The organism is Gemmobacter lutimaris, assembly GCF_003570715.1.
Classification (GTDB): Bacteria; Pseudomonadota; Alphaproteobacteria; order Rhodobacterales; family Rhodobacteraceae; genus Gemmobacter; species Gemmobacter lutimaris.
Genome location: NZ_QXXQ01000021.1, coordinates 1 through 56,171, shown reverse-complemented (window position 1 = coordinate 56,171; position 56,171 = coordinate 1). Strand labels below are relative to the sequence as shown.

The following is a 56,171-nucleotide window of genomic DNA, read 5'->3' as shown; positions in this document are numbered from 1 at the left end:
GACGCTACATCGTCGCCGAAGGGGCCTGACTGCGGCTGTAGAACTTGAGATACTCATCATCCTCGCCGCATGCTTCACACTTTGGATGGGCTTCGTGCTGGCGGCTATGTGACGACGGCTTGAGGGACGAGAATGTCAAGATCAGCACAGCGCAACATATTGCCTGTCCACCAGAATGATCGCCGCACCCGATCCAGGCGATTGCGGATACTGGCTGTTCCCGTTTACTCGATTGCTGCGGTGCTGCTGCTCTCTTCTGCCGTGCAGGCGAAGAAGGTGCTTTATTCGAAGATCCTGATCGCCGCCGAGACCATATTGCCGCAATGCGCGGATCTGCCGGCGGGGAGCTGCGCCTATCCGCTGTTCATCGGAGCGCACTCGCCGCGAATGAAGGGGCGTCCGGAGGAGGGTTTGCCCCCGGCGCTGAGCAACCTGCCCGGAGCGCGCTTCAATACGGCGTTCTCATTTTCCCAAACCGACCCGGATCTCTGCCAGCTGGAGACATTCGCGGGCGATCTGTCGCGGGCGGCAGTTTGGGTAGGTCAAAAGGCGACCGGAACGGCTTGGCTGCAGCGCGTCGAGGGGGCAGCCAAAGCGTGCCAGGTCCACTATTCCCCGAGCATCAGAATGGGTGCAAATCAGGATCTGATCTGGCTCAGGGATGATCTCGGAGTGACCATCGTCGGATGGCGGTGGTGCTCCACGATCGCCGGAGAGGTGAAAGGCTGCGAGCTACACCTGACGCCCAGGCGGCGGGGCTGTGGCGTGAAGGAGGGACTCGAAATTACCGTGGCGGGTCTCTCGCCGCGCGCCAGCGAGGTGCTGCTTGGCGATCTTGCAGCCAGCGTCACGCGGCTGGCGGTCAATCTAATTATTCCCGTTTCGCTGGAGCATTGCCTCACCGATGGCCAGTTTGTCGATGTTGCGGGTTTTGTCCCGGATGATTGAGAGTACCGAAAAAGGGGCCAATTCCGGCGCGCCCCGAGCTCTGATGATCTTGCAAATTCAATGTGACGGGGGCGATCTGACAGGCCAACTGAGGCAGAGAGTCGCTTGAATCGTCCCGGAAACTGTCCAAACGATGGGGGCTCACTCTTCTCAGGATGAGCATGTTAGCGGGACATAACTTTCATTGAGCGCGCAGAGAGGTTTATGAAACGCCCCTCGGGTTTTCTTCCTTCAACAGCGACCAGGCATCGACGTTCAGTCCTTGAGCGATGCGATGGAGGTTGTCGAGTGAGATGTTTTGCTCACCGCGCTCGACGGCGCTGAGATAGGTGCGGTTCAGGCCCGCTTCATGTGCCAGAAACTCCTGTGACCAGCCTTTCTCGGCGCGCAACAGTCGCATGTTGCGGGCGAGGACGTCGCGCAGCGGGCTCCGGGGCGTGGTTTTCATGCGGGATGCTATTGTGCATCACCGCTTTTAACTCTACCTGTTTTAAGATACATTCGTGGGCCACGCGATGGTTGCGGCCGCAGTGTCCGAGTTGAGGGTATCGGGGTGACAGTTTCAAAGCTTTCAAACGACAAGGTTGTTCAGAGGAGACTTGCCGCGTTTCTTGCAATGTTTACGGCGCCGCAATCAGTTGTTCCGACAGTCACATCCCAGAGGCGATGTGATCGGTCCGCGGCGGCCAGGACCCTGGATATTGTCCTTGAAATCCTGCTCGATGCTGGTCTTGGACTGGAAGCCGCGCCATCCCTGCCACAGGATTCCTGCAACTGGTCGCTTCCGCGGGTTCTCTGCGCGCCGAAGAACGGATCAAGGTTCGAAATCACCATCGGTTTGCGAGGAGGATATGATTGCAGGGGGGTGATCGGAACAACTGTTGTTCGAAGCGAAGCTATGACGTTTGAAGCCCTGACCATGATGCTGCGAAGTCTCGCTGCGCTTGAGATAGGTGAGGAGCTGTAGACAGCTGATCCGGCAGTGCGCCGGAAAGCCCGTCCCTATCCCGGTGAGCTACGATCTGAGAGCTCCAGGAACGCTTGCCGGGGTGCCTCTGTCGTAGAAAGTGCCCGTGGTTCACCAGAAGAGATCTCATGCTCCCATTTCCTGTATTTTCCTGGTGAACCTGCGCATGCGCGCCACAGCAACGATCTGGTCTGGCCGGAAGGCCGCAAGATTTGCGTCCGGTCCTGACGAATCTGGCAGGTTGGCACCTTCGCCGGACTGGCCATTCTGCGCGAGGATTGGCTTTTCCGCCGCCATGAGTTCCGCCGCCAGTTTTGGTTCGGCCATGGCCGAAGCCGATCCCGGTTTTTCCGCTCGCACGAAATCCACCACCATTTTTTCGGCCAGCCGCCGCTCCAGCGCTTCCATTCGCGCGGTTAAAACCTGAACCGCGGCAGCCTCCTTCGGCGGATAGGGCAGGGGTCCCGCCTGCGCTTCGAAAAGGGTCTTGAAGGTCGTATCCTGGAAATAAACGATCCGATGGACCAAAAGCGGATTCTGCCGTTCCGGGACAAGGATGGCCTGATCCGGGTTCAGCCTCCGCACCTCGTCGGGTGTCAGGAGGGGCCGCTCCTCCAACCGTCGGCTGACCGATCGCCGCTGCATGAAGTCCCGATCCCGCGACACGCTGTCCGACACCGAAAGCTTGGTCGTCTTGCCCAAGGCGTCCGAGATCTCTCCGGCGGTCTTCTTGTCGTTGGCCGCGAGGTAGAGCTTCATCCCGGCGGCAGATTCGAGCGACATGCGGACGTTCTCGCCATAGATGTTGTCGAGGCCGGGGATCGACTGGGTGATGATCGAGACGCGCGCGCCGTGGCCCGCGAGCTGTTTCAGGGCTTGTTCGACGATGGGCATTGGCCCGAGCTGGTCGAATTCGTCGAGCATGACCATGACCGGCCAAGGCTCAGATTTCGGGTCGGGGAGGGTCGAGCGCATTGTCGCAATGAGCTCGCCGAAGAAGAGCCGCACCAGCGGTGACAGGGTGCGGATGTCATCGGCGTTGACAACGACATAGATCGACATCGGGCGCTTGCGCAGATCCGTGAAGGAAAAGTCGTTACCGGAGGTTGCCCGATCCACCGCCGGGTTGTTCCAAAGTGTCATGCCCGCACCGCCCAGGACCGAGGCGTGGGACGACAGGGTCCGGTCGGAGTAGCCTGCAAACTTGCGGAAGGTTTGGGCAGCATTGGGGTGTTTCACCTCCTCGGCATGCTCGCCGTAAACCTCCTGCGTGGCACCACGGCCGAAGAGGATGCGGCTGATCTCGCCGATGGTCGGCTTGCCCCGCTCGATCGCCAGAAGCCCTGCAGCTACGAACAGTTCGCGCCCCTCGGTCAGGAAATCACCAGCCGTCCCTTTGTCCGAAACCGTGAGGAAGTAGTCCGAGATCTTGGCAAGCTCCGTGTAGCGCTGTTCGGGATTTTCAATGCGGGAGACGCGCTCGAGCGGGTTGTAGCGATGGGTCGGGTGCTCGAAGTCGAAAGGCGAGAAGCGATAGACCGCATCGCCTTCGGCCTGCCGGTGCCGCGAGGTGGCCTCGAATATCTCCCCTTTCACGTCGAGAACGACGATGCTGCCGTTGAAGAGGAGGGTGTTCGGGATAACATAGCCCACACCTTTCCCGGCGCGCGTGGGTGCGACGACGAGACAATGCGGGAACTTCTGGAACGTGGCGCTGACGTAAGGCGCGCGTTTTGAAGGTGTCCCGAGTTTGCCGAAGACCATGCCTGCGCCCAAGGGCTGCAAGAGGCCATTCGCCTTCATCTCGGCGCGAGCCTGGAATTTGGCCTGGCCATAGCCCGTCAGTTGTTGGCGGAAGGTCAGGGCGACCGCGGCGATCGTGAAGACCACAGTCGAGGCACCGACAATCTGCCAGGGCAGAACCCAAGGCACGGAGGTCAGCCGTGCGAAGCCGGGGAATTCCTCGATCAGGACGAATATGCCGGTCGCGTTCGGGTCGCGCCCCAGGATCAGGTTCAGCGCGAGGCCGCCGGCAATAAGGCCCACGAGCAGGCCGGCCGACAGACCGATCGGGAGGAGAAGCGCGATACGTTGCATGATCAGAACTCCCTGTCCTGGGCATGCGCTCGGTCATGACCAGACGCGCGCGTGTGCTCCGGCGGCCTGGGACCGGCCTCGGCCGTCATGCGACGTTCGGCGCTTTCCACCTCATGGGCACTGAGGCCGAGAGAGGGGTGTTCTTTTGCCGCTGAGATGACGGCCGCAGCCATGGCTTGGCAGGCACTGGCCTCGGGGACATCCTTGGCCAAGGCGTCAGTGCGTCCGGCGGCGATATCTTTCAGCACATTAGCACCGTACCTTTCTTTCATCTCTTCCGCGAAATCCCGTGCTTGGGCCTCGTTGCGGAAGGCGACTGAGCCTTGCCGGACATGGAGTTTCGCCATCTTGTCCAGGGCCTCGACCATCGGGTCCGGGGCTCTCGAAGCGTCGATGCTACGGGCGGACTGGATCATCTCGGCGGCGCGTTGGTAGAAGCGATCCAGGCGTTCTGCGGCCGCGTTGCGGCCTTGCGTGTTGTCGAGGTCATAGCCGTGACGCCTGGCGACGTCGGCGAGATCGGATTTCACCCAAGCTTCCTCTTCACGGGCGTTGGCGGCACCGGTTTCGAGACGCTTGCCAAGCTTTTCGGCGTCGATGCCTGCGAGGCGGGCGTTGAGGGTCAGGCTTCCCTGCAGGCTTTCGGCACCGCCGGATTGAAGCCCCGTCTCTTCGCCGCCAACGGTCAAGATCGTCGGGCTGATCGCCGTGCTGTAGAGGGTCGAGCGGGGAGAGACCTCGTGGCCAGTCTGCTCCCGATCCAGGCCAAAGGCTGCTGCAGCTTCCTTGGCGATGCTCTGCATTTCGGCACGAAGGTCTTCTTGTCGGTCCGACGGCAACCGATCAATCCGGGCGCTCGACTGCGCCACCCAGGTGGAGATGGCCCGCGCTGGATCAGCCGTGAAGTCGCTGCGCAGCCGTTCTTCTTCGACATGGGCCGTGAGAACCGGGCTTTCAGCCAGATGCCTGGCCAGGGCTTCGCTCAGCGGCCCTTCGTCCGGGAACTTGGCCAGCACCTCGGCACTGCCATCACGACCATAGGAGGTGATGGCCAGGAGTTCATCGGGCAGAAACCCTGCGGAGCCTTGGCCGTCGACAAACCGGCCGGTGCCAAGGGTGGCCTCGGCATCGGGAATATGCTCGGCCACCACTTGCCGAAACGCAGGATCGGCAACCAGGCGTTCCGCAATATCGCGGGAGGCCTCGGTGTCACGGCCGAGGGTGAGGACCAGTTGGGCGTCTTCGCCCGCATAAATCGCAGTCTCAGGGCGGGGGAATTCCGGCTGTTCGCGATGTTCGAGCACGAGGCCCGAGGGTCCGCGGTCCATCTCTTCGCCAGCGTCACGATCCACCGCGGCGGCCCGGCTGACGGCAAGCTCCAGCCCTTCTTCGCCGCCTTCGTAAAAATCCCAGGCATGCCGCAGTGCCTCCCAGCTGTTCGCGAAGGTCCGCTCCGAAAAGCTGATCACCCCCTCACCACCGCTTTCGGACGCGTCATAGCCTGCGTGGACGCCGCGCTCGGTTGCGACCGCGACGGGGCGCAGCTCCACGTTCCGGTCCGTCGTGACCCAGTCCCCTGAAGCGACGACTTTCGGCCCTTCTGCACGCGACGCGAACTCAGCCTGCTGCTCGCGGTCCGCGTCAGCTTCGCGGGCTTCGACGGCCGCGCGCAGGGTCGGCCCCGGCGGAACTTCACCTGTATGCTCATTCCAGAGCGCGGCCGCCTTTTCCGGTTCCCGCCGCGCGAAGGCTTCCAGATCGTCCTTCAGCCCGGCATCCAGCCTCTCGACGGCCTTCGCCCCGTCCTTGCCAAACTCGACCCTCTCCAGGCGCTCAGAGATCGAAGCCTCCATTGCCGCCACAAACCCGGCCCGGAATTCCGCATCGGGGGCATGCGAGTCCGGCAGCGATTTGAAATAACGTGTCTCTCCCCTCTCGTGTGTCCCGTGGGTTTCCGTATGAGCCATGGTCCGGGCGGAGTTGCCGTCGATATGGGTCACCGAAGGCCGCTCGGCCGGATCGGCCCGGAAGAAGGCCTCGCCGGCAAGACGCGGATCTTCGAACTCCTGCGAAGTCCCGGAGAAGGCCGAGCGGACGGAGAAGTATTCCTTCTTCCGCTCTTCGGCCACTTTCGTCTGCAGGCCGTCAATGTCTTGGTCCATGAATGCAACCTTTCAGCCAGCAGGCCAATCAAAAGTGGAAAGGGAGGGCAAAGACCGCAGTCTGTCAGTCCTCGAGCCCGGGGAAATACATCTCCGTGATCCCGCGGCGGTCGCCCTGGCGGCCCATCTGCAGGATCACGTCGATCGAGGTCTCGAGGTAACGGATCACCTCTGCGAAGCTGAGCTTTGTGCCTTGCGCCATGACGAGAAGCGCCAGCCGGTCCATGGCTTTTCGCGCCGAATGGGCGTGGAGCGTCGTAAAGGAGCCGGAATGGCCGGTGTTGATCGCATCGAGAAACGTCGCAGCCTCAGACCCGCGCAATTCGCCGAGGATGATCCGGTCGGGCCGAAGGCGCAGGGTCGCCTGCAAAAGCTTGTCTGCCGAGCGGGGGGAGGCCTCGTCCCGCTGCGCGATCAGGCTTACGGTATTGGGCTGGCCCGGCAGGAGTTCGAGGGAATCCTCGATGGTGACGATGCGCTCGTCCGGGGCGACCATCTCCAGAAGCTTGCGGCCAAGCTCGGTCTTGCCGGTCGAGGTGCCGCCCGAGACGATGACGTTCAGCCGTTCGCTGACGAGCCGCGCGAGGAAGGCATCGACATCCGCCCCCTCAGACTCGGCGCGGATTTCCGCAACCATGGCCCGCCGCTCCTCTTCGAGGGACTTTTCCTGTCCGCGCAAGAAACTGAAGGAACGCGGCGCGCGCCTCGTGTCCCCCTGCCGGGACCGAAACACCCGGATACCAATGACGGTGCCACCCGAAACGGCGGGCGTGCCGACCACCTGACAGCGCAGCATCAGATCGCGGTAGGGCACAGTGGCCGAGATGAGGGGTGCGGCTTCGGTAAAGGTGTTCGAGGTGGAATTGGCGATCTGGGCGGCGAGATCGCGCACCGAGCGCGCGGGCAGGGGCGCAAGCCCGCTCGGCCCCATGTGGATCTGGCCTGATCTCTCGACCCAGATCGTGCCATCGGCGTTGATCGCAAGTTCCATGACGGCCGGGTCAGAGAGCGCCGTGTCGAGCTGCCCGAGATAGGTGTCGAGGTAGCTCATCAGTAGAACTCGATGTCGGCGTCGACCCGGACCATGACGACAGCCCCCTGATTGACGCTGATCGTCGGCGGGATGCGCAGGTAGTCGGCCATCACCTCATTCACCGCCTCGCCGAGATCATTGCCGACATTTTCGGCGGTATCAGATGCCACTTCGTCATCGGCGTATTTCGCGGCGGCGATGGCGGGCGCCGCTCCGATCACCGAGATCAGGGCGGCGGTGCCGAAGCGCTGCAGGAAGTGATTGCGCACCTTGCCGGGCAGGCCGGAGCGCCCGATGCGGTCCGTGCCGTAAGCCGCGAGTTCGACGGATTGGCCATCGGTGGTCACGATCCGGTCCCAGGCGATCAGCACCCGGCGTTGACCGGCATCAACGTCGGAGTCGTAGCGGCCAAAGAGACGGGACCCACGTGGGATCAGGACGCGGGACATGTCAAATGACCAGACATCGTGACTGACGATGGCAGCGACATTGCCGGAAAGATCGGTGCTGACGGCGGTTTCCAGCGAGGCCTCGATCAGGGTGCCCTGCATCACGGTATAGGCAGGGTTGGCGATTACCTCCGCCTGGCGGGCCTCGGCCGACTTGGCCCCCGCACGCCGGAAGGCGTCGTCGCCCGTGGCAGCGGCACCTCCACCTCCAGGACCGGTCGGGGCGGCACCACCCGTCTCCCCGCCCATATCCATGGAAGAGCGCATCGCGACCATGTCGGAATGGATCTGCGCCTCTTTCAGCATCTCGGCTTCCTGACGCCTCCGGGCCAGTTCCTCTTCGCGGGCGCGGGCCGCTTCGGCCTCGGCATCACCCTCGACGAGCGCCTTGGTCTCAAGTTCGGTCTGAAGCCGGATGTTCTCGCGTTCCAGGTCGGAGAGGGCGGCCTCCCGTGCCTTTGCATCCGCATCAAGGGCCGCGACCTGCGCTTTCAAATCCGCAAGCGCGGCCTCATCGGTGACGGTCACCGGATTGGCCTTCAGTTCCGCGATCTGGGCATTCAGGGCCTCGATCTCGGCCTTGAGCCGGTCCGCTTCGGAAGTATCCGGGACGGCAGGGACGATCTGCGGCTTTTCTTTCGTGATCGAAAACCCGTCGGCGCCGCCATCCCCCTGGAAATCGCTGACTGAGGCGGTCTCCAGCGCAGGTGCCGGGGCAGGGGCCTCTGGCGCGGCGAGGACAAGCCAAGCCCCGACGCCGACACCCGCCACAGCAGTCACGGCCGAAAGCGCGTAAGGGTTCACGCCACGGCGGCGCTTTGGCGCCTCGGCAGGTTTCATGCGGGCCATGCGCGCGGCGAGTTTGCCGTCCTGATCTTCCTCGCTCATTGGCCGCCCCCCGTTTCCGCGGTTACGCAAACATATTCATCACCGTAGCGCAGAACCCAGCGTTCCGAGCGGGTGCTGACAGTGATCCTCGTGCCGCGTACGGCGGAGTTGACCGAATATTCCTGCCCCTTGGCATCAGCCCGGAAGATCACCGGCATCGGCGCGCCGGGCGGGATGACGAAGGTCGTCTTCCGTCCATCATCCGAGATCGACACCGGCGCGAAGTCGGGCAGCCGCTTGCCCTTCTTCATGATCTTGTAGGTCATGGGCAAGGCCGCCGGGATGTCTGTTCCGGGCGAGGTGGCCCGGAAGCTGCCCGGGACCGTGAACTTCACGGAATAGTTCGGACTGCTTTTGGCGCTTTCCGTCACCTGCAGGAAGTAGATGTTCTTCTGGGTCTCGACCGTCAGGTTGGTCGTGGCACCGGCGACCACGGGCTTGATGATGAAGAGGTTCGACCGCTCGAGCTTGTCGATCTTGAAGCTCTCGAGATCGCCGATGGCGATGGACTGGATTTTCTCGCTGTCGCCCAGCTCGACGAGGGTCACTGTCCTGAGCCGGGTGGTGATCCGGTAGACCTGACCCTCCTGATAACTGGCATAGGTCACCCTTGCGTCATGACGACCGGATTTGGGCGCGGTTTCGCCGAGGGCGGGCAGGGTAGTGAGGCTGGCCATAAGACCCGCCGCGAAAATTGTCAAACCTGGCGTCATGTCAGCCTCCCGAAGGGGTGAGGGCCTCGGATGTGAGGCGATAGTCGGTCACGACGAACCCGGTCGGGTTCTGCCAGACGAGATTGAGCGCAGTTTCTCTGGTTGGCTCGAACCGGTAGGTGACCGTCGCCGTGAACTTGCCTTCCCGGTCCGGGATGCCCTCGCCATCCGAGACCCAGGTCTTGGTGAAGCGCACCTGTGCGGTGGTCTCGGTCACCGGTGTGATCGAGAGGATGTCGACCCGGACCTTGGAACTTTCGCCATAAAGCTTCGGCGGATAGTTCGGGGCTCCTTCCGTCCAGAGCGCCACGAGCGAAGACTTCGCATTGGCCTCGGACCAGGTATAGGCGCGGAGAATCCGGATCTCGTTGTCGTGCTGGTCATAGGTTTCGCGATCGGTGACATAGGCGAAGAGCAAACTTTGCCGGATGGCCTCGGCCTGTTCCATTCCGGCCTTCTCAACGGCTACCACGCGTTCGGCCACACCGGTGTCCTTGTCGACGATGGCGAGGAAAGCCTCGGTCTCTTTCAGGGGCAGGAGGGTGACGATGGCGATCATCCCCATGAGGCCGATGACGAGCCCGCCGCCCGCCACCGCGTAGGCGATGCGTTCGCGCTTCTTCACGCCGAAGAACATCTCGGCTTCGAGAAAACTTCTCAATTCAGGGGGTGAACCTGTCATGGTCTTGCTCCGGAAAACGGGGGTTGGCGCGGCTGTCGGGTGGCTGGATCAGCTGTCGCGGATGAACTGGCCCAGCCGCATCCGTGCGGCATGGCCCTGCTCGGCATCCGACCGCGCCTGATCGCGCAAATGGTGATGTTCGGTCTTGCCGGTCATGAAGCCGGAGCGGAACTCGTTCATGCGTCGGGCGGAATAGTCGCTGGCTTTTTCGAGAGGCTTGCCCGCAACCCGGAGGGCTTGGGGTGCGATGCTGGCGAGGCTGATCTGGCCGGTGATATGCGTCACGGCATTCGGGATGGCCATCAGGGCGAAGATGCCCACAAAGACGATGACGAAGAAACCGAGGATCGAGCCGAGATCGGTGACCGCATCCGCATTCCGAAACACATCATGCGCGACGGTCACGACGGCAACGATGATCCCTGCGGAAGCGACCGGGTACATCAGATAGCCGATCATCGCCGAAAGCCAGGCCTCAAAGATGCCCTTGGTCTTCTCAAAGATCGTGGCCCCGATGGCGAGCGGGGCGACACCCAGAAGGAAGGCGATCATCAGCTTGGCGAAGCCGACGATGAAGACATAAACCGCCATCAGGATACCGAGGACGACATAGAGGATGGCGGCCACGAAGCCGCGCATGATCGAGGACATGGCGGACGAAACGGAGTCGACGTTTCCGGCCATCATGTTGGCCATGTCATCCATGGCTGCTGTGGCGGAGGTCGCGACACCGCCGCCGCCAAGGCGGAAGTACTCCAGTGCCAGATCGCTCAGACCATTGCTGGCGGCCTGATAGATCTGGCTGAAGTTCGACCAGGTGAGACCGAACATCAGCACCATCACGATGCGGAAGGCCAATTGCACCGCATCGCGCATGGCGATCCGGTAGACATTAAGGGCGGCATTGATCCCGACCATGACGAGGAGGAGGGCGAGGAGGCTCGTGTAGATCGGGCCGACGGCGCTGGCTGTTGCTTCGAAAAACCGTTGGCCCGCCGCGGTGATCGCTTCATCCAAAGTCGTCAGAATGGTCGAGACGCTGTCCATCAGAAGGAACCGCCACACATGGTCTCGGCGACGGGAAACATCTCGTTCGAGGCGTCGAAGACCGCCTTGGTGTCCTGCCAACTCAGACGCTCTTTTCCGGCTTCTTCGCGGATAGCAGCTGCAATGAGGTCTACGTCGGACCAGGCGGCAACTTTCCCTGCACAGGCGCAGTCGCTTGTGGCGATCACGTTCCGCACCTTCACGTAGCCATAGATATCCCGATAGGCACGGGCCTCAGGCCCCTTCTGGCTCATGGCATATTCCGGCGGCCATTGGGCCTCACAGTTCCGGAACTCTTCGTTCACCGCGCCCGGGATCGGCTGGACGTCGTCCGGCACCTCGACCTTCGGCAGGACGTTGAGGAAGGCCTCTTCCTGGGCCATGTCGGCTGGAGCAGGAGCCTCGGCCGAGGTCATCCCCGTCCACAGGGTCGCCAGGATCAGCGCAGCGCTGAAGGGCTTCTGTTGGAGCTTCCTCATTCTCATTCCTTTCGGATCACTTTGATGAACTTCTCTTCCTCGGCGGCCGTCGCGGCATCCATGACTCCGGCTTCCCCCATTCCCATGAGCTGGGCGGATTCCATGTTCCAGATATTGGCCATGGCGATGGACAGCTCGGCCGTGACCCTTGTGTTGAGGTCGATGGCCTCTTTCAGCCCTTCAGTGTCCGGGATCTCCTGGACCAGTTCGTGCACCCGTTCGAGGCTTTCGGACGCCTTGACCGAGGATGTTTCCGCCGCGGCCGACAGGAAGGCGGCCGTGTTGGCTTGCGTGCCAATCCGCGCCGCACCCGGGTCCTCGCTTTTCGCAAGCGTATCGACTGTCTTCACATCAAGTCCGACCGAGGCAAAGAAGTCGGAGACAAATTCTCCTGCGGGCTTGTCGCCGACCTTGCCTGAGGTGGTCATCAGGGCGTACTTGCCATCCCTCGCGGCGATGAGCCCGCCCGTCAGATCGGCGACATCGGGAAGGATATCGTCAAAGAAGGTTTCCGGGTCCGGTATGCCGAGTGCTTCCAGTGTCAGCCCGTTCCTCAGCGCGTCAAGCTGCGCCTTCAGGGTGGCGATCTGTTCGATCTGCTTCAGGATCTGCTCGTCCAGCTTCAGATTCGAGGCGATCATCTCGCGCACCTGGAGTTTGGCTTGCGCCAGCACCTCGCCGATCTTGGCGATGCTGGTGAGGTCAATGGTGGGCACGCCCTGGGCCGCCGCTGTCATCGGGAGCGCCAGGGATGCGGTGAGGAGAAGGGCACTGACGCCCCGGATGCGCGTAGGGATCATTCGGAACCAGCCCTTACCTTGATGAATGTTGCGTCGCGGGCATAAGCCTCGATCCAGAGCGCGTAGCGGGCCTGGTCGACCTTGACCCTTGCGGCCTTGACCCTGTCGACCATCAGCGCGATCCGCGCCACCTCGGCCCGGGCATAGCTGTTGAGATCCAGCGCTTCCTTGGCCGAACTTGTGGTCGGGATCTTCTCGATGAGGACGCGAAGCCGTTTCAGCGAGGCCTCGATCTCGAGGCTCGCTTCCATGCCATAGTGCAGCCCGGCGTCCGAGACATTGGAGGCCGTGGCGATCGCCATGTCGCGCGGATCGAAAGTGCCGACCTGATCAATGCCGCTGATCTGTCCCGCATAGGTATTGAAAAACCCGGTGATGCGGACGACGTAGTCCTGGGTTTCCTTGAAGGGCGGGATACCGCCGTATTTCGAGACATTGCCGGGACCGGCGTTGTAGGCGGCGAGCGCCAGCGGGACTGAGCCAAACTTGTTGAGCTGGGTCAGAAAATACCGGGCACCCCCATCGAGCTGCAGCATCGGGTCGTCGTAATAGGCGGGATAGATGCCGAGATCCTTTGCCGTATCCGGCATCACCTGCGTCAGGCCGAAAGCGCCGACAGGCGAGCGTGCCCCGATGGAAAACCCGGATTCCTGCTTCACAAGGCTCTGGAACCAGATGCGGAATTCGACCGGATTGAGGCCAGCCCGCGCGAGCCCCGGGTGGCCCGCGTATTTCTTCGCCGTGGCGATGATCATCTCTTCGATACCGGTCTTGCCATCCCCGAAAAGACGCGCCGCATAGGGGCTGTCATCCTCGACATCATAGAGGACTTCGGCCTCGGCCCCCGGGATCACCTCGAGATCACCGATCCAAGGCGTCTGGCCGGCCATCATCGCCAGCGTGGCGTCGAGCGCATCAAGCTGTTCCTGATGCAGCTCGGCAATCCGCGCCTTCTTGTCGGTCTCAAGCTCCCGCGCCGCGGACAAGCTGCTCATCTGCGCGATCTCGAGGCCGTGCTGGATGATCGATTTGCCGTCAGCAATCGGCACGCCGCGTGCGAGCGCCGCAAGAGGCAGAACCGTAATCATCAAGACAAGCGCCCTGACTGAGGCTGGTGATCTAACGGCAAGGAATGACATCGGCCGGCGAGCTGTCCACGCGCGAGGCAGGGTACGAAGTCGGGTTTGCGCCCTTTGTGGAACTGGTCACAGTGGAACCAGATTGCGCCCAGCAATTGGTTTTCCGGATCGGCACTTCTCCACAGCCCGCGAGCGCAACACCAAGAAAGCCCATAAGGATACTTATGTAATATATTGATTTCATTGAGTAATCATTCCTTCCAGAATTTGGGCCGCGCGGCGTAGTCGGCACCGAAGGCATTCAGACCGGCCTGCCCGCCCCCAAGTGCTGTCAGCAAAGGCCCGAGTGCCTTCAGATCGACATTGAGGACGGTCGAGCCGCCTGGAGACCGTGACAGGACCAGTCTCTGGCCGGGGATCGGGTTCAGGACGAAGTCCAGCTCGCCGTCGGTCAGGCGGAAGCTGTCATAGTCGCTCGATGCCGCTTCGCCGTTCGGGAAGAGAAGCTGGTTCGGCAGCGCTTCAAGGATCGACCGGGCTTTCGATCCCCGGATCTGGCCTGGAAACTGGGTCATCATCACGACGACGACGTTCTTCTTCCGGGCCGTCACCAGCCATTCGGCGAGCTTTTTGGCGAAATATTCATCGTCGAGAACCTTCCAGGCCTCGTCGATCAGGATCAGCGTCGGGCGCTTTTCCTCGATCAGCATCTCGATCCGGCGGAAGAGATAGCCGAGGATCGCGGTGCGCTCGGTGCCGAGATCAAGGATTTCCGTCAGGTCGATGGCCGTCACATCATCGCTGGTGAAGTCGACCACCGGCTCCTTGGCTTCGCCGAACACCCAACCGTAGCGGCCGTCCGGTCCCCATTCGCGGAGACGCTGCGCGAGATCGAGGCCATCGCCGACATCCCCGAAGAGCTCCTGAAAGCTATGGAAATTCCTGAGCCTCTCGCGTGCCTTGCCATTCTGGGCGATGGCGGATTTGAGCGCCTCCGATTGCAGGGGCGTCATTGGCCCGGAGCGGGATTCCAGAAGGGCCACCAGCCAGTCGAGAAGCCAGGCTTCCCCGCGCTCTCCGGCTTCAGTCGCGAGCGGGTTCAGCCCTGTCGGGCGTCCCGCGCGGACTTCGGCATAGCGACCGCCAAGGGCATGCACGGCCATTCTGAGACCGGCTTCCTTGTCGAAGATGATCGTCCGGCCCCCTGCCCTTTGCGCCTGGGCCGCAAGGAAGGCGACGGTCGTTGTCTTGCCCCCGCCGGATTTTCCGAGGACGAGAGTATGCCCGTTGGTCGGCTCAGCCGTCGGGTCGCCCGGTTCGTGGAAGCTGAAGCGGTGCAGCGAGCCCTGCAGCGTCTGAAAGGCCGTGATCGGCGTCGCCCAAGGCAGACGCGCCTTCTCCGTGCCAGTGTCGGCGGCGTGCAGCGCGGCCATATCGGCGAAGTTGATCGACGACACCGTCATGTCGCGCGCCCGATACTCCATGTTGCCGGGATGCATGGCGAAGAAGGCGGCTTCGAGTGCCGTGACTTCGCGCACGAGCCGCATGCCGTTCTGATGCGCGATGCCGCGGATGCGGGCGACCTCGGAGTCGAGGGCGGCCTCAGTCTTTGCGAAAACGGTGATCGTCATCTGATGCACGCCAAAGCCAAGTGCGCCGCTCTCGGCCTTGTCCGCCGCCTCAAAGAGCTGTGCCTCGACAGTGGCTGCGATGTCTTCAGCCGATCGCATCTGGGCCACGCGGCGCTTCACCCGCTCGGCGATGCTGCCCCGTTCAATCGGCGTGTAGCTGTGGGTGATGATTGTATCCTGCGTGGCCCCGAGCGCATCGAGCATGCCGGGCCAGGTCGCATTGGCATAGGATTTGACATAGAGAACGGTGGCGAGTTTCGGGGTGGACGTCCCCTCTTCGATCTCGACCACGCCCTTGCCAAACTGCACGGAGGCACCGGCGGCGTCTTCCGCAAGGAGGCAGTACGGGCTGCGCGGGTGCGCCCGCAACTCACCGGTCAGAAGCGAGGCGTAAAAGCCGATCAGGCTTCCATCACTGATCTTCATCCTGCGGGTCTTGATGCCAAGACCGGTCTCAAGGATGGAGACCACCTCACGCAGCTCTTCCAGACGCCGCGCGGTGTCTTCGCCCCAGACCCGGGCCGCAGCCTTGCCAAAGAGCGGAACAGCCAGCGGGGTCACTTGTCGCCGGACGACGGTCAGGATCAACACCGAGTCCTGCAGGTTGCGGCGGCTAAGCTCATGCCGCCAGGCCCTGTCGATGTCGGCTGCAAAGCTCAGCCCATGGATCGGCGCGATGCCGGTCTCTGCAGGACGCATCATCCGGTGCAGATAGAAGGTGAAACGCTCATCGAGCGTGTCGAGGAGATGCGCGAAGCCTGCCCGAAGGGCTGCGACCGAAGCCGCGCCTGACGTAACCCCGTCGATGCCGGTCACCTCAAGCGACAGCATCAGCGCATTGTCCCTTGTGCGGACGACCTCGTCATCAAGCTCGATGACGTAAGGTAGATGGGCGTAGATCTTTGGGTTGGCCGGGATCAACCGTCCTGCCCTGCCCCGCGGCGTCGTGCGCTCAAGAAACATGGCGCCGCCTCCGGTTCAGGATGGCCAGCGGCGTCACCTGCATCATGACGGCAAAGACATGGTGCCCGTTCGGGTTCAACTTGGTGGCAACACGGGCAAACCCGTACCAGACGGGGGCGGTCAGGAACCACCAGACCGGTTTGAACAGGATGAAGGGCAGCACGGTCATCGCGCCCACCGCCATGGCATAGGGCATCGGCAGGCCGAGAAACCTGGCTTGCCGCGAGAGCCCGAGGATGACCGCGCTTTTCTCCATGGGGCTGGCCTCGCCTCAGCTGAACGACGAACGCAGGTTGGCGACGATGGCAGGCCCTGCGAACACAAGGAAGGCGCCGACCACGACCAGCGCCACCCAGGCCCAGCTGATCCGGTTGAAGGCCGCTAGAAAGCCGGTCACCACGAAGGCGATGCCGAAAAAGGCTGTCGACAGCGTGCCGCGCAAGGAGGCCAGCAGACCAGTGGCCACCTTCTCAGCCTTTGCGAACTTTACCTGTGCCAGTGCAGGTTCCGCATGGATGGCCAGAGCCAGCCCCGCGGCCAGCGCGAGGAGAATGAGATGTGATTTCTGCATGGGGTCCTTCCGTCAGGTTTCCGCAAGAATGCGGTCATAGGTCGCGAAGACCCGTCGGACATGGGTCCGGGTCTCGCGATAAGGGGGAATGCCATCATGCTTCCGGACGGCCTCCGGCCCGGCATTATAAGCGGCCAGGGCAAGGTCGAGGCGGCCGAATGCAGCCAGTTGCTCCAGAAGGTAGCGGGCACCGCCGTCAAGGTTCTCGATCGGCTGGCCCGCATCGACGCCAAGAGAACGTGCGGTGCCGGGCATCAATTGGGCAAGACCGATTGCTCCGGCGGAGCTGACAGCTCTCTGTGAATAGTTGCTTTCGACCTTGATCATCGCCTGAAAGAACGCGGCCCATTCCCTGGGAGAAAGATCAATCTTAGCCAGGGCGGGATGATCCTGATACCGGGCCGCGACAAGCCGGATTGCGGGCAGCACCTCGGCCGGTGCCGCGATGCCCTTGGAGCTATAGGAGACCTCGGTCGTTGCCCCTGCCCCTTCCCGGACTTGTTCTTCCGTATCCGGACGCGCCGGAACAATCAGCTTTCCCTGGCCGTCATAGCGTAGGACTGATGCCTCAAGTGAGGCGAATTCGATCTCCGTTCCCTGCCCTTCCGGTTCATTCCACCGGATCACGTCCGCCTGCGAGGCTCCGCATGCCACGCCGCACATCGCCAGCGATAGCAGGCACGTCGAGATGATCGAGGGCGAGCTTCCCGAAAGCGAGACCGAACATGCCAATCGGCGAGTTGACCACCCGTTCCCGGGCCAGAGCCGTGACCAGCATGAAACGCTCACCGGCACTGTTGACCACATAGAACAGCCATTCGCCGGAAAATCGCCCCTCAGGGTCCGGCGCCGAAACACACTCGATCTCAACTGTCGCTCCCTCAGTGGCCGCCATCTTGCGGAAGTCACGTTCCAGCAAGACGGGCAGCGCACGCCGTTTCGTCGTCATGGGATCCCCTCGGGTTCGATCTCTCGGGGATCGTTGTAGCGGAAAGTTTTCCGTGCAGCGATGCCTAACAGAAAGTATGGCGCATACAACGTAAAAATGACAAATACGATGAAATAAGTCTGAAATGGCGTTCGAAAAGGGTCGCACCTTGTCGGCCAGAAGAGCAGGCGGCTGCCGGAGGAAGGATCAAATTTGCCAATTAAATCCGATGGCCGAAATGCTTTGCACGGCCAGCGAAACAAGGGAAATTGCCCCCCAGTTCCGCTGCCGATCCGAGGACGGCTCTTGCGCCAGGTGGGCGTGCTGCGTGTCGCATTCGCCGTCGCAACCTGCGCCCCTTTCGGTGTGGTCCCCGCCTCAGCACAACCCGAAGTGATTCGTTGCCTGCCACCCGAAGCACCGATGACCGATCTGCCTGTCGACGTCCTGGCCGAGTACCGCATGGAGATCGCCGCAGAGTTCGAGGCGTATTTCTCGTCGATCACGGAACACATCGCCTGCCTCGATGAAGAGCGCGCCCGCGTCCTGCACGAGGCTCGCGCCGCGACCGAGGCCTACGCCCGTCTCATCAGCACCATCCCCGCCGGAAAGGACCTTCCGTGAAACGTCACCTCCCTGCCCTGCTTCTCGGTATCGGGCTTTCGACCGCCGTCGTCTCACCGGCCGCTGCCTACCCGGTCGACTGCGCAATCCTGCTCTGTCTCGCAGGGGGCTGGCCGGCCTCGATTGAATGCACTCGTGCCCGCGCGGTCTTCATCCGGCGCATCACGCCCTGGCCGATCGAGCCGCCGCTGCAGATCTGGAATTGCCCGATGCGGGCAAGTTTCCATGGCGAGGTGAAACCAATTGAGCACCTGTTCGACATCGCAGTTCGTGGTGGGCCGGTGCCGATCGACTCAGTTCCGGAAACGCCCCTGGCCCTGCAGTTCGTCCAGGGGCGGGCGGATGTTGATATCTCTGACCCTTCGTTTGATTTCGTGCGGTCGATCCGCGTCTTCGAAATCACCTATCAGCAACACCGAAATCGGGATGGCGGCTGTAAAAGTTCAGAAAGCGTCTATCTGGGCTCCTATGGCGCACAAGGCAAATACCACCGTCGCCGAAGCAGTGTGTCTGCTGTGCCAGCCACGTCAGATCTCTCTGTCCCGGCGGATTGTCTCGGCTACCGGCACCGGTCCGTGTTCGTCGAATGGCGCGATGCCAAAGGCAGCTACGGACATGAGGAGGTTCACTACTGAGACCCTTAACGACCTTCCGCTCCTGCAACGATCGAAAGACCGCCCTCCCCAGAAACGGAAACGACGCCAGACCATAGGCCCGACGCCGCACTGATTTCCTCGTGGTAGTGGGAATCTAGCGCGAGCTTTGGGTCCGTTCAACCGGCAAACACTTTTGACGGATCGATTCTTTGTACCTTGCGGTCTGGTGTCGCCCCAAGACGGAACGACACATCATGGAAATCACCACCGGCGCCATCCTGCGCCGCATCACCGAAACACCACTTTCCACAGCGGCGCACAAGCTTGCGACCATCATCCTCGACGGGATCGCCTGGAAAGACGGCTACAACGGACTTGAGCGCGGGACGGCCGCCTTCACGCTGGCGCATCTCGCCGAGAAGATGGGGGTGTCACGACAGCATCTGACGGCACTCTTGGCCGAGCTCGCTGCGTCCAGCCTGGAACTCGTCCGGTGGAAGCCGAATGGCAAGTTCGCGCCGTGGCTCTTCCGGTTCGGGGGGCAAGACGATGTCGATGCGTCGCCAGATGTCGTGTCATCCCCAAGCGACACATCACTATCTAGAGAGTCTAAGAACAAAACTATCTTCGCGGGGAGGATCAAGATTGCGGAGGGAACCAACGTTTACCGAACGCCGTGGGCGGCCCTGATCAAGGCTGCGAAGGCGTCGCTCGCTTGCTGGAACGTCGACACACAAGTCATTTGGGAGCGCTTCCTTGCATTTAACCGGTCGCGTGGCAATGCGGCCGTGCCAGCGGGGTTTCTTCTGGGCTTCATGCGCCGGTGGCGGACTTCGCCGGATGCCCCACTGAAACGCGATGCATATGCAACCCCGATGCGCGCATTGAAGCCGGAAGACTTGGAACTGCAGCGACTGATTTCGGCAGCGCCCAGCAAGAACTGGCAGTTTCACGCGGCGGATTTACGCAGACTAATCGGTCAAATTGCCTATGATGCTCGTGTCGCCAGAATGGAGGGCCAGTTCGGATGTCCGAGGTTCGCTGCTTCACTTGCGGTGCACGGACTAGCCGTACTCGCTGGCGAGATTGCACAGTAGAGAGAAGAGACCTGATGGCGAAAGCCGAAGGTGTAATACGTAATTGACGACAATAGCATGGTCTCTTCACGGAAGCTCACTGCCAAGAGCAATCCAGCAAGGTGAACCGCACCGGGTTCTCCGGAGGCTGATTTCGGTTAGTTACGCGGCCATGGGTTCTGTTTCCAGAGTTGCGTAGAAGTTTGCCTCGGCTTCTGCGGGCGGGATGTTCCCGATCGGCTCGAGCAGGCGGCGGTTGTTGAACCAGTCGACCCATTCGAGGGTTGCGTATTCGACGGCCTCGAAGCTGCGCCACGGGCCACGGCGGTGGATCACTTCGGCTTTGAAGAGCCCGTTGATGGTCTCGGCCAGCACGTTGTCGTAGCTGTCGCCGACGCTGCCCACCGAGGGTTCGATGCCCGCCCCGGCCAGCCGTTCGCTGTAGCGAATGGACAGATATTGGGCGGATTCAACCGGTCGTCGCAACACCTTCGATCATATCCTGAATGAGCAGCCGGTCGAGAGCTTTGGCTGGTGTTTGCCATCCCAGTGTTTTCCTGGGGCGCGTGTTTAGCGCGTGGGCAACGGCATTCAGCTCGTCTACGCCGTGTTGGCTGAGGTCCGTGCCCTTGGGAAAGTATTGCCGGAGCAGACCGTTGGTGTTCTCGTTGCTGCCACGTTGCCAAGGGCTCTGAGGGTCGCAGAAGTAGATTTCGAGACCGGTGTCGATCCGCAGCTGCGTGTGTTGGGCCATCTCGGCCCCTGGTCCCAGGTCAAAGAGCGGCGCAGGTGGGCAGGTAAATTGTTGATCGTCGCGGCAATGGCATCTCGGACATAGGTCCGGTCGCTGGCCTTGAAGCTCGTCTCGGTCACCGTGACCAGCCTGGCGTCGCGGATCTCGCGGGTGCTTGTCGGGCGGATGAGCCAGGCGTGGAAGCCGGAACGCGAGACCTCCAGCACATCGCACAGCCAGCTGACTGGCCAGTTGTGGCGATGCCTGGGCGCCGTCGCGGTGGGCGCAAACGTGCCATGGGAACGCAGGCCCCGGTGGTGCCGCCACTGCTGCCAAACCAGCGTTGGTCACTGGATTTTGTGTCGGATCAGCTGACGGATGGCCGCCGGTTCAGGATCCTTACCGTGGTCGATGACCTGCCTTGAGTCGGTTGACTGCAACAACATAGGGTGCATGGATCGCCCAATCGGCAAATGGCACTACAAGCCCAGCATGACGCCCGTGATCCAACGGTCGAGTGATCAAGCGTGCGCTATTGACAGAATCTCTCTCATATAAATCGTTGGCGACCGCCAGCTCCCCGATCTTCGCATGAAGCGCCCGCACCGTATCCTCATCGACTTCGGGAGCCTTCTTGCCGCCCCGATCGAAGATCTCCGCCGCGCCGTCCAGCAAAGTTTTCTTCCATTGATGGATTATCGTCGGATGCACGCCGTATTCGGCGGCCAGTTCCGACACCGTGCGCTCGCCCTTCACGGCCTCCAGCGCCACGCGGGCCTTGAACCCCGCATCATGGTTCCTGCGTTTCGACATGTCCTGATCTCCTCGCTCTTGGAGACCAGCAGACGTCAGATCGTAGCTTCCGTCACTGTCCGATTTTCGGGGAGTAGCTCACTACATCGCCACAGTTCTGGCCGGTATCCGCCGCAAGCACGGCCGCCCGCCCGTGCAGAAGGAAGCGATCCTGCCCGAGGATCTGCGCGACATGCTGGCCACCCTGCCCCATGACCTTCGCGGCCTGCGTGATCGCGCCATCCTGCTGATCGGCTTTGCCGGCGGACTGCGCCGGTCCGAGATCGTCAGTCTGGACCACGGCAAGGACGACACGCCCACTTCTGGCGGCTGGGCAGAGGTGCTGGAGGATGGTGTGCTGATCACCCTGCGCGGCAAAACCGGCTGGCGCGAGGTCGAGATCGGACGCGGCTCGGCCGACCAGACCTGCCCGGTCCATGCCCTGACGCAATGGCTGCACTATGCGAAAATCGATTTCGGCCCCCTGTTCGTCGCGGTTTCCCGTAACGGGCTCAGCGCCACGTCCGAGCGGCTTTCCGACAAGCATGTCGCTCGGCTGATCAAGTCTTGCGCCCGCTAGGCGGGCCTGCGCCCCGATCTGCCAGAGGCGGAGCGGATCCGGCTCTATTCCGGCCATTCCCTGCGCGCGGGCCTTGCCAGCAGTGCCGAGGTGGATGAACGCTATGTTCAAAAGCAGCTCGGTCATGCCAGCGCAGAAATGACCCGCCGTTACCAGCGCCGCAGGGACAGGTTCCGCATCAACCTGACCAAGGCCGCGGGGTTGTGACGGGTCAGGCGTCGTTGGGATAGGGCCAGCAGGTTCTGAGGCGCGTGCAGGATGCGAAGAATTTCGTGTGCCTGCCCTTCCAGCCGATGGATCACCAGATGCGACCGCCTAGGATGCGCCCATCTTTACCAGACATCACCCCCATTCATGCAAAGGGGTTCACAATCCGCAGCCTGCCTTCCACAAGCAGGCCATCTTGCATGTCCTCGGTCCACAATGTGGTGCAACCCGCAACCAAGGCGCTGGCCACGATCATCGCATCGTAAATCGAGAAGCCGTAGCGCTCCGCCAAAGCGCGGCCGACGTCATGGGTCCGCAGGGTCAGTTCTTCGACGGGACACAAGGCGCGCACGCCCTCAAGAAACGCCCTGGCCTCCTCCCAACTGAGACCGGCCCTGCGGCGGCAGTTCACCAGCGTCTCGCTCAAGACCTGTACGCTGATCCGGGGCCCCTGCCCGAGAATGACCTCGGCTCGGTCCGCCTTCGGGTCGCTATCAAGCAGGTAGAGGACAACATTCGTGTCCGCGAATTCAGCGCTCATGCGTGTCGTCGCGGCTCAGGCGTTCCGCTGCAGGCAGCTTGCCGCGGAAGCGACGCAGACCTGTCAGCACCTCATCCGCGCGCGCCAGACGACGGACCCTGATCTGTGTGTCATCCTTGACCAGATCAATCTGATCGCCTTCCTTGAGGCCAAGTTCCCGGACAAGCTGCGCGGGCAAACGGACGGCAAGCGAGTTGCCCCATTTTGCGACCTGCATCGTGACCTCCTGTCTGGATATACTTGGGATGATGTATATCAGAAAGGTTGCAAGGACAAGTCTGACGCTCTGCCCCGGCTATGCTTGTGCGTGACGGAGTGGCTGACACCAGATTTAGAAACAACTTGCACGAATCTGACTCCTCCGGCAATAGTCACGGAAAAGGGCGCCTAAACGCCGAAATCCGTGAACACGTTTCGGTAAAGAATCGGGGCCGCGCGAGGGCAGATGAGCGGATCCGATACACAGGAAGACCTGAACGCCGCGATCTGTCAGTACTCCGAGTTGCTGGCGGCGCAACTGCATTCGCAGCGTGAAAGCCTGTTCCCCCCCGACGCGTCCAAATCCATGCGCAAATTCACCTCTGGGGAAGCTGCTGCACTGCTGGGCGTCAACGACTCATACCTCAGAAAGCTTCACCTTGATGGCAAGGGGCCATCGCCGGAAGTCTCATCGGGGAACCGGCGGCAATATTCGGCTGAAGACATTCATAACTTGCGGGTTCTGTTGGAAAAAACGGCTCGCCGACCCGGAGACTACTTGCCCGGTCGCCGCGCGGGCGATCACCTTCAGATCATTGGCGTGATGAATTTCAAGGGTGGTAGCGGCAAGACGACTTCCTCGGCGCATCTCGCTCAACGGTTGGCGCTCAAGGGGTATCGTGTCCTGGCGATCGACCTTGACCCGCGGGCCTCGCTGACGGCCCTGCATGGGGTTCAGCCTGAATTTGACCCTGTCGATGGCGGCACACTCTACAATGTGATCCGGTATGAAGACCCGGTTCCGATCGCAAAGGTCATCCGCAGGACATACATCCCGAACCTCGATCTGATTCCCGGCAACCTCGAACTCATGGAATTCGAGCACGAGACACCGCGGGTCCTGTATCGCGGCAATGCGGGCCTGTTCTTCTTCCGGGTGAAAGAGGCGCTGGCGCAGGTCGATGAGCAATACGACGTTGTCGTTATCGACTGTCCGCCGCAGCTCGGGTTTCTGACCATATCGGCGCTGTCGGCCGCGACAGGCGTTCTAGTGACGATTCATCCCGAGATGCTGGACGTGATGTCGATGAGCCAGTTTCTCAGAATGACGGCCGACCTGATGGACGTCATTGCCGACAGCGGTGCCGACATGTCGCATGACTGGATGCGGTATCTCCTGACCCGCTACGAGCCGACGGACGCACCACAGAACCGCATCGTCGACTTCTTGCGGACGATGTACGGCGACAAGGTCTTGAACGCGCCGATGCTCAAATCGACGGCCAGCTCGGATGCCGGGCTGACCAAGCAGACCCTTTATGAGGTCGAACGGAGCCCCTTCACCCGCACGACCTATGACCGGGCCATTGAAAGCCTCAATGCGGCCAACGACGAGATTGCCCAGCTTATTCAGAAAACCTGGGGGGCGCTGATGACCGACAGCAAGAAAAAGCGCATGTCCATGCTCGACAGTCTGGCGGCGGCGGGGACGCCCCCTGCCCCCGGCAGCATGATGTCAAGTAATCGTGCCCTGCGTTCGGCGCGTGACGCCGTGGATGCCCACCACGTTTGGGAGCTTGATCCTGCCGATATTCAGGACGAGAGATACTCGGATCGTCTCGACCCGAAGGATGTGCAGGATCTTCGAGCGTCAATAGAACAAAACGGGCTGACCGAACCCAGCCTAGTCTTGCCGCCAGTGGACCTCTGGCGTGGCACCAAGCCAAGCCAGGCGGCAAAGTTGCGCCCGCTGTCGAACGTGTCGAGATCCGGTGCAAACGCCGCGACGGCGCCTGCGGTGACAGGGCCGATCCCCGGGATCGTGCAGAGCCGACGCAAGTGAGCATCCGTCTTTGATGCCGCTTCGAGTTCACCCGCCAGCTGTTCGATCACTTCCGTCAGCCTGGCGATCTGGTCGAGATAAATCGCTCCCATCTCCCGGACCTGGACCGGCAGAACGCTGGTCTCTTCGGCCAGCGCGTTCTCGAGCACCTTCAGGCTCGCCGGCCCTTGCGGCGCCACCAGCCCAAACTCAGCCAGATGCCCCCGCAGCGCATTGATGAGCTGTGTGCGCTGCCTGACCAAGCATTGGTGGGTCCGAAAGGCTACTGCCCGGCCCTGCGTCTCGGCACTCTTCACAGCCACGAAGCGCATGGTGGGGCGCGAGGCCGCCTCCGCGATGGCTTCAGCGTCCGCTTTGTCGTTTTTCTGGCGTTTGACAAACGGCTTCACATACGCCGCCGGCATCAGGCGCACCTCATGACCATGGAACTGCGCCACCCGGCCCCAGTAGTTTGACGTGGCGCAGGCTTCCATCGCCACAATGCAGGATTGCTGCGCGGCCAGAAGCGCCGCCAGGCGAGTCCGTGACAGAACGCGGTTGTATAGAACCGCCCCATCCAATCCAATTGCGCAGACTTGGAAACTGCCCTTCGCCAAGTCGATCGCCAGCATGCTGATCGGTCTCGTCATCGATGTGCCCTCCCTTCGGTTGCGGTGAAACCATCATGGCATAAGTGATGCCGTTGGGTGGGGGCATCCACCGCATCAGTTCAAACCCACCCTTGACCCCAGCCTGATCCGAAATCCATAGTCAGAGGTGGCTCACTTCTCGATGGAAAACCCGGCTCAGTTCTGGGTGAAAATCAACAGCAGGCCGCTTTCGGGGTTTCCGAGCGCGATCTGACCGTTCTGCAGGGGCTTCTCAGCTTCTTTCCGGAAGATGCGCTTGGCGGGAATACAGAAATGCTCGTCTTCCCGTCCAACAAGGCGATCTGTGAGCGGCTGAATGGCATGCCCTGCTCGACGATGCGCAGGCACCTCGCCCGCCTGGTCGAGGCTGGCTTGCTCCGCCGGCGCGATAGTCCAAACGGGAAGCGCTATGTCCGCAAGCACGGCGAAGAGCGCGTGGCCTTCGGCTTCGACCTCTCGCCGCTTTACTGCCGCTCAGAGGAGATCGCGCGGGCCGCAGAGGCCGTGCGTGAGACAGAGGGGAAGTCGCGGCGCCTGAGAGAGATCGTGAGCCTCATGCGCCGCGATCTCGCCGCGCTGGCAGAGTTCGGGGAGGAGATCCAGCCGGGGCTTGGGCTCTGGGATCAGCTTCGGGATGCAGCCAGTCTCGCGGCTCGTGGCCTTCGCCGCAAGCTTTCCCTTGAGGACCTTTCTGCGTATCGCGCAAGTCTTGAAACTCTCCTGGACCGGGCTCGCAGTGTCATTGATGGGCCTGAAACAGAGAAAATGAACACCGATGATGCCCGATTTGAGCGTCACTATCATAATTCAAATAAAGACTCTATTGGTCTTGAACCAGCCTTCGAAAAAGGCGGGGTGGCGGCCGGTGCGCCAGATGATGAAACAGACGCGCATGTGACTGAGTTGCAAGAGCCGGATACAAGACGGGTTCCAAACATCCCGCTCCATCTGGTGATTACAGCCTGCCCTTCCCTCAAGACTTTCTACAGTGGCGATGTCCGGCACTGGCACCAGCTTTTCGATGCGGCGTGTCATGTCCGGCCTGCCATGGGGATCAGCACCTCCGGCTGGGAAGATGCACAACGGTTCATGGGCCTGAGCAGGCGTCGATTGTTCTTGTTGCCATGCTGGAACGCTTTGCCGACATCCGATCGCCCGGCGGCTATCTTCGCGCACTGACATCCAAGGCGGCGGCGGGCGAGTTCTCCTGTGGGCCGATGATCATGGCGCTGATGTCACGACGGAGCGCGGCGTGATGTTCACAGCTGTGAACTCCTTCCTCTGTTTGATGGGTAAGGGGCAGGGAAGGTCAACAGGACAACGGGAAGTGAAATCCGGAGAGTGGCTTTCGGTGCCTGTCGTGGTGAAGATCTGATGTCCGAAGCAGTCCACAACGTCAGTCTGCCCCGCCGAGGATCACGCCTCGGCGGAAAACATGGGGTGCATTGTCATGAGTGACCAGTGCCACGATCCGGATGGTCTGCGTAATGTGCGTATACCTGCCGCCCCACAGGTCGGCCCCTGCCAACGCGATGCACAGAAAGAGGTAACTGGGCCAGTCTGCCTGGGCATGATCCACGGTGATCACTCGCAACCTGACGCGGGCTTGACCGAAAAATGACGTCCAACGCCAAGGCTTTGCAGGTTGCCTGTGCCATTGCGACTGAGGAACAGGGCGTCGAGCCCCGTCTGCTGTGCAAGGCGTGCACCCGCATCGACGCCCAGAACCATCAATGCTGTTGCCCAGGCATCAGCCTCAGCGCAGCTGGGCGCGATCACCGTTACGGATGCGGGAGAGTTGGGAAGCGGTGCACCGCGCGCGGGGTCCATTGTGTGCGAAAGCTTGCGACCCCGCACCGTGACCCAGAGGCGATAGTCGCCCGACGTGGCCACTGCGGCTTCATGAAGCGACAGGATGGAATGGGGCGCACGGCGGTTATGGTCGGGGGCCTCAACCGCGAGGGTCCAGGGGGCGCCGTTAGGCCGAAGACCCATGGCGCGCATCTCGCCGTCAATGCCAACCAGCGCGGCGTGGATGCCATGCTCACGCAAGACTTCGGACAGACGATCCACGCCGTAGCCTTTGGCGATACCGTTCAGGTCCAGCGTGATGGGGGCTGTCTTGCGTGCCCGGTTGCCGTCTAGCTCTACCCCTTCGTGCGCGGGGTGGGGGGGGGCCTGCATCGCGGCGCGGATGGCCTGCGGATCGGCGGCGCCGGGGCCGAAACCCCAGGCGCGCACCGCATCGCCCATTCCGATGTCAAAGGCCCCGCCAGAGGCGCGTCCTATGGCCAGCCCAAGCGCCAGAACGCGGGTCAGATCGGGAGGGATGTCCCGCCATTCCCCTACCGGGGCGGCGTTCAGGCACATCAGATCGCTGTCGGGCTTCCAGGTGGACATTTGCGCATCCACAGCATCCACCGCCGTCTGCAACGCTGTCTGCAACGGGGCAGGGTCAAATCCCAGAGGGGCAAAGAACAGTGCGCTCCAGCGGGTGCCCATGGTCGGGCCGTTCAGCGCATGGCGGGCTGGCTTAGTAGACATCTTCGATATAGCGCCCCCCGGATTTGAGCATTGCGGACGTCAGGCCCATGGGTGCCAGAATATCCTCCAGTGCGCGGGCGACGCCTTGCGCCATGTCACGCCCGCCGCAGACCATGATTCTCGCGCCCTGTCGGATCGCCTGGGCCACCAGTGGCGCCTCGGCCCGGAGCGCATCCTGCACATAGTGCGGCCGCGCCCCGCGCGAGATGGCGGTGGAAAGGCGGGTCAGCCTGCCCTCGGCCTGCCATGCCGCCAGATCGTCGCCATAGAGGAAGTCGCTGTCCGGGTGGCGCATCCCGAATACCAGATGCACAGGGCGGCGGCGGGCATTGGCGCGGATGATCCCGGCCAGCGGCCCGATCCCGGTGCCAGCCCCGATCAGGATCAGGGGGGCCCGTCCCTGCCCGGCATGGAAGCCCGGATTGCGGCGCAGGAAGGCCTGCACGGCTTCGCCCGGTTCCAGCGCCAACATTTGGCCGGAGCAGAGACCGCCGGTGTGTTTCTTCACCACGATTTCGACGAAACCATCGTCGCTGCCCGAGGCAAGCGAGTAAAAGCGCGGGAGGGCCGAACCTTCGGGCAGGATGCCCAGAAGGTCGCCCGCCTGAAACCGCGCAAAGCCCTGTCCGGTCAACCGTGCCCAGAGCGATACTTTCGGCAGGGCAAAGCGCAGGATTGCCGTCGGGGCCTGCACCTCAGCCCCATAATCGCGGCGCGAGATCAGCCTGAGGCTGTGGGCGTCAGGGCGGGCGGGCTGATGGTCAAGCGCAAGCGGCATCCCCAGCGCCTCTCCCAAGGCCCGGCCCCAGCGCGCAAAGTCCTGCGGCGACTGCCGATCCACAGTGTCCATGGGCAGGAGGGTGGCCCAGCCTTTGGCGCGGGCGGCTTGCTCCACCTCAGCTGCAAAAGCGCAGAAGGCGGGAAAGCTGCGGTCGCCGAAGCCGAGGACCGCCAGCGCGGCCGTAGGTGCCTTGGGCAGGCGGTCCAGCCGGTCGAGGAACCCCTTGGCCGAAGCAGGGGCGTCACCTTCGCCATAGGTTGCGGTCAGGATCAGGACGCGTTCAGCCAGCGGGTGGTGGGCCGGATCGAAACCTGACATCGGCGCGACATGCACCGTCTGTCCTCCATCTTTCAGGGCATGTGCCAGCGTCGCGGCGAAACCCCAGGTGCTGCCCCCTTCGGAGCCGACAAGGATCACGTTCTGTGCGCGGCCCGCCGGTGCATTGTCGCGCAGCCGTGGCCGCCCCCGCCGACCGGCGGCCCAGATCAGGGCGCCGGTTGCCCCCATGACCGGAACGCTCAGCGCGATCAGGCCGAGGATCAGCCCAAGGACCGCCGCGCCCTGACCGGTGTGCAGCATGTAGATGGTTTCCGAGAGCTGCTGCCAAGGCGTAAGGTCTGACCACGACAAAAGCTCGCCGGTCCCTTGGTCGATCAGGCCGGTGCCCGCATCGGTGGACAGGGTGAACACATCCTGCGCATCGCCCGCGTAGGGAAAGCTCAGCTTGCGGAACGTGTGGACGGGCACATCGCGCAGCGCGGCCATCCGCTCCAGCGGGAAGGCCATCTGTCCGCTGACCGCCGCAGGATCGGCCAGGCGCTGTGCGCCATCGGGCAGAAGGTCAAAGGTCGAGGCTGTCATCCACAGCGCCGTTGCAGCCGACAGGGAAAGCCCCAGAACCGCAACGCGCGCCAGTTCCACATGCAGCCGCCCGGTCAGCGGCCCGCGCAAGCGCGCGAACCAGTGCCGCCAGCCGCCCGTTCTCCGCGCCACAAGGGCAGCCCCCGACAGGGCCAAGACCAGCATCGCCGCCGCGCCTGCGGCCATCACCAGCCGTCCGGCATCGTCCAGAAACAGCGATCGGTGCAGATTGGTCAACCAGCGTTCCAGCGGGTTTGGATCGGCCGATCCGACATCCGCGCCCGTCGCAGGGTCGATCACAGCCGATCCCGGCGTGCCACCGTCGAACCACCAGGCGGTGATGGTGCCGGACGGTGCGCGCCGGATTTCTTCCAGCCCCGGATGGGTGGCGGCAACACGCACGGCCAGATCGGCCACGCTCTGTCCCGCGACGGCTTGCGACGCTGCAAGACGTTCGGCCATGGGGAAGACCGACAGCGCCGCACCGCTGAGCGCGAGGACGGTCACAAGGACAAGGGCCAGCAACCCCGGCCAGCGGTGAAGCGCGCGGATCATCGGTCCGTTCCCTTACTGATAGGTGAAGCTGGAAATGTAACGGCGGCCAGCCACGGGCGTGCCCGCACCAGCAGTGGTCAGGGGCACCGCGATCTCGTTCGGGCTGTCGCGCATGTCCTCGACCGCGGCGTCGATGTGCAGCGTGTAGCCCGCGTCGAACAGCGCATCGGCCAGGTCAAGCGTGATTTCAAGCTTCCGGCCCGCGCCGACGCTGGCCCCGGTGATGCCGTTGATCTGAGCGAGGTCGCCCCCCGCGGCGGCATACCAGTCGCTCAGATGCGCATAGTATTTCGACTTTCCGCCAGCCATCCAGAGGCTGCCGACATAGGCGTCCAAGGCATCGGTGACATAAAGTGCCAGATAGGCGCCATCGCCGCCATAGCTATTCATGGTGGTGGTCAGCGTCACGGGCCGGGCCATCGCCAACCCCGGCAGGGTCAGCGCGGTGGTCAGGGCAAGGGTCGCGAGAAGGGATTTCATCAGGTTTCCTTTCGGTGATGCGCACGCCCCAATGGATCGGGGCGCGATGACGGGATCAGTTGGTCACGGCGACAGGCGGCGCGCCGTTGCCGAAAAGCCCGTTCGCGGGCGGTGCCGCCGTGCCGGCGGGCGCGGGGTTGCCAGGACCGCCGGTACAGGTGTCCTCGTCGTCATCGTCGTCGTGCCCGCGGCGGAACCATCTGCCGTCATCATCGTCATCGTCGTCCCCGCTCACACGGATCAGCGGCATGGACAGGTCGTCCGCGCTGAACACGGCGGCACAAACGCCGCTGCACTGGTCCTGCGCATTGCCTTGGGTCTGCATTGCGGCAAGGGCTGGCAGGCCGAGCGCCACGGTCAGGGCTGTCGGGGCGAACAGAAGGGAAAATCGGGATGTCATGCTTCGGTCTCCTTAGATCTGATGCTGCCAAGCTGGGGCCCGGACCTGAGCAGTTCCTGACGCCGCCACGGTTTCTGCTTAAGCTTGGCGTCAGGAAGAAAAAGGCCCCGCCGGGAATGGGCAGGGCCAGTCGGACCACGAGGGACAGGTGGTCGGGGAACAGGGTCAGTCATTTTCCGGTCTTTTGCGTTCATTGCCGTGATCGTCATTCTCGAATTCGAACTCGACGATCTGGAGCGTGCCGGGATGCAGCTTGACCTCGATCGCGCGGCCTTGCGCGTCGCGGCCATCAATCTCGTAGCAGCCGTCGTCGATCCTGATCCGGCGCACGTCCCAGCCTTGTGCGGTGGCAAACCGGGTCACGGCCTCGCGCGGCTGCCAATCGGCCATCGGCACGAAGCAATCATCGTCAGCGAGGGCAGCACCGGCAGGCAGGGTTGCCAGAAACACAAGAATTGTCAGGGTCTTTCGCATGGGCCACACTCCGGGTTACGGCCAGTCTGGATGATGTGATGCACGCCGAAGCTTACGGCAGCCTGAAGACGGCTGATCCAAAGCTTCAGCCTGCTGTCAGGAGAGAGGGGCAGAAGCAAACCAACCGGGGCCTGAAGGGACGGCAGAAGACCATGCGCACATTGCTGATCGAAGACGACATGGTTCTGGGTGCGGCCGTGCGTGACCAGATTGCCGCCGATGGCCATTCGGTAGACTGGGTGCAGCGGCTGGATTCGGCGGGGGATGCGCTGGCCGGGGCAAGCTTTGACCTTGTGTTGCTGGACCTGATGCTGCCCGATGGAAGGGGTATCCCGTTCCTGCGCCGCCTGAGGGCCAAGGGCGATGTGACGCCCGTCATCATCCTGACTGCGCTGGACCAGATCAGCGACCGGATCGAGGGGCTGAATGCGGGCGCCGACGACTATCTGGTGAAACCCTTTGACCTCGCTGAACTTTCCGCCCGCATCGGATCAGTGGCCCGGCGCTATGCGGGCAACCCCAATCCCATCGTCACGCATGGGCCCTTGCAGATTGATCTGGCCGCCCGCAGCATTCACAAGGCAGGCCGCCCCGTGGCCCTGACCGCCCGCGAATGGGCGCTTTTCGAGGCGTTCCTGTCCCGGCCCGGCCAGCTTCTGTCCAAGGCACAGCTTGAGGACAAGCTTTATGCCTTCGGGGCCGAAATCGAAAGCAACACGATCGAAGTGCATGTCAGCCGCCTGCGCAAGAAGCTGGGCGCCGAGGTGATCGAGACGGAACGCGGTCTCGGCTACCGTCTGGGTCGCGCATGAGGGTGCCACGCAGCCTTCAGGGGCGGCTCGGTCTCTGGCTGGGGATTGTGCTGACTTTGCTTTGGGTCGCGGCGGCCAGCGTGACCGCGCTGATTGCGCGGGGCGAGATCGAAGAAGTTTTCGATTCAGCCCTGCAGGAAACCGCGCAGCGCATCCTGCCGCTGGCCGTCGTTGACATCCTCAACCGCGAGGAGGCGGGCATCAGCCAGCGCCTTGCCGCCATTCGCGGGCATGACGAATTTTTCACCTATATCGTGCGGGACGATCAGGGGCGCATCCTGCTGCAATCCCATGCCGCAGACCCGGCCGCGTTTCCGGCATGGGACGGGATCGGGTTCCGCCAGACGGCGACGCATCGGCTGTACAGCGACGAGGCCGTGCAAGGCACGATCCGCATCACCATGGCCGAGCCGCTGGACCATCGTGCCAGCGTTGCCCGCGAAATCCAGATGGGTCTCGGGCTGCCCCTTCTGATCGTGCTGCCGATCGCACTTTTGGCCATCGTGCTGGCCGTTCGTGCGAGCCTTGCGCCTGTGCGCCAGTTCCGTGACCGGCTGTCGGCGCGCGGCGCGCGCGACCTCAGCCCGGTCGCCAGCGCCGATCTTCCGACCGAGATTGCGCCCCTCGCAGAGACGATGAACGGTCTTCTTGGGCGGTTGCAGGCGGCCTTCGAGGCAGAGCGCAGTTTTGCCGCGAACGCCGCACATGAACTGCGCACACCGCTGGCCGGTGCCATTGCACAGGCGCAACGGCTACAGGCCGAGACGCGCGATGCCGATGCCAGGGCGCGCGCGGCCGAGATCGAGGCCACGCTGAAGCGCCTGACACGGCTTTCCGAACGCCTGCTGCAACTGGCGCGCGCCGAGGGGGGCCGCCTGCGCCGTGATGTGGCCGCCGACCTTCGCCCGGTGGCCCGGCTGATCGTAGACGACCTCGCGCGCGTCGCGGGGCCTGGCCGCATCCTGCTGACCATGCCCGAAAGCGCCATCCTGTCGGATCTGGACCCCGACGCCTTCGCGATCCTCCTGCGCAATCTGATCGAGAACGCCCTGCGCTACGGTCAGCCGGGTTCCACGGTCGAGGTATCGCTGCGCACAGACGGAACGCTGGTCGTCGCCAACGACGGCCCGGTTGTGCCGGCTGACGACCTTGTGCGGCTGACGCATAGGTTTGAACGTGTCAGGTCCGACGGCAGGGGCAGCGGTCTTGGGCTCGCTATCGTCGCCACGATTGCCGAAAGGTCAGGCTGTCAACTCGACCTAAGGTCGCCGCGCGAAGGCCGGGACTCGGGGTTTGAGGCAAGACTCTCGCCGACGGGAATACGCGAAATGAACCTATAGGAATGGGTCAGGTTTTTTCTTTCTGGCCGAAAGTCAGCCCTTGATTATTGGCATATCGAACGGGCAGCGCGACGCGTCTGCGTTTCACAGGGTCTGGCAGGGGTTCCCCACTTACGCTCAGTTCGTATCAATCGGCAGCGCGGTCATGGCCTTCGTCCGCTCCATCGAGAACTTCGAGGTCACATTGCGGCACACCAAGCGCCTTGTCAGGTCCAGATAGAAGGCATCGTAAGCGGCCATGTCACCAACCACGACCTTGAGAAGATAATCGACCTCGCCCGCCATTCGGTGGACTTCCACGATTTCCGCATAATCCGCCACAACGGTGGCAAAGGCCGCTCTCCACTCCGGGGTGTGGTCGGCGGCATCAATCTCGACGAAGACGGTGAGGCCGAGGCCGATGGCGGCGGGGTCAACGATGGCGACGCGGCCGGTGATGACCCCGGCCGCCTCAAGCTTTTGCACCCGTTTCCAGCAGGGAGTCTGCGACAGGCCCACCCGCTCGGCCAGTTGCGATACCGGCAGGGTCGCGTCGCGCATCAACTCGTGCAGAATGCGCCGGTCGATCCGGTCGAGGGGAATCGCCTCGCTCATGCCGTGATGAACTCGCGCACGAAGGGCGTTTTCGGTCGGGCGCGGATGTCTTCGGGCTTGCCTACCTGTTCGATGCGGCCCATCGACATGACGACCACCAGATCGGCCAGTTCCATCGCTTCGTCCTGATCGTGGGTCACGAAGATGGTGGTCAGGCCCGTGGTGTCATGGATGTCGCGCAGCCCCTGGCGCAGTTCCTTGCGCACCTTCGCATCCAGCGCGCCGAAGGGTTCGTCGAGAAGCAGCATCCGCGGTTCGATCGCCAGCGCACGGGCAAGCGCCACGCGCTGCCGCTGGCCGCCCGACAACTGGCTGGGGTAGCGCGCGCCGATGTCTGGCAGCTTGATCAGATCGAGAAGCTTGTTCACCCGCCGGGCGATCTCGGCCGCTGCGGGGCGCGACTTGCGAGACCGCGCACGCAGGCCGTAGGCGATATTGTCGAACACAGTCATGTGCCGGAAGAGCGCATAAGACTGAAACACGAAACCCGCACGCCGGTCCTGCACCGTCAGGCCGGTGGCGTCCGTGCCATCGAACAGGACGCGGCCCGTGGAGGGAAATTCCAGCCCTCCCAGTATACGCAGAAGCGTTGTCTTGCCGGAACCGGAGGGCCCCAGCAGCGCGACCAACGTGCCCGAAGGGATGAAGAGCGATACGGGGTGCAGCGCGGCGGTTGCGCCGAACTGCTTGGCGATGTCTTCGATCTCGATATTCATGGCGGTCTCCATCAATGGCGGTGGGATGCGGCCAGCTGGTCGGCGTAGCGCCATTCCAGAGCCGTCTTGAGCGTCAGGGTGACGAAGGCGAGAAGCGCCAGCAGCGCCGCCATCGTGAAGGCCGCGACTGAGAGGTATTCGTTGTAGAACATCTCGATCATCAGCGGCATGGTGGTGGTCTGGCCACGGATCTTGCCCGAGACGACCGCGACCGCGCCGAATTCGCCCATGGCGCGGGCGTTGCACAGCAGCACGCCATACAGCAGCGCCCAGCGGATGTTTGGCAGGGTGACGGTCAGGAAGGTGCGCCAACCGCTCGCGCCGAGGGTCAGCGCGGCCTCCTCCTCGGCGCGGCCCTGTTCCAGCATGACGGGGATCAACTCGCGCGCGACGAAGGGGAAGGTGATGAACAGCGTCGCCAGCACGATCCCCGGCAGGGCGGAGACGATGGGAAAGCCGCTTGCGACCAGCCACGCACCAACCGCCGAGTTCGCGCCGAACATCAGCACGAACAGCAGGCCCGCCACGACCGGCGAAACCGAAAAAGGCAGGTCGATCAAGGTGATCACCCAGGCCTTGCCGCGCCAGTCGAATTTCGTGATTGCCCAGGCCGCTGCAATGCCGAAGGCGGCATTCACCGGCACGACGATGGCCGCCACCATCAGCGTGAGCCGGATCGCCGATTGCGCATCGGATTCCGACAGCGAGGCGATGGCAAAGGCCCAACCTTGCCGCAGCGCCTCATCGAACACCGCGATCAGGGGGGCGAACAGAAGGACCGTCAGCACCACGAGGCAGACGCCGATCAGCACCCGTCTTATGACAGGTGGCTCTGTCGTTGCCGGGCGGAACGCGCGGGGGCGGGAGGGAATGGTCAGGGTATCGGTCATGATGTCTCTCACACTGCGCCCATGCGGCGGCGGCTCCAGATCTGGATAAGGTTGATGGCCAGAAGCAGGGTGAACGAGATCGCCAGCATTGCGATGGCGATGGCGACGGCACCGTCATAGTCGAACTCCTCCAGACGGATGACGATCAGCAGCGGCGCAATCTCGGTCACGTTCGGCAGGTTGCCCGCGATGAAGATGACCGACCCGTATTCCCCCACCGACCGGGCGAGCGCCAACGCAAACCCCGTCAGCGCGGCGGGCGCGAGCATGGGCAGGACCACATGGTTCAGCGTGCGCAGGCGGCTGGCGCCGAGCGTGGCGCTGGCCTCCTCGGTCTCGCGGTCGATTTCCTCGATGACGGGCTGGACGGTCCGCACGACGAAGGGCAGGCCCACAAAGATCAGCGCGATCCAGATGCCCGGTTCGGTGTAGGCCACGCGGACGCCGAATACTTCGCTGATCGGGGTGCCCAGCACCCCGTTCGGGGCATAGATCGCCGTCAGGGCAATGCCTGCCACGGCGGTGGGCAGGGCAAAGGGCAGGTCCACCGCGGCATCGATCAGCCGCTTGCCGGGGAAGCGGTAACGCACCAGCACCCAGGCCAGCAGGACGCCGAAGATCAGGTTGAACAGCGATGCTACAAGCGCCGCACGGAATGACAGTGCCAGCGCCGACCAGACTCGGGGGCGGTTCACCACCGCCCACATCTCGGCCGCACCGAAGCTCGCAAAACCGCGCCACAAGAGCACGGCCATGGGCATCAGCACGATGACGGACAGCATCGTGACCATGATCCCGAAAGACAGGCCCCACCCCGGCATCGGGGTGGGATTGCGCAGGGTGAAGGGGCGCGTGGTCATGTCACTGCGCCTGATAGATCTGGTCGAAGATACCACCGTCACCGAAATGCTCGGGCTGCACCGCAGCCCATCCACCGAAATCGGCGATCGACAACCGCTCGACCTCCGGGAACCGGGCCACGTCTGCCGGATCGGCGGCCGAGGTGTCCCAGGCGCGGTAGTAATGGCGCAATGCCATGGCCTGCGCCTCAGGACTGTAAAGCTGCTCCAGATAGGCCGTCGCCAGCGCGCCGTTCGTATCCGTAAGGTGGCCATCGACCAGCGCCACGGGCGGCTCGGCCAGCACGGAAACCGAGGGCACCACAATGTCGAACTGGTCTTCGCCCAGTTCGGCCAGCGCCAGATAAGCTTCGTTTTCCCATGCCAGCAGCACGTCGCCGATGCCGCGCTGCGCGAAGGTCGTCGTCGATCCGCGTGCGCCAGTGTCCAGCACGGGCACGTTGCGATAAAGCGCGCCGACGAACGCGCGCGGGTCCAGCCCGTTGCGTTCTGCATAGCCCCAGGCGGCAAGGTAGTTCCACCGCGCGCCGCCCGATGTCTTGGGGTTCGGGGTGATTACCTCTACCCCTTCGGCGGTCAGGTCATCCCAGTCCTTGATGCCTTTCGGGTTCCCTTCGCGCACCAGAAACACGATGGTCGAGGTATAGGGCGAGGCGTTGTGGGGCAGCCGCGCCTGCCAATCCTCGGGGATCAGGTCAGAGCGCGCCGCGATCTGGTCGATGTCAGAGGCCAGCGCGAGCGTGACCACCTGTGCCTCCAGCCCGTCGATCACGGCCCGCGCCTGTGCGCCCGATCCACCATGCGAAGTCTGGATCGTCGGCACCGGGTTGCCCTGCGCCACCCACCAGTCGGTGAACCAGGCGTTGTATTCGCGGTAGAATTCGCGGGTCGGGTCGTAGCTGACATTCAGCAGCGTGTCGGCCTGCGCATGAGGGGTGCCCAGGGTCAGCCCGCCGAGCCCGATCAACGCCGCCGCAATCACGGCCTTCCAGCCACGCGCGGTCTTGCGCGGCAGGGGATGCCCCGCAATCTTGTGGCCCCCGGCTTCGATCAGCAGGCGGCCATCGGGCAGCCGTTCGATCAACGGCCCCTGAGCCAGGACATGGGACGAGACGAAAACGGTATGGATCACGGCAAGGCCTCCTGTTCGTGTCAGAGGCGCATGGCCTCCATGACCATAATCACGACAGAGTTGGTAGATAAAAGCAACGAAATAATCACGTCAAAGTTTGTCGTGAAAAGAGGGGATCATTCTCCGCTCCCCGGCTCGGGCAGGGAAAACCGGACTCAGACGCCCGACAGGCGGGCGGCTTCGGTAGGGTTGACCGATTCGGCCGGGTCACCTTCCCGGCGATGCGGTTGCGACCGCGCCAAAGCCTGGCGACGGGTCACCACCTGTTACGTCCGGTGCCCGGAGCAGTCTTCTTAGCGATCCCGCTCGCACCGCCTGACGCGAGAGATCAGAGCAGAAGCCACAGATCACTCATGGCCACATTTTCGAGACGCACGACCATTGTGAGTTCGCTCGCGCTGGCCCCGTCGCTTGCAGAGACTTCATCCCATCGAAACAGGCTGCTGCCCGTGTTGTCCTGTGCCAGAACCCAGGCCGTCGCATTTGCAGATGTCCATATCGTTCCGCTGTTGTTCAATGCGTCGGAAACAACCGCCGCATCGCTTGCGTCGCTCAGATCGCCTGACAGTTGATACAATTCCTGCGCCGTCACGGTTTTGGCCGCGCCAACCGTCGTTAGCGACAACCCAAGGGCGGAAAGATCCACCCTGTCGTTTTGAAGCGCCGAGTAGTCAGTGATAACGTGATGATGCCCTGACGAGGCAAAGACGAATGTATCGCTTCCGGCGCCGCCTGTCAGGATGTCTCTGCCGCCAGTTGCGACAAGAACATCATTCCCGGACCCGCCGAACAGATTGTCAGAGGCTGTGCTACCGGACAAAGTGTCGTTGCCGGCAAGCCCCGTCAGCGTGAAACCCGATGTGCCCGTCGCAAGCGTCATGTCGATCGTTCCGCCGCTGGCGCGCGTGGAAATGGCACATGTGCCATCGTTCACCGTGGCCGAAGTTGCGACAAATGCCGTGATCTCGACCGCCGCCGCTATGGCGCCGGATGCCACCTGCACCGTGTCGCCTGTTGTCAGATCGGCTATGCCGGCCACCGCGTCGCTCACGGACAGAACGAAGGAATCGCTGCCGCTGCCACCCAGCAGGGTATCAGTGCCGCCATCCGCGATCAGCGTGTCATTGCCCGTGCCGCCGAACAGCCGGTCATCGCCCGCGCCACCAGCAAGGCTGTCATCACCTGTATCACCGAGCAGCGCGTCATTGCCCGCCCCGCCATACAGCCGGTCGGCATCGTCGCCGCCATAAAGCAGGTCGGCCTCTGTGCCGCCCTCCAGACGGTCGTTTCCGGCGTAACCACGCAACGTGTCGTTGCCCGTGCCGCCATAAAGCGTGTCATCGCCTTCGCCGCCGTCCATGCTATTGGCCAGCCCATTGCCCGTGCCGGTCAGCCCGCCGTTGCCCAGATAGACCAGATCCTCGACATTGGCGGCCAGCGTCAGGGTTTGCAGCGTGGTGCGCACCTCGTCGCGTCCGGAGTCCAGCGCCTCCAGAATGATGTCGTCGGCATCGTTGATGAGGTAGGTGTCATTGCCCTCGCCGCCATCCAGCGTATCCGTTCCCGCCCCGCCATCCAGCGTGTCATCGCCCTTGCCGCCATAAAGCAGGTCGTCGTCCGCATCGCCCGCAAGCCTGTCACGACCATCTTCGCCCTGAAGCGTGTCATCGCCCGCGCCGCCCGACAGCAGGTTGTCGCGGCGCGAGCCGATGATCAGGTTGTCCAGCGCGTTTCCGGTGCCGTCGATCAGCTTTGCGCCGGTGAGTTCCAGCTCTTCCAGATTGTCACCCAGCACCCAGCTGATTTCGCTCAGAACCCTGTCTTTGCCGCCGTCCGCCGCCTCGATCACCTGATCCAAGACGGAATCGACGATGAACACATCGTCACCGCCTCCCCCGACCAGCGTATCGTCTGCGCCATTTCCGTCCAGCGTGTCAGCGCCTTGCCCGCCTTCGATCCGGTTGGCCGCGCTGGTGCCGGTGAGGCTGTCGTTGCCAAGCCCGCCGATCAGCGTTTCGAACCCGTTGATGCGGTCGCGGCCATCGACGCCGGTGCTTTGCGCCGCGCTGCGCGACAGGTTGACGGTGACATTGCCCGCGCTCTGCGCATAGGTCAGTGTATCGTTGCCTTTGCCGCCGATCAGCGTGTCATTCCCGGTGCCACCCACCACGGTATCGTCGCCGTCACCGCCATCAATGCTGTCATTGCCATCGCCGCCCAGCAGGTAGTCATTGCCCCCCATGCCGCGCAGCGTATCCTTGCCTGCGCCGCCGTTGGTGCGGTCATCGACGGCTGTGCCGGTAAACAGGTCGGCGCCGGGGCCAAGCAGCGTGGCGTCGTCATTGGCGATCACCACCGTGATCCGGTTCTGCGTCAGCAGAAGACGGGGGTCTGCGGCGTTGAGGTTGAGCGTAAAGCTCTCCTCCTCTTCCGGCTGGCTGTCGGGCAAGAGCCACAGGGTGATCGTCGCGCTGGTCTCGCCGATTTCGAAGGTGATGGTGCCGGCGGGCAGATCGGTCAGGGCAACGCCCCCTGCTGTTGCAAAATCGCCTGCCGTCAGCCCGGCTGATCCGGAGGTCACGTTCCAGCTCAGACTTTCCGTGGCAGTTGCCGCCGTTTCAAGTGTCAGATGCACCACCACGCTTGTCGGGGCGCCATCGGTGCCTTCGACCACGCGGAGCGCGGTCTTGTCCGGCACCGTCAGCAGCGGGCGGCGATTGACGGAAGGCGCGTCAGAGAAGCTGAAATTCTCGACCTCGCCGACGTGGGTCATGCCATTCGGCCCCAGCACGGTGAAAAGACCATCGCCATAGGCAAAGCTCGCCTGTGCCAGTGCGAAGTCGAACACCACGGTATCGGTGCCAGCGCCGCCCATCACGGTGCTGTTGCCCGCGCCTGCGATCAGCCGGTCGTCACCGTCGCCGCCATAGAGCAGATCGTTGCCGCCGCCCGCATCCAGCGTATCGTCGCCGTTGCCGCCGGACAGGCTGTCGTTGCCGGAGCCACCGCTCAGGCTGTCATCGCCGGCACCGCTGTCGATGCTGTCATCGCCCGCCAGCCCGCTGATCGTGTCACTGCCCGCGAAGCCCAGCACCCGGTCGTTCCCTGTCGTGCCGGTGAAGTTGTCGGCGCCATCGGTCAGGCGGGTCGCGCGGAACTCGTCGGCACCAAACAGCGTGCCCGCGAAGGAGAACCGCTCCACCTCGGTCACCTGGTCCGTGCCTTCCGACGTGGTCACCACAAAGCTGTCGGCCGTAGCGTTCCAGCTCACACAGCCTTCCACATACCCATCGGCGAACACCGCTACGTCGAAGCCCGCGCCTCCTGCGAGACTGTCGTTGCCCGCGCCGCCGGTCAGCGTATCGTTGCCGCCTCCACCGTAAAGGCTGTCGGCCCCGAGGCCGCCCGCCAGACTGTCGGCACCAGCCCCACCGTCAAGGCTGTTGCCCTCCGCATCGCCCGTCAGTGTATCGCCACCGTCGCCGCCGATCAGGTGTTCGATGCCGCGCAGCGTGTCATTGCCACTGGCGGTGCCCACAACCACAGTGGCCGCAGACAGATCCACCCGCACGCCTGCGGTTTCACCGGCAAAGGACGCTGTGTCGGCGCCATCCCCGCCATCCACCAGATCGCTGCCCGCGCCGATGACCAGCAGATCGTCCCCATCGCCACCATAAAGCTTGTCCAGGCCGCCGCCGCCATAAAGGCTGTCGTTGCCCTCAAGCCCTGACAGCACATTCGCCGATCCGTTGCCGGTAATCGTATTGTCCAGCGTGTTTCCGGTGCCCTTCAATGACCGGATGCCCAGAAGCTCCAGATTCTCGACCTCGGAAATCAGCGTGAGGCTGGTCGAGCTGAGAATGGTGTCGCGGCCCTGATCGGGCAGTTCGAACACCACCTCGCTGGCCGCGCGGATACGGTAGACATCGTCGCCCAGACCGCCCATCAGCGTGTTGTCGCCTGCCGCACCATCCAGCGAGTCATTGCCGGCACCGCCCTCCAGCCTTTCGTTGCCGCGCCCGCCGGTCAAACGGTCATTGCCAGCACCGCCGATCAACACCTCGATCCCGCTGAGGATGTCCCGCCCCGCGCCGGTTTCCTGCGCCTTGCTGATGCCCAGGTCGATGGTCAGATCAGCCGAAATATCGGCATAAGTCGCGGTATCGGTGCCGCTGCCGCCGGTGATCGTGTCATTGCCCTCGCCACCCCAGAGCGTGTCGTCGCCGTTGCCACCTTCCAGCAGATCGTTGCCGTCGTTGCCCACCAGCAGGTTTGCCCCGGCATCGCCGCGCAGATGGTCGTCAGCGGTGCTGCCGATGATCCCTTCGATTCCGATCAGCACATCGCGGCCCTGATCGCTTTGCGCCTGGGCGCTGCGCCGGCTCAGCGAAATCCAGACGCCGGTTTCCGACTCGGCATAGCTCACCAGATCGAAGCCGTCGCCGCCATCCAGCGTATCGTTACCTGCGCCGCCTGCCAGCAGGTCGTCGCCTGCGCCGCCCTGAACCAGATCGTAGCCCGCCCCCCCCATCAGCGCATCTGCTCCGGCATCTCCGTGCAAGGTGTCATTGCCCGCAAGACCGTCAATGGAATCGTCGGCCGACGTGCCGTTGAACAGGTTGGCCGCTGCGGTCAGCGGCAGCAAAGCTGGAAAGCGGAACCGGTGATCGAGGGTCATGGCGTTGTCCTTTCATAGGGTTCAGCAAAGGGGGGGGCGTCAGCGCGATTGGGCGACCAAACGCATCAGACCGGCGTTCACAGCCCCCAGAACGGTGGTTACGGTGTCGCCACCGGCCAGACCGCGCGCTGTCAGTTGCATTTCAACCGCGCCCGTGATGTCCTGCGCGGCGCTGGCCATGTTCAGCATGGCCACCGGCACATCGGCCGAGCCACCCAGTTGGGTCATGCGGAAACTGCTGGCGCGGCTGCTTTCCGCGATGGCCCGGTCCAGCGCCTGATTGGCTCCGACACTGATCCCCGCCATGGCCAGATCAACCTGTGCGCCATAGCCTGAGGCAGCATCAACTCCCACCGCGAGACTGGAGACAATCTCTCCTGTATTCACGGCTCCCAGCACCGTGGTCTCCACCCGGCCCATGACGCCGCCCAGCCTGATCTCCGGGGCGATGACGTAGATTGCCGCCATTTCCGACGGCACGATGCCGCTAAGCACCTCATGCACCGAACCGTCGATCCGCGTCATCATCAGTTCGCGCGCGAAGGCAAGCTCCTGGGCGTCCTGCGCTTCCTCAAACAGCGAAAGCTGTCCGGCCGGCGGCAGGGCGTAAAGCGCGCTTCCCGGCGGATACAGCCCGGCGGACAGCCCGCTGGTCATTGCCGCCTGCATCTCGGGGGTGACGGTGACGCCGCTTCTGTCGGCCTGCGCAAGCACCGGGCTTCCGTCATTGGCATAACCGACGATCACCCGGTCGCCCGCGCGCAGGGTGCGGGGGGTGTCGATCGTGGTGCCGATGGTTTCAGCCATGTTGACGAAAAGTCCCGACAGCGGTGACGGACCCATCGCGCTGACCAGACCCAGAACGCGGTCCAGCGTGGTGGCCTGCCCGCCCTGTGCCGCCGTAAGGGCCAGTGCGGTTCCGATGCTAAGCCGCCAGAACCGAGACCTCATTGTGCCACGCCTTCACTGTCCTGCGTTATCTTCAAGGTAATCCCGCCGCTGTTGATGGTGCCGATGGAACTGGTGGCTTGCTGGACGACCGTGGCGCCGCTGTTCGCGATGTTTTCGGTGCGCAGGCTGATGGAGCCGATCACAGTGGTCGTGGCCACGGCCAGATTGCCCAGAAGCACGGCATATCCACCCGGCTGCGCTGCGCCGGTCGCGGCCGCTGTGCCCGCCTGCCCGATATCCTCAGGCACTGCGACCGGGGCTATGGGCAGGATCTTTGCAACCTCGATTGTGCCGGTATTGGACGATGCAATGGTCTGCGTGTCGATCTCGCGCCAGACCAGATCGGCGGTTGTGCTTGCCGCCGTGTTATAGCCAATCGCCGCAGGCAGCATCAGATCGCCCGATACCAGCGTGGTGGAGCCGTCGATCCTGTTCAGAATGCTGGGGTCCGTCGCCGGATTCACGACTTCGGCGATGTTCATCATCACATCGGTCTGTCCCGCCACGGGCGCATCGGCGGCGATGTCCGCCAGCACGCGCTCCAGAATGCTCCCGGCGCTGGCTGGGGTGCAAAATGCAACAAGGGCCAGTGCCGGAAAACACCGCCCCCATTGCAGTTCCTGTTGCAGCTTCTGTGGCATCGTCTTTATCCACCTGCGACTCTGGCCGAGGTGCTCCTGCAAGGAATGAAACCTCAGTTCATGCCGGTGATCCCGGACTGCGTGCCCGTGACCGCGGCATTGATGCCCGAGATGATGGTGCCGGTGTTGACGGCGCCCAGAACGGTGGTGGCCACGTTGCCGATGGAGCCGTTGAGCGAAGCGAACGAGTTGTTCACCGAACCGATGACGTCGGTCGCGTTCGAGGCCACGTTCAGCACCAGCGCGGTCTGGTCGGTCACGCCGCCCAACTGCGCGATCGACGAGGAAACCGCCGACGAGGTGCCCGAGATGGCTTCCGAGACGTCCTGATTCACGCCCAGCGTCATGTCGCCGGTGTTGACCGCGCCCAGAACGGTGGTCGAAAGATCGCCGATATCGATCTGCACGTCGCTGTGGGCGAGGACATCGGCGCCCACAGCGGCTGTCGCGGATGTGATGCCGGTCATGGCGTTCGAGATCGAGCCGTCTATGGCACTGACCAGCGTCCTCGGGCTGGTCTCACTGCCTTCGGTATAGCTGTAGGTCGCGGCCTGCCAGGTGGTGAAATCCGACAACAGGGCGTCGGCGGCAAGGGCGGCGGCTGCCGCGACGCCCTGCGCGGCCTGCGCCTCTGCAAGCGTGTAGTAGCCATGATATTCGTCAGTGGCCGGACGTATCCAGAAACGATACAGGGTGAAGGACATCCATGGGTCGAAGGGATCCTCGTAAGAATACGAGTCGATGTAATGCGCGGTGTTGTAGTCCGAAACGAATGTCGCCTGCGCCGCGTTGAACGCATCCTGCATCTGCTGGTCGGTGATGCTGGCGCCGTCACCATCGGTCCAGCCGCCCTCGGTCATGGTGCCGGGGACCGTCGGGCCGCTGATGTTCCCTGCGATATTGGCGAAGATGCCGGTCACCGGCAACATCCCGTCGTCCGTGATGGCGCCCAGCACACGCTCTAGCACCGATTGCGCCGAGGCCGCACCCGCCTGACCAAGTGTCAGAATGACCGAGATTGCTGCTAGAGCTTTCATGGATACGCCTTGAGATGCCAAACAGGCCTTTAATGCGTGATCTCCGCCGGCAAAACCGGCGGAGAACGGGGATCAGATGATCAGTTGGTGCCGATGATGCCCGACTGCACACCCGTGACCGCGGCATTGATGCCCGAGGTGATGGTGCCGGTGTTGACCGCGCCCAGAACGGTGGTCGCCACATTGCCGATGGAGCCGTTGAGCGAGGTGAACGAGTTGTTCACCGAACCGATCACGTCGGTTGCGTTCGAGGCGACGTTCAGCACCAGCGCGGTCTGGTCGGTCACACCGCCCAGCTGGTTGATCGAGGCCGAAACCGCCGACGAGGTGCCCGAGATCGCCTCGGACACATCCTGGTTCACGCCCAGGGTGATGTCGCCGGTGTTGACCGCACCCAGAACGGTGGTCGACAGATCGCCGATATCTACCTGCACTTCGCTGAACGCCAGCACGTCGGTGCCAACCGATGCGGTCGCATCCTGAATGCCGGTCATCGTGTTGGTAATCGAACCGTCGATGTTGTTCAGGATCTGTGCCGGACCGTCGATGACCTTCGCCGTATAGGTGCTGTAGGTAGTCGTAGGCGTCGTGGTGACATAAGTGCCATCAGCTTTGAGGTAGACAGCCGCAGTGGTTGCGGCAAAGCCGGCAGCCGCTGCAGTTGTCATAGCGTCGTATTGAGCCTTCGTGACATACTCGCCAGTCGTCGAATTGTAATACAGCGATCCGGTCGCGAAGGTTTCGTAGGCCTCTGAGGCCTTGAGGGCCTCATAGTCGGCCGCCGAAATCACGGAGCCATCAGTTTTAGTGTACACCGTAGAAGTCGTCGGCTGAAGCACCGCGATGTTTTCGGCGATGTTGGCGAAGGTGCCGGTTACCGGCAGCATGTTGGTGTTGTCGACGTTGATGCTGCTAAGCACACGCTCCAGAACCGACTGGGCCGAGGCGGCGCCGGACATGGCGATCACTGCAAGAGCCGTGGTGGCGAGGAGTTTTTTCATCTCTGGTTTTCCTGTTTGTCCTGCCTCCCTCCCTCTGGGAGGCGTTGATTTCCGGGTTTTGAGGGCCGGCTGTCTTCCGTTCCGGGCTGTCGGGCCTGGAACAGAACTCGGGTCGGGGGCGCGCGGGCGCGTCATGGCTTGGCACCTCCCAGTTGTTTGTCATCGGCTTTCGCCGGGTCGGGCGAGGTTTCCTGCGGCGCGGGGGCCAGCACCGGAGCCGGGTTGGCATCTTTCGTTGCCGCACCCTCGGCCGCCTTGGCCTTTCGCTTTTCGATCAGCTTCTGTGCCGCTTCGGTGGCATTGATCGCCTGTTCCACCACCGTCGCCGCCGCATCGCCTTCGGGGCCGGTAAGCCCGGCAGTGGCGCCGGCGCGCAGCGCCTGAATCGCCAGTGTCATGTAGCGCACGGCCTCGGACGCTGCGGCCTCGCCCTCTTCGATCGTCTTGGCGTTCAGCACCCCATCGGCCGAGGAAATTGCCCGTGCCGCATAAGAAGTCGCCGAATTGGCAAGCTTGCGCGCCTCGTCGGACAGCGGGGGTGCGGGCCGGGCCGCAGTGGCCTTCGGGGCCCCCGCCCCGGCCGGCGCGCCCGGCGCCTGGGCCCCCGCCCCCGGTGCCGGCGCACTACCACCGGCGACCGAGGCGGCCAGCGCCTCTTCCGCCTGCTGCTGCTGTTGCGCCGCGATCCTCGCCGAGGCGATCACGCCTTTCATCGCCCGCGCCTTGCTGCCCCGCACGCCGTTCGGCACCGCCGAGAAGGTGCTGATCTTCTGCCCGCACTCTGTCACCTGCGATGTGGGCAGCACCTGCGCCAGAAGGTCGAAGGTCGCGTAGCTCAGCATCTGGCGCAGCGTGAAATGCAGTGCCTCGCGCTCCATCCCACCGGCTTCCGCCGAAACCAGCGTGTCACCGAAGAAGCGCCCGACCGAAAAGCCCATCTCTTCAGCGAAAAGCTGCTTTTGCAGCGGCACATTGGCGATGATTTCGCCCGTGCTGGCCGATGTCAGGGCGAGATCCAGCCCCACGAGGATACGGTTCTGCCGATAACGCGGGCCGATGCCCGCGATTTCGACCTCGGCCCCGCCACCGGGGATGTAGTCAAGACTGTTGATGGAGCCCGAAATGAACAGATCCGCCGCGCGCTGGGTCTTGACGTTGCGGATGCCCCAGTTGTTCTCGGCCAAGATGATATTGGGATCGCGGCGGTTCACGACACTCAGCCCGGCGCGGAAGAGAGCCGATTGCACCATGTCGCCCGCGCCCTGGGTTACCAGTTTGCCGGTGCCGCCATCGGCGTATTGTTCTTTGCCGGTATTGTCGGCGATCTGACCGACAGCAAAGGTCACCACCTCCGGCACTGCGCCGTTCAGGCAGGCCAGTGCATCGTCGAATTCGGTAGTGATGTCCGTGATTGGCGGCCCCTTGACCAAAGGCGCATCCACACCTGACGGCGTGCGCGAACCGGCAGGCGCCTGAAGGCATCCCGCAAGACACGTCGAAAGCAGCAGGGCGAGGAGGGGGTTGCGCGACACCGGCCGATCCAGTCACTGGCAGATCGGATCGACAGCGGCCGTCGCGGCAGAGGTGGAAACCTCGCTTGCGGCGCTTGCCGACCCGTCAGTCGTGGCCCAGGCGGTGCCGCCCGTTGTGGTATTGACCTCACGGATGGAGCCATCGACACACCCGTTGGTGCGCGCAGCATTGACCGCGTCGATCACGTTGCCGCTGCCGTGCACCTCTATCGTGTTGCTGCCGGTGTTCAACGAGCCAACCGAATAGGTCTGCTGGCCAATCTGGTCGCCGATCTGCTGATCGCCGGTCACATCGCCCGTGGCATTGGTTTCGATGTAGCCGGAGCGATTGTCGTAATAATTGGTCGTGTTGTAGACCGAGGTCGGGTCTGCCCCTTGTTCGGCTGAGCGCACGACCTGCGCCTGTTGCAGGCGCAGGCTGCGATCAGTTGCAGAGGAAAACCCGTAGGACGACGACCACGACTGACCCGAGCTGGCATAGTTCTGGGCCAGCGCGGAAGAGCCCGCGCCGCAGGCGAGGGCCAGAGCCACGAGGGGGAGGATCGCAACGCTGCGCATGGATCAGCCGGACACCGAAGCCGAGGTCGAACCGCCTGAAGCGCCCGCCGAGGCCGAACCGCCGCCGCCCGTGGCCGAAGACGAGCTGCTGCCCTCTGACGCGCCTGCGGCCGCAGCGCCATCATTCTTGCCACCGCCAGCGGCCGAAGACGAACTGCTGCCGCCCGACGCCGAGCTGGCGGCGCTGCCGCCCTGCGCGCCGGTTGCCGAGGCACTGGTCGAGCCATTGGACGCGGAGGCCGAGGCGCTGCCGCTGCCGCCGTGATGCGACCCCCCATTGTGGGACCCGCCCCCGTTGTTGGAGCCACCGCCATTGTTGGTGCCGTCGTTGGGGTTGCTTCCGCCGCCGCCACCCGATGTGGCCGCCGCTTCGACTTGATTGAGCGGCGCCGCTGCAACTGCCGGGCAGGGAACGAGATAGGGATCCCATTTGTCCTGCGAGATAACATAACCCGGAGGCGCCTGCACGCAATAGACCGGAGTCACGTCATAGCTGCTGTGCCGCGACACAGGCGCGGTGCAACCGGAGATGGCCAGCGCGCTGACCGCCGCGCCTATTGCTGAAACCCGATAGGAATACATCTACTATCCTGAATTTGCGTTATTTTCCACGGCTAACCGCTTCTGAAACATAAAACGCATCGACTTTGATCAACAGGCTATCAAAGGGATGGGTGTATTGATCATTTGGGATAGGTTCTGGGGGAGCCAACTGGATTTTGCGCAAATTCATGGCGCGAAATCAAAACGGAAAAACCGCCAAAGCGGCGGATCAATAAAGACGGGCGATTTTCAATTTCTGCTGCGCCATAGGCGGACAGAAAACGCCAGCGCTGCAAACAGAAGGTTTCCGCTGATCGCGTAAACAAGTAGCGAAGCCAAGGCAGTTCCCCCCATCCAGAAGAAATGGGTGAGCGCGAAAACAAGGGCGAGAGGGACGGCCATGAAAAGACTGACCCACATGCCGGCTTCTTCGTTGTCAGGCATGATTCATCCCACGTTTCCGCCATAGGGCGTTGTTTTGTCTGGCTTCTGCGGCAGCTTCCTCAATTGCCGCAAACGAACAGGGCAGCTTCAATGAGGCATCCGCGAACGGCAGGCGTTCTGCCGAGAAGTCATGACCCGAAAAATCGCGCGACATCAGAACGACAACCAGATCAGTTCTCCGCCGACGGAGTTCAAGAATGCGGTCGGCTGCGAAAGCGATACCACCCATTGCATCCAGATCAATAAAAAGCAGACTTCCTTCGTGCAATTTATTGATCTCTGACAACGGGTCCGCTTTGCGGTGGCGTTTCGCCATGATGCCCTGTTCGGTCAGCCATCCCATAAGCGTTCCAGCCTGTCCGGGGCCGACGCCAAAGATATGGATTGGCCAGGCCAAGAGGCTCTGTTTGGGCTGGTGCACATGTGACATACCCGTTGAACCCGGCCGCGACATGAATGCTGACCAAGCCGAGCGGACTGTGGAAGCCGCGAAATTCAGGCCTGAATATCTTGCGTTATTTGTCGTCATGCCGGGACGTGCTCCATGCTCCCTTCGACTCATATCTTTACTGAATCGCGCAGCGCCAATTGTCGAAAGGCGGGACAGAACTATCTTTAGGTATCACTCTACGCCTAAAGGCTTGAACGATGCCTCCCATGGTGAAAGACCCGTTTCGGGAGGGTCGAAGATGCCTGCCACATCGAGCAGAGGAGCAGGTTTCCAGAAATGAGGCCGTCCAGACGTCAGGGAAAGAACTTGAAGTGGGGGCACCGCCTGATGTTGCCGGGGCTGATTGCCGTATTGTTGCTGCCTGCGATGGTGGCCGCAGCGGGTTTCGGGCTGCTCGCGCTGCGGGCCGAACGCACTTCCGCTGACACGGCGATCCGCCAGACCGCGCTTTTGGGGGCTGTTGCCGTCGAGGGTGGCCTGCCCTTGCCCGGCCGCGTCACACTGCCCGAAGGCGCCAGCCTGCGACAGGCGTTCCACACCGCGGTCGGTGGCCTTGCAGAAGAAGGTGGATGGTTTGCGATGATCGGGCCTGACCTTGAGATCATCGTTGAAAACGTCCCCGATGTATCGCCACGACGGCCGGAACTGCCGCTCTGGCTGCGCGATGGGCTGCTTTCGGGCAGTTTGTCCGGTTCGGGAACCTGGGCGGTTGGGGCTGGCATCGGCCCTGTTCGCACACAGGCTGTATTGTTGCGCGAGTCGCCCCGGCTCTGGCTGCTTTACGTCCGCCCTGATCGTCCTGCGCCGCTCCTGCGCACCAGGCATGGTTTTGCTTTGGGGGTCGTCCTGATCTTATTGGGTGTGCAGTTTGCCGTGCTGATGCCAGTGCTGCGCCAATACGCGGCGCGGCTTGCGTCGGATTTGTCGGACCAGCGCCGGCCTTCTGGCTTCGATACCATGCTGGAAGCGGACATGCGGCGCCACGACCTGCGCAACGGGCTTTGGGCGGTCCAGGCGATGGTCGGCGAAGCGACGCGTGAAAAGACCGTTTCGGGCGATGTTCAGGCGACGTTGCGGGCCGCCAATCTGGCGCTGGGGCAATTGAACGCCCTGCTGGATGACGCTCTGCCTGCCTTGGAAGTGGTGGAGCTTCGGTCGTTCCTTACGCAGCTGGCCGCGGTGAACCGCCTGCGGTGCGACGCGCACGGGAATGATCTGAAACTGTCGCTGGGTTCCTGCCCTGTATGGGTCACGACACATCCCACCGCCCTGTTCCGGATCCTGATGAACCTGATGGACAATGCGGCAAAGTTCACGAAAGAAGGCGAGATCACGCTGACGCTCATGGCCACCCCGGCCAAGGCCAGGCGGCGGCAGGTCACCATTGTAATTTCCGACACCGGGCCCGGCATCCCGCCTATGGATCAGGGGGCGGTCTTTGCGCCGCACCAGCGCAGCGCATCGTCCAATCCTGCCGGCGTTGCGGGGCAAGGGCTGGGTCTTGCCGTGGTCGGACAGCTCGTCCGGTTTCTGGGCGGGCGGATCGCCATGGTAAGCGAACCCGGTGCTGGCACGACATTCCGCCTGTCGTTGACGATGGAGGAAGCCGTTCCGCCCGACTCAGGGCAAGATCTGCTGCGGAACCGGCGCATCTGGGTGGTCGATGACAGCGAACCAATCCGCGATCTGATAGAACAGCAATTGCGGGAGATGGGCGCGGTGACGCAGAGTTTCCACAGGGCTGACGCGCTTCTGGCGGCGCTTTCACGAATTCCCGCTGGTGAATGGCCCGCAGTGGTCCTGACAGACTTGCGGATGCCTGATTTCGACCCCGCCACTTTTGTATCTGACCTGCGCGAAAAAACAGGTGGCCGATCTTCCGGCGGCCCGCTTGTCGTCGCCCATTCCGCGCATCTGGATGAAAATCTGCTCAGCGTCTGCCGAAATTCCGGCTATGATGCAGCCCTGCAAAAAGGCGTGCATCTGGCCAGAAAAATCAGCGAGCTGCTTGGCCCGGAGCCTTCCCTGTTCGGGCGCCGGAACCTGGTTGCTCACAGCAGGCATCCGCGCAGACGTGACAGATAAATCCGGCATTCGCCGATCCCCGCAGCCACAACTTCCGGGTCGGCTTCTTCGGCGGCGAATTCCAGCCTGCAAAGGCCCTGATGCATCCTTGTGGCGCCGATGATAGCTGCCATTCCGGCGCATCGGTGGGCCTGTGCCCCAAAATCGCGCCATTCTGCGGCGGTGCGGTTCGCCGGGATGTCCGTAGACAACAGCGCACCGCAATCGTCCAGAAACTCCACGATGATCTGATCGACCTGCGGGGAGCCGATCACCTCGCGGAGAAGGGCGAGTGTCTCCTGCACGGTGTCTGTCTCTGGCTGCGGCGGTTCAGGCAGGGGCGTCCATTGGCTATCGCCATTCAGAAGGGCCGTCAGCGTCTCGATACTGACCGGCTTCATCAAAACGGGGGCCATACCGCTTTCCGCCAGTCGGGTTATGTCGCGGGAATGCACATTGGCTGTCACGCCGACGATGCGGGCCTCCCTTGACAGGCCATGGCCGCGGATGCGGGCGGTGGCCGCGATCCCGTCAAGACCCGGCATGTTGATGTCCATCAGGATCAGATCGTAACGCCAGTTCCCCGACATCACTACAGCTTCCTGCCCTGAACCTGCCTCGTCGGCAATGTGGCCAATGCTGGTTACCATGCGGGCGACCATGTTGCAGTTGACGGGATTGTCATCCACAACCAGCACCCGCAGACGGGCGCTTGCCCCATCTTCCGCAGGATCGAGCGACGGCGCCGGAAATTCGATCCAGAAAGCGCTACCCTCTCCGAGGATGCTGGCCAGACCCAGAGAGCCGTTCAACTGGCGAACCGCATCGCGGACGACCGAAAGGCCCAGACCAAGACCGCTGCCATCTTCCAGCGGGTCGCCGAAATGGATGAAGTCATCGAAAATGCGGGCTTGTTCGTGATCCGATATGCCGACGCCTTCGTCTTCAACTTCAAGACGCAGCCAGCCGGGGTTTTCCGCGATCAGGCGGACCTCTATTCGTCCTGTATGGCTGAAGCGTATGGCGTTGTTCAGCAGGTGGCGCAGCGCCCGCCGGAAGGCTGCTGCGGAACCCATTACACGCAGACCGGCAGGAACCGACGGGTTCAGCACAAGTTCAAGGCCGCGGGCGCTGGCCAGCAGGCGCATGCGGTCGCAAAGCTCGGTCATTTCACGCACTGGTGCAAATCCGCTGACCAATGTTGCAGATGACAGCGGTGTCGGCAGGGCAGCGCCGATCACATGGTCGATCTGGTCAAGCGCCGTCTCGACTTCGGCCTCGGCTATTCGCACGGCCTCGTCGGTTGCCCCTCGCGCCGGATCCCGCATGAGCGCCAGTGCGGCGGCGATTACCTGCAATGGCGTGCGCAATTCATGGCTGAGGGTCGAAAAGATCCGGGCCTTGTCTCTTGCCTCCGCCGCAGCATTGCCCCGTTCCCTCCGCAGGCGACGACGCTCAGCAAGGGTCTGGGTTATGTCACGAATGAAACCAATATGTACCAGATCGCCATCAATGCCCTTTTCGTCAACGACAGAGAACTCCACCGGCAGGACGGACCCATCGGAACGCCGTGCGAACCCCTGCATAAGCCCAAGGCCGCTGACACGGCGCAAAAGGCTCCTGCTTGCTTGTGCGCCGCCACCGACCCGGTGACGCGAAAACAGGTCTGAAACATGCTGACCGATGGCCGTGTTTCGGTCATAGGCAAACATGCGTTCAATCGCAGGGTTGATTTCCAGTATTCTGCCGTCGTCGTCGCAGACCACGATACCGTCAATCGACGCATGGGCCAGCTTGCGGAGCATGCTTCCCACCTGTGCCATTTTCTCGGCCTGACGCAGGGCATCGCGCTCGGCAAGAAGGAGAAGCGCGATCATCAATCCGAGGATGCCGATCACGATCACGTTCATAAATATGAACTTCTCGATGAGGCCATCATGGGCCAAGCGCTCGTCACGGGCGTGTTCGTTCTCGATCATCAGGACATCGACGGCCAAGTTCCGTATGTCGCTGGTTGCGGCCCGCGCTGTCATCAGAAGTTTTAATACTTCATCGTGGTCAAGTGTTTGTGCGGAATCGATGCGTCTTGCCAATTCCTCCAGATTGGTTGTGATCGCGGAAAGCTGCTTTTTCAGCGCCGTGCTGTCTTCGACATGGCCGCTGACGGTGCGATCAATATAAGAACGCACCACATCGATGCGGCTGTAATAGACCTCGAAAACCCTGCGCAAATCCGTCAGGGGGGCGTCATTTTTCTGTGGCTCGATCAGCAGGGATGAAAGACTGATCAAGAGATTCTTGTGATCAACCTCCAGCTGCCCCACTATCCATGTTCCGTTATCAAGTTGTTGGAAACGGAATTGCTGGCTTCCTCTCAGTATGAGAAGGGTCTGTAATGCCAGCAGTATGAAGCATGGCAGAATTACGACAAAGAATATGAGCACCCATCTTCGTCTGAGCTTTTTGCTGCTCTCTGATAAACTTGCACTGATTAAACTCATGAAAGCGTCTCAGCGACTAACGTGCAATTCGACCAGTTGCCAGATGCTTTGCGAATAAGCCACTTCCGTCTGGAAGCGGATATTTGAGTCGAAAGGATAGATTATCCAAAGTGGCCCGCGCTCGCGCAGGCCATAGAGTTGGCCATCAATGCGAGTTGCAATGATGGGAACATCGGATTCGATCGCGCCGGGCTTGAAGTCTACTCGATAATCATTGGCGGCAACCGCAATGACGCTGCTTTCGTCCGTCATCCCGACAAGCGCCAAGGTGTCGTGCAGGCTCGGTCCTGAATACAGTTTGGGGCCACTGGTCCAGAGCGTGCCTGTCGTGAAGCTATGTTGTGGCAGCGCGTCCAAATCGGCCATGGTCAATTGGCGTTCTTCACCCGAGGGCCCGACCAGACGCAGAAGGACGCCCTGATCTGCCGGGTCCCCGGTCGTGGCAGCGTGCAGGTCCGCTGCGACCTGGGTGAAGACCAAGGTTGCGAGGCACAGACCGATAAATTTGAGCTTTGACAACCACATAACCAATGCTTCTCCTACGATGTGATCGCTTGACAACTACGCTGGACCGGCAAGACATCAAGATTTCTTGGGATACCAAAGCTTGCCATATACAAATGGTCCGGACAAACTATCTTTAGATAGTTGTCCCCATTTGGGGCGATGCAGGGTTGTCGGCACTACCCTGTGCGCTGTAGTGCGTAGGGCCGAAGCCTTATATAGAATAGTGAAGATCACTATAGTGGAAATCCACAAATGGTAACAATGCAAGCCACGGATGTGATCAAGATTTTGATCGCCGACGACCACAGGCTGATGAGTGACGCAGTTGGTGCGACGCTTCAGGCGGGGGGCGAGTTCGTGGTCGCCAAAGTGGATAGCCGGGAGGCCGTGGAGGAGGCGCTTGTAACGCCTGGCGGCTTTGATATCGTGATGCTGGATGTGCTGATGCCTGGAATGATCGGCCTTGAGTCGGTGATTGATATCATCAAGGCTGAAACCAAGACGGCCGTTGTCATTTTTTCGGGGAGTGTAAGACCCGACTTTGTAGTGTCCGCTATCCAGAATGGTGCTCGGGGGTTCATTCCGAAGACACTTCCATTGCAATCGCTTGCTGCCGCGTTGCGCCTGGTGCGCTCGGGGCAGATTTTCTTGCCGTCAGACATATTAATCGGATTTGGCGAAGGCGCCGCCAAGGATCTGGATGCCAAGCGTAACCCTGCGGCGCTTACGCCGCGGGAGCTGAGAATTCTGACCTTGGTTGCGGCAGGCAAAACCAATAAAATCATTGCTTGGGAAATGGGCCTTAGCGAAGTGACTGTAAAAATGCACTTGCGATCTATATTCACAAAGCTCGGCGCGCATAACCGTACCCACGCTGTAATAATTGCTCAATCTAAGGACATAATCTAGCCCGAGATTGAGAGCATTTCTATTTGCCTCTCACGCGCAAAAAAAACGCAGGGAATATGAATTCCCTGCGCAGTTGGGCGGGTTCTACCCTTTGCGATAAATACTGCATAGGGTAGCGCAGTTTGTCCAGGACGGACAAATGGAAAGGTGCGATAACAAACCTGGCCGAAGCCTGAGTATGTTATCGCGTGAAACCAGACCCAAAGAAGGCGACATCAGCCTGCGCGACTTTAACCTTGAGATTCTCCCCCAGAACCACAAGTCACACGCGCAATTCCGAGCCACACACTTCCATGGTCATGATTCCATTGCAGACTTATAACCAGATATGGCGGCCTTGGCTCACATTCTTAAGGGTGGGTAAATCTATCAATAGAGAACCGCCCGTAAGCGCGGCGCCGATCAACGAGGGGGGGGGGGGGGGGGGGGGGGGTGGGGGGGGGGGGGGGGGGGCGGCGGCCAAAATCTCGGAAGGCTGGCTCGGTTTGGTTTTCGGGTGAAGCGCAACCTTCCTACGCCCCCCCCCCCCCTTGCTTTGGCGTGGCGCATCCCAAAGCAGAACACCTGCGCCTTTTCCCCGCAGTCCTCGGCCTCCGCAGCGCGACCGCCGATCTTATGGCCCCACGCCCTGCTTCCTCCCTATCTGGAAGTATTTTTTT

The 56,171-nt window shown here is 62.5% G+C and carries 51 protein-coding genes and 7 pseudogenes (1 of these 58 running past the window's edge); 14 read left to right on the top strand and 44 right to left on the bottom strand.

Going from position 1 to position 56,171, the window contains the following annotated elements:
* A protein-coding gene (locus D2N39_RS20875; RefSeq protein WP_108129905.1) for a hypothetical protein crosses the window boundary here: on the top strand, positions 1-112 show its final stretch. The gene continues 206 nt to the left of window position 1, outside the view; the window shows 112 of its 318 coding nt (coding positions 207-318); the start codon falls outside the window, past its left edge; it ends in the stop codon at positions 110-112.
* A 20-nt stretch (positions 113-132) separates the two neighbouring features.
* On the top strand, positions 133-948 hold the full coding sequence (locus D2N39_RS20870; protein ID WP_145693643.1) for a hypothetical protein: 816 nt from the start codon (positions 133-135) through the stop codon (positions 946-948).
* 202 nt (positions 949-1,150) lie between these two features.
* Here the strand turns inward: D2N39_RS20870 and D2N39_RS20865 are convergent, their stop codons facing one another.
* The 16 genes from D2N39_RS20865 to D2N39_RS20790 all read right to left on the bottom strand — a co-directional run bounded on the left by D2N39_RS20865 (position 1,151) and on the right by D2N39_RS20790 (position 17,458).
* A complete protein-coding gene (locus tag D2N39_RS20865; RefSeq protein ID WP_108129907.1) occupies positions 1,151-1,396 on the bottom strand; it encodes a helix-turn-helix domain-containing protein in 246 nt (81 codons plus the stop codon).
* Positions 1,397-2,041: 645 nt separating this feature from the next.
* On the bottom strand, positions 2,042-4,012 hold the full coding sequence (locus D2N39_RS20860; protein WP_108129908.1) for a type IV secretory system conjugative DNA transfer family protein: 1,971 nt from the start codon (positions 4,010-4,012) through the stop codon (positions 2,042-2,044).
* Positions 4,013-4,014: 2 nt separating this feature from the next.
* Complete coding sequence (locus tag D2N39_RS20855) at positions 4,015-6,174, bottom strand: hypothetical protein (protein WP_108129909.1); 2,160 nt, start codon at positions 6,172-6,174, stop codon at positions 4,015-4,017.
* 64 nt (positions 6,175-6,238) lie between these two features.
* Positions 6,239-7,225, bottom strand: a complete 987-nt coding sequence (locus D2N39_RS20850) for an ATPase, T2SS/T4P/T4SS family (RefSeq protein WP_108129910.1) — start codon at positions 7,223-7,225, stop codon at positions 6,239-6,241.
* Positions 7,225-8,544: a TrbI/VirB10 family protein gene (locus D2N39_RS20845; protein ID WP_119136700.1), complete on the bottom strand. Its 1,320-nt coding sequence runs from the start codon at positions 8,542-8,544 to the stop codon at positions 7,225-7,227. The genes D2N39_RS20850 and D2N39_RS20845 overlap by 1 nt, the downstream gene beginning before the upstream one ends.
* Complete coding sequence (locus D2N39_RS20840; RefSeq protein ID WP_119136699.1) at positions 8,541-9,257, bottom strand: TrbG/VirB9 family P-type conjugative transfer protein; 717 nt, start codon at positions 9,255-9,257, stop codon at positions 8,541-8,543. The genes D2N39_RS20845 and D2N39_RS20840 overlap by 4 nt, the downstream gene beginning before the upstream one ends.
* Before the next feature lies 1 nt (position 9,258).
* A complete protein-coding gene (locus D2N39_RS20835) occupies positions 9,259-9,939 on the bottom strand; it encodes a virB8 family protein (protein WP_119136698.1) in 681 nt (226 codons plus the stop codon).
* A 48-nt stretch (positions 9,940-9,987) separates the two neighbouring features.
* The gene (locus tag D2N39_RS20830; RefSeq protein WP_147373532.1) at positions 9,988-11,004 is read right to left on the bottom strand and encodes a type IV secretion system protein; all 1,017 of its coding nucleotides are present in this window, start codon (positions 11,002-11,004) and stop codon (positions 9,988-9,990) included.
* Positions 10,986-11,465 carry a hypothetical protein gene (locus D2N39_RS20825; protein WP_119136696.1) on the bottom strand — a complete coding sequence of 160 codons (480 nt, stop codon included), beginning with the start codon at positions 11,463-11,465 and terminating at the stop codon, positions 10,986-10,988. The genes D2N39_RS20830 and D2N39_RS20825 overlap by 19 nt, the downstream gene beginning before the upstream one ends.
* 2 nt (positions 11,466-11,467) lie before the next feature.
* Entirely contained in the window at positions 11,468-12,265 is a 798-nt protein-coding gene (locus D2N39_RS20820) for a type IV secretion system protein (RefSeq protein ID WP_119136695.1), read from the bottom strand.
* The gene (locus tag D2N39_RS20815; RefSeq protein WP_158589893.1) at positions 12,262-13,353 is read right to left on the bottom strand and encodes a lytic transglycosylase domain-containing protein; all 1,092 of its coding nucleotides are present in this window, start codon (positions 13,351-13,353) and stop codon (positions 12,262-12,264) included. The genes D2N39_RS20820 and D2N39_RS20815 overlap by 4 nt, the downstream gene beginning before the upstream one ends.
* 242 nt (positions 13,354-13,595) lie before the next feature.
* The gene (locus D2N39_RS20810) at positions 13,596-15,938 is read right to left on the bottom strand and encodes a VirB4 family type IV secretion/conjugal transfer ATPase (protein WP_119136693.1); all 2,343 of its coding nucleotides are present in this window, start codon (positions 15,936-15,938) and stop codon (positions 13,596-13,598) included.
* Positions 15,928-16,194, bottom strand: a complete 267-nt coding sequence (locus D2N39_RS20805; protein ID WP_108129919.1) for a VirB3 family type IV secretion system protein — start codon at positions 16,192-16,194, stop codon at positions 15,928-15,930. The genes D2N39_RS20810 and D2N39_RS20805 overlap by 11 nt, the downstream gene beginning before the upstream one ends.
* Positions 16,195-16,209: 15 nt before the next feature.
* On the bottom strand, positions 16,210-16,509 hold the full coding sequence (locus D2N39_RS20800; protein ID WP_119136692.1) for a TrbC/VirB2 family protein: 300 nt from the start codon (positions 16,507-16,509) through the stop codon (positions 16,210-16,212).
* A 12-nt stretch (positions 16,510-16,521) separates the two neighbouring features.
* Positions 16,522-17,136, bottom strand: a complete 615-nt coding sequence (locus D2N39_RS20795) for a lytic transglycosylase domain-containing protein (protein WP_233557343.1) — start codon at positions 17,134-17,136, stop codon at positions 16,522-16,524.
* Positions 17,120-17,458 (bottom strand): hypothetical protein, encoded by a 339-nt coding sequence (locus D2N39_RS20790; protein ID WP_119136690.1) that lies wholly within the window; start codon positions 17,456-17,458, stop codon positions 17,120-17,122. Before D2N39_RS20790 ends, D2N39_RS20795 begins: the two co-directional genes overlap by 17 nt.
* A 402-nt stretch (positions 17,459-17,860) precedes the next feature.
* Between D2N39_RS20790 and D2N39_RS20785 the strand changes: the two genes are divergently transcribed.
* The 3 genes from D2N39_RS20785 to D2N39_RS20775 all read left to right on the top strand — a co-directional run bounded on the left by D2N39_RS20785 (position 17,861) and on the right by D2N39_RS20775 (position 19,754).
* Positions 17,861-18,061: a hypothetical protein gene (locus tag D2N39_RS20785; protein WP_119136689.1), complete on the top strand. Its 201-nt coding sequence runs from the start codon at positions 17,861-17,863 to the stop codon at positions 18,059-18,061.
* Positions 18,058-18,696, top strand: a complete 639-nt coding sequence (locus D2N39_RS20780) for a hypothetical protein (protein ID WP_233557340.1) — start codon at positions 18,058-18,060, stop codon at positions 18,694-18,696. The genes D2N39_RS20785 and D2N39_RS20780 overlap by 4 nt, the downstream gene beginning before the upstream one ends.
* Positions 18,697-18,911: 215 nt before the next feature.
* Positions 18,912-19,754 carry a hypothetical protein gene (locus tag D2N39_RS20775; RefSeq protein ID WP_119136688.1) on the top strand — a complete coding sequence of 281 codons (843 nt, stop codon included), beginning with the start codon at positions 18,912-18,914 and terminating at the stop codon, positions 19,752-19,754.
* Between the two features lie 141 nt (positions 19,755-19,895).
* Here D2N39_RS20775 and D2N39_RS20770 read toward each other — a convergent pair.
* The 3 pseudogenes from D2N39_RS20770 to D2N39_RS23715 form a co-directional block, all read right to left on the bottom strand.
* Positions 19,896-20,198 (bottom strand): annotated as a pseudogene (locus D2N39_RS20770) (integrase core domain-containing protein); the annotation flags it as partial.
* A gap of 4 nt (positions 20,199-20,202) precedes the next feature.
* Positions 20,203-20,567: pseudogene (locus tag D2N39_RS20765) on the bottom strand (IS30 family transposase); the annotation flags it as partial.
* Positions 20,568-20,732 (bottom strand): annotated as a pseudogene (locus D2N39_RS23715) (IS3 family transposase); the annotation flags it as partial.
* Positions 20,733-20,735: 3 nt separating this feature from the next.
* Here D2N39_RS23715 and D2N39_RS20755 point away from each other — a divergent pair.
* Positions 20,736-20,882 (top strand): annotated as a pseudogene (locus D2N39_RS20755) (IS3 family transposase); the annotation flags it as partial.
* Here D2N39_RS20755 and D2N39_RS20750 read toward each other — a convergent pair.
* Positions 20,866-21,279 carry a transposase gene (locus D2N39_RS20750; RefSeq protein ID WP_119136687.1) on the bottom strand — a complete coding sequence of 138 codons (414 nt, stop codon included), beginning with the start codon at positions 21,277-21,279 and terminating at the stop codon, positions 20,866-20,868. The pseudogene D2N39_RS20755 and the gene D2N39_RS20750 overlap by 17 nt on opposite strands.
* A gap of 82 nt (positions 21,280-21,361) precedes the next feature.
* Here D2N39_RS20750 and D2N39_RS20745 point away from each other — a divergent pair.
* Positions 21,362-22,045 (top strand): annotated as a pseudogene (locus tag D2N39_RS20745) (tyrosine-type recombinase/integrase); the annotation flags it as partial.
* A 145-nt stretch (positions 22,046-22,190) separates the two neighbouring features.
* Here D2N39_RS20745 and D2N39_RS20740 read toward each other — a convergent pair.
* Both D2N39_RS20740 and D2N39_RS20735 read right to left on the bottom strand, forming a co-directional pair.
* The gene (locus D2N39_RS20740; RefSeq protein ID WP_119136686.1) at positions 22,191-22,586 is read right to left on the bottom strand and encodes a PIN domain-containing protein; all 396 of its coding nucleotides are present in this window, start codon (positions 22,584-22,586) and stop codon (positions 22,191-22,193) included.
* Complete coding sequence (locus tag D2N39_RS20735) at positions 22,576-22,803, bottom strand: AbrB/MazE/SpoVT family DNA-binding domain-containing protein (protein WP_119136685.1); 228 nt, start codon at positions 22,801-22,803, stop codon at positions 22,576-22,578. Before D2N39_RS20735 ends, D2N39_RS20740 begins: the two co-directional genes overlap by 11 nt.
* A 228-nt stretch (positions 22,804-23,031) precedes the next feature.
* Between D2N39_RS20735 and repA the strand changes: the two are divergent.
* Positions 23,032-24,210, top strand: a pseudogene (repA, locus tag D2N39_RS20730) (plasmid partitioning protein RepA); the annotation flags it as partial.
* Between the two features lie 167 nt (positions 24,211-24,377).
* Here repA and D2N39_RS20725 read toward each other — a convergent pair.
* Positions 24,378-25,238 (bottom strand): IS110 family RNA-guided transposase, encoded by an 861-nt coding sequence (locus tag D2N39_RS20725; RefSeq protein ID WP_233557337.1) that lies wholly within the window; start codon positions 25,236-25,238, stop codon positions 24,378-24,380.
* 189 nt (positions 25,239-25,427) lie between these two features.
* Between D2N39_RS20725 and repC the strand changes: the two are divergent.
* A pseudogene (repC, locus tag D2N39_RS20720) lies at positions 25,428-26,512 on the top strand (plasmid replication protein RepC); the annotation flags it as partial.
* Between the two features lie 328 nt (positions 26,513-26,840).
* Here repC and D2N39_RS20710 read toward each other — a convergent pair.
* The 5 genes from D2N39_RS20710 to D2N39_RS20690 form a co-directional block, all read right to left on the bottom strand.
* Positions 26,841-27,809 (bottom strand): FAD:protein FMN transferase, encoded by a 969-nt coding sequence (locus D2N39_RS20710; RefSeq protein ID WP_119136683.1) that lies wholly within the window; start codon positions 27,807-27,809, stop codon positions 26,841-26,843.
* Positions 27,790-29,997: a PepSY domain-containing protein gene (locus tag D2N39_RS20705; protein ID WP_119136682.1), complete on the bottom strand. Its 2,208-nt coding sequence runs from the start codon at positions 29,995-29,997 to the stop codon at positions 27,790-27,792. The genes D2N39_RS20710 and D2N39_RS20705 overlap by 20 nt, the downstream gene beginning before the upstream one ends.
* A 12-nt stretch (positions 29,998-30,009) precedes the next feature.
* On the bottom strand, positions 30,010-30,477 hold the full coding sequence (locus tag D2N39_RS20700) for a DUF2271 domain-containing protein (RefSeq protein ID WP_119136681.1): 468 nt from the start codon (positions 30,475-30,477) through the stop codon (positions 30,010-30,012).
* Positions 30,478-30,532: 55 nt separating this feature from the next.
* Complete coding sequence (locus tag D2N39_RS20695; protein ID WP_119136680.1) at positions 30,533-30,877, bottom strand: hypothetical protein; 345 nt, start codon at positions 30,875-30,877, stop codon at positions 30,533-30,535.
* A 165-nt stretch (positions 30,878-31,042) separates the two neighbouring features.
* A complete protein-coding gene (locus tag D2N39_RS20690; RefSeq protein WP_119136679.1) occupies positions 31,043-31,351 on the bottom strand; it encodes a PepSY domain-containing protein in 309 nt (102 codons plus the stop codon).
* 152 nt (positions 31,352-31,503) lie between these two features.
* Between D2N39_RS20690 and D2N39_RS20685 the strand changes: the two genes are divergently transcribed.
* Together D2N39_RS20685 and D2N39_RS20680 are read left to right on the top strand one after the other, a co-directional pair.
* Positions 31,504-32,163 carry a response regulator transcription factor gene (locus D2N39_RS20685; RefSeq protein ID WP_119136678.1) on the top strand — a complete coding sequence of 220 codons (660 nt, stop codon included), beginning with the start codon at positions 31,504-31,506 and terminating at the stop codon, positions 32,161-32,163.
* Complete coding sequence (locus D2N39_RS20680; protein ID WP_119136677.1) at positions 32,160-33,503, top strand: ATP-binding protein; 1,344 nt, start codon at positions 32,160-32,162, stop codon at positions 33,501-33,503. The genes D2N39_RS20685 and D2N39_RS20680 overlap by 4 nt, the downstream gene beginning before the upstream one ends.
* Before the next feature lie 117 nt (positions 33,504-33,620).
* On the opposite strand, the gene D2N39_RS20675 is transcribed toward D2N39_RS20680, so the two are convergent.
* The 12 genes from D2N39_RS20675 to D2N39_RS20620 form a co-directional block, all read right to left on the bottom strand.
* Positions 33,621-34,097: an Lrp/AsnC family transcriptional regulator gene (locus D2N39_RS20675; RefSeq protein ID WP_119136676.1), complete on the bottom strand. Its 477-nt coding sequence runs from the start codon at positions 34,095-34,097 to the stop codon at positions 33,621-33,623.
* Positions 34,094-34,813, bottom strand: coding sequence for a sulfate/molybdate ABC transporter ATP-binding protein (locus D2N39_RS20670; protein WP_199725329.1), 720 nt, complete (start codon positions 34,811-34,813; stop codon positions 34,094-34,096). Before D2N39_RS20670 ends, D2N39_RS20675 begins: the two co-directional genes overlap by 4 nt.
* 11 nt (positions 34,814-34,824) lie before the next feature.
* Positions 34,825-35,703: a sulfate ABC transporter permease subunit CysW gene (cysW, locus tag D2N39_RS20665; protein ID WP_119136674.1), complete on the bottom strand. Its 879-nt coding sequence runs from the start codon at positions 35,701-35,703 to the stop codon at positions 34,825-34,827.
* Positions 35,704-35,711: 8 nt separating this feature from the next.
* Complete coding sequence (cysT, locus tag D2N39_RS20660) at positions 35,712-36,563, bottom strand: sulfate ABC transporter permease subunit CysT (RefSeq protein ID WP_119136673.1); 852 nt, start codon at positions 36,561-36,563, stop codon at positions 35,712-35,714.
* 1 nt (position 36,564) lies between these two features.
* Positions 36,565-37,695 (bottom strand): sulfate ABC transporter substrate-binding protein, encoded by a 1,131-nt coding sequence (locus tag D2N39_RS20655; RefSeq protein ID WP_119136672.1) that lies wholly within the window; start codon positions 37,693-37,695, stop codon positions 36,565-36,567.
* A gap of 328 nt (positions 37,696-38,023) precedes the next feature.
* Entirely contained in the window at positions 38,024-42,373 is a 4,350-nt protein-coding gene (locus tag D2N39_RS23460) for a beta strand repeat-containing protein (protein ID WP_119136671.1), read from the bottom strand.
* 39 nt (positions 42,374-42,412) lie between these two features.
* Complete coding sequence (locus tag D2N39_RS20645; protein ID WP_119136670.1) at positions 42,413-43,324, bottom strand: hypothetical protein; 912 nt, start codon at positions 43,322-43,324, stop codon at positions 42,413-42,415.
* Positions 43,321-43,965 carry a hypothetical protein gene (locus tag D2N39_RS20640; RefSeq protein WP_119136669.1) on the bottom strand — a complete coding sequence of 215 codons (645 nt, stop codon included), beginning with the start codon at positions 43,963-43,965 and terminating at the stop codon, positions 43,321-43,323. The genes D2N39_RS20645 and D2N39_RS20640 overlap by 4 nt, the downstream gene beginning before the upstream one ends.
* A 53-nt stretch (positions 43,966-44,018) precedes the next feature.
* Positions 44,019-45,002, bottom strand: a complete 984-nt coding sequence (locus D2N39_RS20635) for a hypothetical protein (RefSeq protein ID WP_119136668.1) — start codon at positions 45,000-45,002, stop codon at positions 44,019-44,021.
* An 80-nt stretch (positions 45,003-45,082) separates the two neighbouring features.
* Positions 45,083-46,003 (bottom strand): hypothetical protein, encoded by a 921-nt coding sequence (locus D2N39_RS20630; protein WP_119136667.1) that lies wholly within the window; start codon positions 46,001-46,003, stop codon positions 45,083-45,085.
* A 131-nt stretch (positions 46,004-46,134) separates the two neighbouring features.
* Positions 46,135-47,535, bottom strand: coding sequence for a CsgG/HfaB family protein (locus D2N39_RS20625; RefSeq protein WP_119136666.1), 1,401 nt, complete (start codon positions 47,533-47,535; stop codon positions 46,135-46,137).
* A 12-nt stretch (positions 47,536-47,547) separates the two neighbouring features.
* Positions 47,548-48,093 carry a hypothetical protein gene (locus tag D2N39_RS20620; RefSeq protein ID WP_119136665.1) on the bottom strand — a complete coding sequence of 182 codons (546 nt, stop codon included), beginning with the start codon at positions 48,091-48,093 and terminating at the stop codon, positions 47,548-47,550.
* Here D2N39_RS20620 and D2N39_RS20615 point away from each other — a divergent pair.
* The gene (locus D2N39_RS20615; protein WP_119136664.1) at positions 48,092-48,358 is read left to right on the top strand and encodes a hypothetical protein; all 267 of its coding nucleotides are present in this window, start codon (positions 48,092-48,094) and stop codon (positions 48,356-48,358) included. The two genes, D2N39_RS20620 and D2N39_RS20615, sit on opposite strands and share 2 nt — an antisense overlap.
* A gap of 527 nt (positions 48,359-48,885) precedes the next feature.
* On the opposite strand, the gene D2N39_RS20610 is transcribed toward D2N39_RS20615, so the two are convergent.
* Both D2N39_RS20610 and D2N39_RS20605 read right to left on the bottom strand, forming a co-directional pair.
* Complete coding sequence (locus D2N39_RS20610) at positions 48,886-49,080, bottom strand: hypothetical protein (protein ID WP_119136663.1); 195 nt, start codon at positions 49,078-49,080, stop codon at positions 48,886-48,888.
* The gene (locus D2N39_RS20605) at positions 49,073-49,477 is read right to left on the bottom strand and encodes a hypothetical protein (protein WP_147373530.1); all 405 of its coding nucleotides are present in this window, start codon (positions 49,475-49,477) and stop codon (positions 49,073-49,075) included. The genes D2N39_RS20610 and D2N39_RS20605 overlap by 8 nt, the downstream gene beginning before the upstream one ends.
* A gap of 537 nt (positions 49,478-50,014) precedes the next feature.
* Between D2N39_RS20605 and D2N39_RS20600 the strand changes: the two genes are divergently transcribed.
* The gene (locus tag D2N39_RS20600; protein WP_158589892.1) at positions 50,015-51,616 is read left to right on the top strand and encodes an ATP-binding response regulator; all 1,602 of its coding nucleotides are present in this window, start codon (positions 50,015-50,017) and stop codon (positions 51,614-51,616) included.
* Here D2N39_RS20600 and D2N39_RS20595 read toward each other — a convergent pair.
* Positions 51,583-54,096 (bottom strand): response regulator, encoded by a 2,514-nt coding sequence (locus D2N39_RS20595; protein WP_119136660.1) that lies wholly within the window; start codon positions 54,094-54,096, stop codon positions 51,583-51,585. The genes D2N39_RS20600 and D2N39_RS20595 overlap by 34 nt on opposite strands.
* Positions 54,097-54,105: 9 nt before the next feature.
* Positions 54,106-54,627 (bottom strand): oxidoreductase, encoded by a 522-nt coding sequence (locus D2N39_RS20590; protein WP_147373528.1) that lies wholly within the window; start codon positions 54,625-54,627, stop codon positions 54,106-54,108.
* Positions 54,628-54,855: 228 nt separating this feature from the next.
* Between D2N39_RS20590 and D2N39_RS20585 the strand changes: the two genes are divergently transcribed.
* Positions 54,856-55,512 (top strand): LuxR C-terminal-related transcriptional regulator, encoded by a 657-nt coding sequence (locus tag D2N39_RS20585; RefSeq protein WP_119136658.1) that lies wholly within the window; start codon positions 54,856-54,858, stop codon positions 55,510-55,512.
* The last annotated feature ends 659 nt before the right edge of the window (positions 55,513-56,171 follow it).

Bases quoted from the DNA above. Each gene is read 5' to 3' on its own strand.
- D2N39_RS20870 (WP_145693643.1), top strand. From the start codon at position 133: ATGTCAAGATCAGCACAGCGCAACATATTGCCTGTCCACCAGAATGAT.
- D2N39_RS20865 (WP_108129907.1), bottom strand. From the start codon at position 1,396: ATGAAAACCACGCCCCGGAGCCCGCTGCGCGACGTCCTCGCCCGCAAC.
- D2N39_RS20860 (WP_108129908.1), bottom strand. From the start codon at position 4,012: ATGCAACGTATCGCGCTTCTCCTCCCGATCGGTCTGTCGGCCGGCCTG.
- D2N39_RS20855 (WP_108129909.1), bottom strand. From the start codon at position 6,174: ATGGACCAAGACATTGACGGCCTGCAGACGAAAGTGGCCGAAGAGCGG.
- D2N39_RS20850 (WP_108129910.1), bottom strand. From the start codon at position 7,225: ATGAGCTACCTCGACACCTATCTCGGGCAGCTCGACACGGCGCTCTCT.
- D2N39_RS20845 (WP_119136700.1), bottom strand. From the start codon at position 8,544: ATGAGCGAGGAAGATCAGGACGGCAAACTCGCCGCGCGCATGGCCCGC.
- D2N39_RS20840 (WP_119136699.1), bottom strand. From the start codon at position 9,257: ATGACGCCAGGTTTGACAATTTTCGCGGCGGGTCTTATGGCCAGCCTC.
- D2N39_RS20835 (WP_119136698.1), bottom strand. From the start codon at position 9,939: ATGACAGGTTCACCCCCTGAATTGAGAAGTTTTCTCGAAGCCGAGATG.
- D2N39_RS20825 (WP_119136696.1), bottom strand. From the start codon at position 11,465: ATGAGGAAGCTCCAACAGAAGCCCTTCAGCGCTGCGCTGATCCTGGCG.
- D2N39_RS20820 (WP_119136695.1), bottom strand. From the start codon at position 12,265: ATGATCCCTACGCGCATCCGGGGCGTCAGTGCCCTTCTCCTCACCGCA.
- D2N39_RS20815 (WP_158589893.1), bottom strand. From the start codon at position 13,353: ATGATTACGGTTCTGCCTCTTGCGGCGCTCGCACGCGGCGTGCCGATT.
- D2N39_RS20810 (WP_119136693.1), bottom strand. From the start codon at position 15,938: ATGTTTCTTGAGCGCACGACGCCGCGGGGCAGGGCAGGACGGTTGATC.
- D2N39_RS20805 (WP_108129919.1), bottom strand. From the start codon at position 16,194: ATGGAGAAAAGCGCGGTCATCCTCGGGCTCTCGCGGCAAGCCAGGTTT.
- D2N39_RS20800 (WP_119136692.1), bottom strand. From the start codon at position 16,509: ATGCAGAAATCACATCTCATTCTCCTCGCGCTGGCCGCGGGGCTGGCT.
- D2N39_RS20790 (WP_119136690.1), bottom strand. From the start codon at position 17,458: ATGACGACGAAACGGCGTGCGCTGCCCGTCTTGCTGGAACGTGACTTC.
- D2N39_RS20785 (WP_119136689.1), top strand. From the start codon at position 17,861: ATGACCGATCTGCCTGTCGACGTCCTGGCCGAGTACCGCATGGAGATC.
- D2N39_RS20775 (WP_119136688.1), top strand. From the start codon at position 18,912: ATGGAAATCACCACCGGCGCCATCCTGCGCCGCATCACCGAAACACCA.
- D2N39_RS20750 (WP_119136687.1), bottom strand. From the start codon at position 21,279: ATGTCGAAACGCAGGAACCATGATGCGGGGTTCAAGGCCCGCGTGGCG.
- D2N39_RS20740 (WP_119136686.1), bottom strand. From the start codon at position 22,586: ATGAGCGCTGAATTCGCGGACACGAATGTTGTCCTCTACCTGCTTGAT.
- D2N39_RS20735 (WP_119136685.1), bottom strand. From the start codon at position 22,803: ATGCAGGTCGCAAAATGGGGCAACTCGCTTGCCGTCCGTTTGCCCGCG.
- D2N39_RS20725 (WP_233557337.1), bottom strand. From the start codon at position 25,238: ATGCTGGCGATCGACTTGGCGAAGGGCAGTTTCCAAGTCTGCGCAATT.
- D2N39_RS20705 (WP_119136682.1), bottom strand. From the start codon at position 29,997: ATGATCCGCGCGCTTCACCGCTGGCCGGGGTTGCTGGCCCTTGTCCTT.
- D2N39_RS20700 (WP_119136681.1), bottom strand. From the start codon at position 30,477: ATGAAATCCCTTCTCGCGACCCTTGCCCTGACCACCGCGCTGACCCTG.
- D2N39_RS20695 (WP_119136680.1), bottom strand. From the start codon at position 30,877: ATGACATCCCGATTTTCCCTTCTGTTCGCCCCGACAGCCCTGACCGTG.
- D2N39_RS20690 (WP_119136679.1), bottom strand. From the start codon at position 31,351: ATGCGAAAGACCCTGACAATTCTTGTGTTTCTGGCAACCCTGCCTGCC.
- D2N39_RS20685 (WP_119136678.1), top strand. From the start codon at position 31,504: ATGCGCACATTGCTGATCGAAGACGACATGGTTCTGGGTGCGGCCGTG.
- D2N39_RS20680 (WP_119136677.1), top strand. From the start codon at position 32,160: ATGAGGGTGCCACGCAGCCTTCAGGGGCGGCTCGGTCTCTGGCTGGGG.
- D2N39_RS20675 (WP_119136676.1), bottom strand. From the start codon at position 34,097: ATGAGCGAGGCGATTCCCCTCGACCGGATCGACCGGCGCATTCTGCAC.
- D2N39_RS20670 (WP_199725329.1), bottom strand. From the start codon at position 34,813: ATGAATATCGAGATCGAAGACATCGCCAAGCAGTTCGGCGCAACCGCC.
- cysW (WP_119136674.1), bottom strand. From the start codon at position 35,703: ATGACCGATACCCTGACCATTCCCTCCCGCCCCCGCGCGTTCCGCCCG.
- cysT (WP_119136673.1), bottom strand. From the start codon at position 36,563: ATGACCACGCGCCCCTTCACCCTGCGCAATCCCACCCCGATGCCGGGG.
- D2N39_RS23460 (WP_119136671.1), bottom strand. From the start codon at position 42,373: ATGACCCTCGATCACCGGTTCCGCTTTCCAGCTTTGCTGCCGCTGACC.
- D2N39_RS20645 (WP_119136670.1), bottom strand. From the start codon at position 43,324: ATGAGGTCTCGGTTCTGGCGGCTTAGCATCGGAACCGCACTGGCCCTT.
- D2N39_RS20640 (WP_119136669.1), bottom strand. From the start codon at position 43,965: ATGCCACAGAAGCTGCAACAGGAACTGCAATGGGGGCGGTGTTTTCCG.
- D2N39_RS20635 (WP_119136668.1), bottom strand. From the start codon at position 45,002: ATGAAAGCTCTAGCAGCAATCTCGGTCATTCTGACACTTGGTCAGGCG.
- D2N39_RS20630 (WP_119136667.1), bottom strand. From the start codon at position 46,003: ATGAAAAAACTCCTCGCCACCACGGCTCTTGCAGTGATCGCCATGTCC.
- D2N39_RS20615 (WP_119136664.1), top strand. From the start codon at position 48,092: ATGGATCAGCCGGACACCGAAGCCGAGGTCGAACCGCCTGAAGCGCCC.
- D2N39_RS20620 (WP_119136665.1), bottom strand. From the start codon at position 48,093: ATGCGCAGCGTTGCGATCCTCCCCCTCGTGGCTCTGGCCCTCGCCTGC.
- D2N39_RS20610 (WP_119136663.1), bottom strand. From the start codon at position 49,080: ATGCCTGACAACGAAGAAGCCGGCATGTGGGTCAGTCTTTTCATGGCC.
- D2N39_RS20595 (WP_119136660.1), bottom strand. From the start codon at position 54,096: ATGAGTTTAATCAGTGCAAGTTTATCAGAGAGCAGCAAAAAGCTCAGA.
- D2N39_RS20585 (WP_119136658.1), top strand. From the start codon at position 54,856: ATGGTAACAATGCAAGCCACGGATGTGATCAAGATTTTGATCGCCGAC.